Origin of the sequence: Nonlabens sp. (assembly GCF_051251825.1) — a bacterium.
GTDB lineage: Bacteria > Bacteroidota > Bacteroidia > Flavobacteriales > Flavobacteriaceae > Nonlabens.
In genome coordinates, this window is record NZ_JBPOGG010000001.1 from 519,043 (window position 1) to 576,713 (window position 57,671).

General features: G+C 37.2%; 51 protein-coding genes and 2 tRNA genes (2 of these 53 only partly in view). 24 read left to right on the forward strand and 29 right to left on the reverse strand.

Going from position 1 to position 57,671, the window contains the following annotated elements; translation table 11 throughout:
- Nucleotides 1-2,156: the end of an MG2 domain-containing protein gene (locus ACSHWW_RS02170; RefSeq protein ID WP_435680758.1), read on the forward strand. It extends 4,522 nt beyond the left edge of the window; only the last 2,156 of its 6,678 coding nucleotides appear in the window; its start codon lies beyond the left edge, outside the window; its stop codon occupies nucleotides 2,154-2,156.
- A gap of 676 nt (nucleotides 2,157-2,832) precedes the next feature.
- Here ACSHWW_RS02170 and ACSHWW_RS02175 read toward each other — a convergent pair.
- Genes ACSHWW_RS02175 through pepE form a run of 8 tightly spaced genes read right to left on the reverse strand, consistent with a single transcriptional unit; the run spans nucleotide 2,833 to nucleotide 7,654 of the window.
- Nucleotides 2,833-3,480, reverse strand: coding sequence for a hypothetical protein (locus ACSHWW_RS02175; RefSeq protein ID WP_435680759.1), 648 nt, complete (start codon nucleotides 3,478-3,480; stop codon nucleotides 2,833-2,835).
- Nucleotides 3,481-3,490: 10 nt separating this feature from the next.
- Nucleotides 3,491-4,135, reverse strand: coding sequence for a hypothetical protein (locus ACSHWW_RS02180; RefSeq protein ID WP_435680760.1), 645 nt, complete (start codon nucleotides 4,133-4,135; stop codon nucleotides 3,491-3,493).
- Nucleotides 4,136-4,151: 16 nt separating this feature from the next.
- On the reverse strand, nucleotides 4,152-4,919 hold the full coding sequence (locus ACSHWW_RS02185; RefSeq protein ID WP_435680761.1) for a M48 family metalloprotease: 768 nt from the start codon (nucleotides 4,917-4,919) through the stop codon (nucleotides 4,152-4,154).
- Between the two features lie 57 nt (nucleotides 4,920-4,976).
- Nucleotides 4,977-5,663: a M15 family metallopeptidase gene (locus ACSHWW_RS02190; RefSeq protein WP_435680762.1), complete on the reverse strand. Its 687-nt coding sequence runs from the start codon at nucleotides 5,661-5,663 to the stop codon at nucleotides 4,977-4,979.
- Nucleotides 5,660-6,121, reverse strand: a complete 462-nt coding sequence (locus ACSHWW_RS02195) for a GNAT family N-acetyltransferase (protein WP_435680763.1) — start codon at nucleotides 6,119-6,121, stop codon at nucleotides 5,660-5,662. Before ACSHWW_RS02195 ends, ACSHWW_RS02190 begins: the two co-directional genes overlap by 4 nt.
- On the reverse strand, nucleotides 6,099-6,635 hold the full coding sequence (locus ACSHWW_RS02200; protein ID WP_435680764.1) for a GNAT family N-acetyltransferase: 537 nt from the start codon (nucleotides 6,633-6,635) through the stop codon (nucleotides 6,099-6,101). The genes ACSHWW_RS02195 and ACSHWW_RS02200 overlap by 23 nt, the downstream gene beginning before the upstream one ends.
- Nucleotides 6,632-6,916 carry a GNAT family N-acetyltransferase gene (locus tag ACSHWW_RS02205; protein ID WP_435680765.1) on the reverse strand — a complete coding sequence of 95 codons (285 nt, stop codon included), beginning with the start codon at nucleotides 6,914-6,916 and terminating at the stop codon, nucleotides 6,632-6,634. The genes ACSHWW_RS02200 and ACSHWW_RS02205 overlap by 4 nt, the downstream gene beginning before the upstream one ends.
- Nucleotides 6,917-6,940: 24 nt before the next feature.
- The gene (pepE, locus tag ACSHWW_RS02210; RefSeq protein WP_435680766.1) at nucleotides 6,941-7,654 is read right to left on the reverse strand and encodes a dipeptidase PepE; all 714 of its coding nucleotides are present in this window, start codon (nucleotides 7,652-7,654) and stop codon (nucleotides 6,941-6,943) included.
- Nucleotides 7,655-7,752: 98 nt separating this feature from the next.
- Here pepE and ACSHWW_RS02215 point away from each other — a divergent pair, with 98 nt between their 5' ends.
- The 8 genes from ACSHWW_RS02215 to ACSHWW_RS02250 all read left to right on the forward strand — a co-directional run bounded on the left by ACSHWW_RS02215 (nucleotide 7,753) and on the right by ACSHWW_RS02250 (nucleotide 14,727).
- The gene (locus ACSHWW_RS02215; protein ID WP_435680767.1) at nucleotides 7,753-8,580 is read left to right on the forward strand and encodes a carboxypeptidase-like regulatory domain-containing protein; all 828 of its coding nucleotides are present in this window, start codon (nucleotides 7,753-7,755) and stop codon (nucleotides 8,578-8,580) included.
- Nucleotides 8,573-9,397, forward strand: coding sequence for a hypothetical protein (locus tag ACSHWW_RS02220; RefSeq protein WP_435680768.1), 825 nt, complete (start codon nucleotides 8,573-8,575; stop codon nucleotides 9,395-9,397). The genes ACSHWW_RS02215 and ACSHWW_RS02220 overlap by 8 nt, the downstream gene beginning before the upstream one ends.
- Before the next feature lie 15 nt (nucleotides 9,398-9,412).
- Nucleotides 9,413-9,949 carry a hypothetical protein gene (locus ACSHWW_RS02225; protein ID WP_435680769.1) on the forward strand — a complete coding sequence of 179 codons (537 nt, stop codon included), beginning with the start codon at nucleotides 9,413-9,415 and terminating at the stop codon, nucleotides 9,947-9,949.
- A 32-nt stretch (nucleotides 9,950-9,981) separates the two neighbouring features.
- Nucleotides 9,982-10,530 (forward strand): DUF6702 family protein, encoded by a 549-nt coding sequence (locus tag ACSHWW_RS02230; RefSeq protein ID WP_435680770.1) that lies wholly within the window; start codon nucleotides 9,982-9,984, stop codon nucleotides 10,528-10,530.
- Between the two features lie 63 nt (nucleotides 10,531-10,593).
- The gene (locus ACSHWW_RS02235; protein ID WP_435680771.1) at nucleotides 10,594-12,891 is read left to right on the forward strand and encodes a M1 family metallopeptidase; all 2,298 of its coding nucleotides are present in this window, start codon (nucleotides 10,594-10,596) and stop codon (nucleotides 12,889-12,891) included.
- An 86-nt stretch (nucleotides 12,892-12,977) separates the two neighbouring features.
- Nucleotides 12,978-13,823 carry a hypothetical protein gene (locus ACSHWW_RS02240; RefSeq protein ID WP_435680772.1) on the forward strand — a complete coding sequence of 282 codons (846 nt, stop codon included), beginning with the start codon at nucleotides 12,978-12,980 and terminating at the stop codon, nucleotides 13,821-13,823.
- Between the two features lie 50 nt (nucleotides 13,824-13,873).
- Nucleotides 13,874-14,149 carry a Sec-independent protein translocase subunit TatA/TatB gene (locus ACSHWW_RS02245; protein WP_435680773.1) on the forward strand — a complete coding sequence of 92 codons (276 nt, stop codon included), beginning with the start codon at nucleotides 13,874-13,876 and terminating at the stop codon, nucleotides 14,147-14,149.
- Nucleotides 14,149-14,727 carry a phosphatase PAP2 family protein gene (locus ACSHWW_RS02250; RefSeq protein ID WP_435680774.1) on the forward strand — a complete coding sequence of 193 codons (579 nt, stop codon included), beginning with the start codon at nucleotides 14,149-14,151 and terminating at the stop codon, nucleotides 14,725-14,727. The genes ACSHWW_RS02245 and ACSHWW_RS02250 overlap by 1 nt, the downstream gene beginning before the upstream one ends.
- Here ACSHWW_RS02250 and ACSHWW_RS02255 read toward each other — a convergent pair.
- The 4 genes from ACSHWW_RS02255 to ACSHWW_RS02270 form a co-directional block, all read right to left on the reverse strand.
- Entirely contained in the window at nucleotides 14,704-15,378 is a 675-nt protein-coding gene (locus ACSHWW_RS02255) for an O-methyltransferase (RefSeq protein WP_435680775.1), read from the reverse strand. The genes ACSHWW_RS02250 and ACSHWW_RS02255 overlap by 24 nt on opposite strands.
- 113 nt (nucleotides 15,379-15,491) lie before the next feature.
- Nucleotides 15,492-16,577, reverse strand: a complete 1,086-nt coding sequence (locus ACSHWW_RS02260; RefSeq protein ID WP_435680776.1) for an amidohydrolase family protein — start codon at nucleotides 16,575-16,577, stop codon at nucleotides 15,492-15,494.
- A gap of 51 nt (nucleotides 16,578-16,628) precedes the next feature.
- Nucleotides 16,629-17,435, reverse strand: a complete 807-nt coding sequence (locus ACSHWW_RS02265; protein WP_435680777.1) for an SDR family oxidoreductase — start codon at nucleotides 17,433-17,435, stop codon at nucleotides 16,629-16,631.
- 68 nt (nucleotides 17,436-17,503) lie between these two features.
- Nucleotides 17,504-18,760 carry an ABC transporter permease gene (locus ACSHWW_RS02270; protein ID WP_435680778.1) on the reverse strand — a complete coding sequence of 419 codons (1,257 nt, stop codon included), beginning with the start codon at nucleotides 18,758-18,760 and terminating at the stop codon, nucleotides 17,504-17,506.
- 202 nt (nucleotides 18,761-18,962) lie between these two features.
- On the opposite strand from ACSHWW_RS02270, the gene purH reads away from it, so the two are divergent.
- From purH to ACSHWW_RS02305, 7 genes are read left to right on the forward strand one after another with little or no spacing between them, the layout of a single operon-like run.
- Nucleotides 18,963-20,510, forward strand: coding sequence for a bifunctional phosphoribosylaminoimidazolecarboxamide formyltransferase/IMP cyclohydrolase (gene purH / locus ACSHWW_RS02275; RefSeq protein WP_435680779.1), 1,548 nt, complete (start codon nucleotides 18,963-18,965; stop codon nucleotides 20,508-20,510).
- A gap of 59 nt (nucleotides 20,511-20,569) precedes the next feature.
- Nucleotides 20,570-21,598 (forward strand): rod shape-determining protein, encoded by a 1,029-nt coding sequence (locus ACSHWW_RS02280; RefSeq protein WP_435680780.1) that lies wholly within the window; start codon nucleotides 20,570-20,572, stop codon nucleotides 21,596-21,598.
- Nucleotides 21,599-21,609: 11 nt separating this feature from the next.
- Nucleotides 21,610-22,443 (forward strand): rod shape-determining protein MreC, encoded by an 834-nt coding sequence (gene mreC / locus ACSHWW_RS02285; RefSeq protein WP_435680781.1) that lies wholly within the window; start codon nucleotides 21,610-21,612, stop codon nucleotides 22,441-22,443.
- Nucleotides 22,436-22,945 carry a hypothetical protein gene (locus ACSHWW_RS02290; RefSeq protein ID WP_435680782.1) on the forward strand — a complete coding sequence of 170 codons (510 nt, stop codon included), beginning with the start codon at nucleotides 22,436-22,438 and terminating at the stop codon, nucleotides 22,943-22,945. Before mreC ends, ACSHWW_RS02290 begins: the two co-directional genes overlap by 8 nt.
- Entirely contained in the window at nucleotides 22,942-24,870 is a 1,929-nt protein-coding gene (mrdA, locus tag ACSHWW_RS02295) for a penicillin-binding protein 2 (RefSeq protein WP_435680783.1), read from the forward strand. The genes ACSHWW_RS02290 and mrdA overlap by 4 nt, the downstream gene beginning before the upstream one ends.
- 1 nt (nucleotide 24,871) lies before the next feature.
- Nucleotides 24,872-26,149, forward strand: a complete 1,278-nt coding sequence (rodA, locus tag ACSHWW_RS02300; protein ID WP_435680784.1) for a rod shape-determining protein RodA — start codon at nucleotides 24,872-24,874, stop codon at nucleotides 26,147-26,149.
- A gap of 9 nt (nucleotides 26,150-26,158) precedes the next feature.
- Nucleotides 26,159-26,980: a hypothetical protein gene (locus ACSHWW_RS02305; protein WP_435680785.1), complete on the forward strand. Its 822-nt coding sequence runs from the start codon at nucleotides 26,159-26,161 to the stop codon at nucleotides 26,978-26,980.
- 7 nt (nucleotides 26,981-26,987) lie between these two features.
- Here the strand turns inward: ACSHWW_RS02305 and ACSHWW_RS02310 are convergent, their stop codons facing one another.
- From ACSHWW_RS02310 to ACSHWW_RS02320, 3 genes are read right to left on the reverse strand one after another with little or no spacing between them, the layout of a single operon-like run.
- Nucleotides 26,988-27,815 carry a DNA/RNA non-specific endonuclease gene (locus tag ACSHWW_RS02310; protein WP_435680786.1) on the reverse strand — a complete coding sequence of 276 codons (828 nt, stop codon included), beginning with the start codon at nucleotides 27,813-27,815 and terminating at the stop codon, nucleotides 26,988-26,990.
- Between the two features lie 2 nt (nucleotides 27,816-27,817).
- A complete protein-coding gene (locus ACSHWW_RS02315; RefSeq protein ID WP_435680787.1) occupies nucleotides 27,818-28,921 on the reverse strand; it encodes an ABC transporter permease in 1,104 nt (367 codons plus the stop codon).
- Nucleotides 28,921-31,062, reverse strand: a complete 2,142-nt coding sequence (locus tag ACSHWW_RS02320) for a carboxy terminal-processing peptidase (RefSeq protein WP_435680788.1) — start codon at nucleotides 31,060-31,062, stop codon at nucleotides 28,921-28,923. The genes ACSHWW_RS02315 and ACSHWW_RS02320 overlap by 1 nt, the downstream gene beginning before the upstream one ends.
- A 121-nt stretch (nucleotides 31,063-31,183) precedes the next feature.
- Between ACSHWW_RS02320 and surE the strand changes: the two genes are divergently transcribed.
- From surE to ACSHWW_RS02345, 5 genes are read left to right on the forward strand one after another with little or no spacing between them, the layout of a single operon-like run.
- Nucleotides 31,184-31,966: a 5'/3'-nucleotidase SurE gene (surE, locus tag ACSHWW_RS02325; RefSeq protein WP_435680789.1), complete on the forward strand. Its 783-nt coding sequence runs from the start codon at nucleotides 31,184-31,186 to the stop codon at nucleotides 31,964-31,966.
- 1 nt (nucleotide 31,967) lies between these two features.
- Entirely contained in the window at nucleotides 31,968-32,255 is a 288-nt protein-coding gene (locus ACSHWW_RS02330) for a hypothetical protein (protein WP_435680790.1), read from the forward strand.
- 3 nt (nucleotides 32,256-32,258) lie between these two features.
- On the forward strand, nucleotides 32,259-33,371 hold the full coding sequence (lpxB, locus tag ACSHWW_RS02335; RefSeq protein WP_435680791.1) for a lipid-A-disaccharide synthase: 1,113 nt from the start codon (nucleotides 32,259-32,261) through the stop codon (nucleotides 33,369-33,371).
- Nucleotide 33,372: 1 nt separating this feature from the next.
- Entirely contained in the window at nucleotides 33,373-34,029 is a 657-nt protein-coding gene (locus ACSHWW_RS02340) for a C40 family peptidase (RefSeq protein WP_435680792.1), read from the forward strand.
- A gap of 18 nt (nucleotides 34,030-34,047) precedes the next feature.
- Complete coding sequence (locus ACSHWW_RS02345; RefSeq protein WP_435680793.1) at nucleotides 34,048-36,141, forward strand: ComEC/Rec2 family competence protein; 2,094 nt, start codon at nucleotides 34,048-34,050, stop codon at nucleotides 36,139-36,141.
- Here ACSHWW_RS02345 and ACSHWW_RS02350 read toward each other — a convergent pair.
- The 3 genes from ACSHWW_RS02350 to ACSHWW_RS02360 all read right to left on the reverse strand — a co-directional run bounded on the left by ACSHWW_RS02350 (nucleotide 36,104) and on the right by ACSHWW_RS02360 (nucleotide 40,491).
- The gene (locus ACSHWW_RS02350; protein ID WP_435680794.1) at nucleotides 36,104-36,637 is read right to left on the reverse strand and encodes a thioredoxin family protein; all 534 of its coding nucleotides are present in this window, start codon (nucleotides 36,635-36,637) and stop codon (nucleotides 36,104-36,106) included. The two genes, ACSHWW_RS02345 and ACSHWW_RS02350, sit on opposite strands and share 38 nt — an antisense overlap.
- 82 nt (nucleotides 36,638-36,719) lie before the next feature.
- A complete protein-coding gene (locus ACSHWW_RS02355; protein ID WP_435680795.1) occupies nucleotides 36,720-38,309 on the reverse strand; it encodes a peptide MFS transporter in 1,590 nt (529 codons plus the stop codon).
- A gap of 28 nt (nucleotides 38,310-38,337) precedes the next feature.
- Nucleotides 38,338-40,491, reverse strand: a complete 2,154-nt coding sequence (locus tag ACSHWW_RS02360) for a S9 family peptidase (RefSeq protein WP_435680796.1) — start codon at nucleotides 40,489-40,491, stop codon at nucleotides 38,338-38,340.
- A gap of 127 nt (nucleotides 40,492-40,618) precedes the next feature.
- Between ACSHWW_RS02360 and ACSHWW_RS02365 the strand changes: the two genes are divergently transcribed.
- Both ACSHWW_RS02365 and ACSHWW_RS02370 read left to right on the forward strand, forming a co-directional pair.
- On the forward strand, nucleotides 40,619-41,932 hold the full coding sequence (locus tag ACSHWW_RS02365) for a hydroxymethylglutaryl-CoA reductase, degradative (protein WP_435680797.1): 1,314 nt from the start codon (nucleotides 40,619-40,621) through the stop codon (nucleotides 41,930-41,932).
- Nucleotides 41,933-41,993: 61 nt separating this feature from the next.
- Entirely contained in the window at nucleotides 41,994-42,992 is a 999-nt protein-coding gene (locus ACSHWW_RS02370) for a GYDIA family GHMP kinase (protein ID WP_435680798.1), read from the forward strand.
- Between the two features lie 193 nt (nucleotides 42,993-43,185).
- Here the strand turns inward: ACSHWW_RS02370 and ACSHWW_RS02375 are convergent, their stop codons facing one another.
- From ACSHWW_RS02375 to gldJ, 11 genes are all read right to left on the reverse strand, one after another.
- Nucleotides 43,186-45,303 (reverse strand): peptidylprolyl isomerase, encoded by a 2,118-nt coding sequence (locus ACSHWW_RS02375; protein ID WP_435680799.1) that lies wholly within the window; start codon nucleotides 45,301-45,303, stop codon nucleotides 43,186-43,188.
- Between the two features lie 146 nt (nucleotides 45,304-45,449).
- Complete coding sequence (locus ACSHWW_RS02380) at nucleotides 45,450-46,718, reverse strand: hemolysin family protein (RefSeq protein ID WP_435680800.1); 1,269 nt, start codon at nucleotides 46,716-46,718, stop codon at nucleotides 45,450-45,452.
- Nucleotides 46,718-46,924: a hypothetical protein gene (locus ACSHWW_RS02385; protein ID WP_435680801.1), complete on the reverse strand. Its 207-nt coding sequence runs from the start codon at nucleotides 46,922-46,924 to the stop codon at nucleotides 46,718-46,720. Before ACSHWW_RS02385 ends, ACSHWW_RS02380 begins: the two co-directional genes overlap by 1 nt.
- On the reverse strand, nucleotides 46,921-47,487 hold the full coding sequence (gene lptC / locus ACSHWW_RS02390) for an LPS export ABC transporter periplasmic protein LptC (RefSeq protein WP_435680802.1): 567 nt from the start codon (nucleotides 47,485-47,487) through the stop codon (nucleotides 46,921-46,923). The genes ACSHWW_RS02385 and lptC overlap by 4 nt, the downstream gene beginning before the upstream one ends.
- Nucleotides 47,487-48,848, reverse strand: a complete 1,362-nt coding sequence (locus tag ACSHWW_RS02395; protein WP_435680803.1) for a hypothetical protein — start codon at nucleotides 48,846-48,848, stop codon at nucleotides 47,487-47,489. Before ACSHWW_RS02395 ends, lptC begins: the two co-directional genes overlap by 1 nt.
- A 19-nt stretch (nucleotides 48,849-48,867) precedes the next feature.
- A complete protein-coding gene (locus ACSHWW_RS02400) occupies nucleotides 48,868-50,118 on the reverse strand; it encodes a hypothetical protein (protein ID WP_435680804.1) in 1,251 nt (416 codons plus the stop codon).
- Entirely contained in the window at nucleotides 50,115-50,846 is a 732-nt protein-coding gene (locus ACSHWW_RS02405) for a type III pantothenate kinase (RefSeq protein WP_435680805.1), read from the reverse strand. Before ACSHWW_RS02405 ends, ACSHWW_RS02400 begins: the two co-directional genes overlap by 4 nt.
- A gap of 10 nt (nucleotides 50,847-50,856) precedes the next feature.
- Nucleotides 50,857-50,934: transfer RNA gene (locus ACSHWW_RS02410), tRNA-Val, on the reverse strand.
- An 82-nt stretch (nucleotides 50,935-51,016) separates the two neighbouring features.
- Nucleotides 51,017-51,089 (reverse strand) — tRNA-Phe (locus tag ACSHWW_RS02415).
- 85 nt (nucleotides 51,090-51,174) lie between these two features.
- On the reverse strand, nucleotides 51,175-52,428 hold the full coding sequence (locus ACSHWW_RS02420; protein WP_435680806.1) for a UDP-N-acetylmuramoyl-tripeptide--D-alanyl-D-alanine ligase: 1,254 nt from the start codon (nucleotides 52,426-52,428) through the stop codon (nucleotides 51,175-51,177).
- A gap of 66 nt (nucleotides 52,429-52,494) precedes the next feature.
- Complete coding sequence (gldJ, locus tag ACSHWW_RS02425; protein WP_435680807.1) at nucleotides 52,495-54,186, reverse strand: gliding motility lipoprotein GldJ; 1,692 nt, start codon at nucleotides 54,184-54,186, stop codon at nucleotides 52,495-52,497.
- Between the two features lie 243 nt (nucleotides 54,187-54,429).
- Here gldJ and porU point away from each other — a divergent pair, with 243 nt between their 5' ends.
- On the forward strand, nucleotides 54,430-57,671 hold the 5' portion of the coding sequence (gene porU, locus ACSHWW_RS02430; protein WP_435680808.1) for a type IX secretion system sortase PorU. The gene runs 550 nt beyond the window's last position; 3,242 of the gene's 3,792 nt are visible here — the first part of the coding sequence; it begins with the start codon at nucleotides 54,430-54,432; its stop codon lies beyond the right edge, outside the window.

Below are 57,671 nucleotides of genomic sequence, written 5' to 3' on the forward strand. Positions count from 1 at the left end.
TCAACGTTATTCCTAACGCGCCACGTTTTTTGAGAGAAACAGATACCATTCGTTTCTCTTCTAAAATTGCAAACTTGTCTGATGCCGCGATGGATGGAACAGCACGTTTACAACTCTTTGACGCGATGACCATGAAGTCTATAGATGCTGAGCTGGGCAATGTCAACAACAACAGAGATTTCACGATAGAAAAAGGTGGTAACACATCTGTAAACTGGACGTTTAGAATTCCGCTGGGAACGCAAGCGGTGACGTATCGCGTGGTGGCAGCTGCAGGAAACTTTTCTGATGGTGAGGAAAACACCTTGCCGGTACTTTCTAATCGCATGCTGGTAAATGAATCGAGAGCGCTTTGGGTACGTGCTGGTGAAACTCAAACTGCTATTATGGACAACTTGCTCGAGAGCGATTCTGGTACGATGGCACATCATCAAATGGTGTTTGAGTATACCTCAAATCCATCGTGGTATGCGATAAAATCTTTGCCTTATCTCATGGAATATGAACATGAGTGTGCAGAGCAAACTTTCTCAAGATATTATGCCAACTCTATGGCGCACCATATCCTGACCAGTAATCCTAAGGTGAAAACAGTTTTTGACAGTTGGGCGCAAAATGGCACAAACGTGAGCGCACTCGAGAAAAATGAGGAATTAAAAACCGTGATGTTATCGCACACGCCATGGTTGCGCGACGCTCAGACTGAAGCTCAAAAACAGCAACGTCTCGCCACGTTGTTTGATCTAGCAAGAACAGCCAAAGAGAAGAAAGAAACACTCGCAAAACTCGAGCGACTGCAAACAGATTCTGGTGGTTTCCCATGGTTCAAAGGTGGATATACAAATGAATACATCACGCGCCACATCGCCGCTGGATTGGGTCACATGAAACAGCTAGGTGTGAAAAACGAGGATACGCCACAAACGGATCGTATTTATAAAAACGCTATTGAGGCACTGGATGCAGCATGGAAAAAAAGATTCAATCGCTATCTAGAAAACCATAAAACGCTCCAAGATTATGGTTATGGAAACGCTTATTGGCATTATCAATATGCGAGAAGTTTTGAAATCTCTAAGTCTGGAAAAGATGATGAATTGTTGCAGGATGCTGTTGATTACGCTTTCGCGAAAGCGGAATCCCAATACTCCACACTACCTTTATATACTAAGTTGCTCATGGCCGTCACACTGCACCGCAATGGAAAAACCAAACTAGCCAGCACCATCATGGAAGGATTGAAACAAACTGCCGTGAAAAGTGATGAAAATGGAATGTACTGGAAGGAAAATAAAAACAGCTGGTACTGGTACAGCAGCGACATAGAAACACAAGCGCTGGCGATAGAAGCATTTCAAGAAATTTCAAACGACTTGAAAAGCGTGGAAGAACTCAAAATATGGTTGCTTAAAAATAAAAGAACAAACCAGTGGAAATCCACAAAAGCCACTGCCGATGCGACGTATGCATTGCTTTTACAAGGTGGAAAATGGCTCGATGTTCAAGAAAACAACAAGATCACTTGGGGAAACAAACCGTTACCTGAGCAGAAGATGAAAGCTGCAGAGAAAGAAGCCGGAACTGGTTATTTTAAAATCACCATGAATGCGGCTGAGGTTTATAAAGAACTGGCTACCGTAACTGTAAAGAATAAAAGCGATGTGACTGGTTATGGAGCGCTGTACTGGCAGTATTTTGAAGACCTCGACAAAATTGTGGTTGATGATGATCTACCATTATCAGTCAGGAAACAGCTGTATAAAAAAACAATGACCGATAGTGGTGAAAAACTAGAAGAAATCACTTCCACCGCACCGTTAAAAATAGGTGATTTAATCACGGTACGTTTGATCATTAAAACAAATGCCGATATGGATTTTGTCCATTTAAAAGACATGCGTGCCAGCGGTTTTGAGCCAGTAGACGTCATCTCAAAATATAAATGGCAAGACGGATTGGGTTATTATCAAAGCACCAAAGATGTCGCGACGCACTTTTTCTTTGACCAAATGAATAAAGGAACGTACGTTTTTGAATATGATGTAAGAGCAAACAACGCTGGGCAATTCTCTAACGGTATCACACAATTAGAATGCATGTATGCTCCAGAATTCTCAAGTCACAGTGAAGGAATAAGAGTTAGAATTGAAGAATAGTTTTTATACTGTTTGTTTTTGAAACACGGTATTTAGATAACCTCAATGCTCAAATTAGAGTTTGCAACGAGGACTGAGGCTCTCGAAGTCCGCATTAAGAATATCGAATATCGAATATTGATTAACGATTAACGATTTGAGATTAACGATTCTTCAATTAAATCGGTAATTATTTTTCACGCAGTGAAAAGAAAATCAGCAATAGGCAATTTTAAGTTTTCAAACACCGCATTTCGAGAGCACTTCGAAAAGCTTGGTGACCACCGAAATATTTGATATGGAATAGTATGCGAGGACTGAGGCACTCGAAGTCCGCATTAAGAATATCGAATATCGAATATTGATTAACGATTAACGATTTGAGATTAACGATTCTTCAATTAAATCGGCAATTAATTTTTCACGGAGTGAAAAGAAAATCAGAAATAGGCAATTTTGAGTTTTCAACCACCGCATTTCGAGAACACTTCGACAAGCTCAGTGACCACCTCAATGCTCAAATTAGAGTTTGCAACGAGGACTGAGGCTCTCGAAGTCCGCATTAAGAATATCGAATATCAAATATTGATTAACGATTAACGATTTGAGATTAACGATTCTTGAATTAAATCGGTAATTAATTTTTCACGTAGTGAAGAAAAATCAGCAATAGGGAATCTCCTAGCTTACAACCACTTTAAACTACATCACTATCCACTCGCATAGGCTCAGTGGTGATAGGACTCATGGTAGGATAGTAGTTGCGCTTGTAGTGATCGCGCTCGTCTTCACCTAGTTTTTTGATGATTTGGTTACCTAAGTTTTTAGTCACCAGAATTTCTTCTTGATTTGGGAAGTGAGGAAATTTTACTTTCCAGCCCAGTATTTTTTTGGCTTTACGTTTGACATATTGTTGAGGTGTGAATTGCTCATGATAAGCATGGATAAATTCATGTCCTAATAAGGACGCACTGGAAATTCTTCCTGTATTCTCTTTGGACCACGGTTTTCTCAAATCCTTGCGGAACATCGCACCGTCGTTATCAAAAAAAGTAATCGTGTCTGTGGAAGGACTATAAGAATTCTTTTCTCCATCTCTTATGGTAATGCTCTTGCCATGTCGGGTTATGAATTCCTCCAGAATATTGACAATGCTTCCATCTTCAAATTCTAGTTCTAGCGCTTGAGTTTCATAAAGAAAATCTAAGGTTTTCATGCAGTTGTTATAAAACAGAGTTGCTGTGGTATCTGGTTCACGGTTTTCATAATAATGATAAGGAGATGTGTTCCATTTCTTTCCATCATTCCATAAAATCTTAATATTACTTTCTAGCATGAAGCTCATAATTTCTGTTTTATTGATGTTTTTCTTGACTATATATATTCTGAAAATCTTCCATTTCTTGGTAGCTCGGATTATAAAGCTCTTTGACGATGTGATTAATAGATTCTTTACTGCATTGATTTTTCCTTAAAAAGCCAGTATTATAAAAAATTAATTCACTAGACATTTTTTCAAACAACTGCTCTCTACGATTGGTTTTATAGATATTATTTCCAATATCATAAAAATTCATAAAAAAAGATTTTGCGCTCCACCATCCCATAAATAAAGAATATATAATATCGTTCTTCGTGGTTTTTTTGCTGCAACTAGAGCAGACGATATAGTTTTTATCACTTTTTGTGTAAGCTATGAATAAGCCAGTTCTTCTAGAGCTTGAGTGACCGGTCAGTCGTTCTAGGTCTTGTTTACAACAAGGGCATTTTAAGTATTTTATTACCCGTTGAATTTCTTCCTTTTCTCTGGATGAGAAAAAGTTCCTTTCTAGATTAATATGTTCCAAGTAAGTTGCGCTTAATTCTCGCTTTACTATTTGTTCCTTAAGAACTATTATCGCAGGTTCAGTTAAGGCCTTGACATCGCTGTTTATGAGTTTGATTATCTGATCGTCGTCAAAATTCTCATAGTTTTCTCTTAACTCTTCAATGGTGAACATTAATGCAGGAATGAAATTATCGACCGTATTTACGGATCGCTTCTTTAATACGTTCTACGCGATTCTCTGGATCTGGATGCGAACTTTGAAACTCTGGTGCGCGGTTAGGTCCAGCGGCATTTTTAAGAATCTCCATCACGCCTATCATTTCATAGGGATCGTATCCAGCATCGATCATCATTTTAACGCCTAGATCATCACTTTGTAACTCGTCATCGCGACCGTATTTCATAGTAATCATTTGTGCTATGGATGCTGCAGCTTGTCCGCCACCATCAGTTCCTACACTTACTCCAGTAATCACACCTTGAGCAAGTCCTTGCTGACTCATGCGCTCTGCACTGTGTCTTGCAATCACGTGTCCTATTTCATGTCCCATAACTCCAGCGAGCTGATCTTCATTTTCCAGCTGACTGTACAATGCTGCGGTAATAAAACACTGTCCGCCAGGTAATGCAAATGCGTTTATGGTTCTATCGTCGGCCAGTAAATGGAAATCGTATTGATAATCTGTATTTCTACCTATACTGCTGTTTACCAGTTTTCTACCTACACGGTCGAGTTGCGCTTGCGCATTTTGATCTGGATGTAAACCACCGTACTCTGCAATCATGCTAGGTGCGGCACTTAATCCCATTGCTATTTCTTGATCGGTCGTTAAATCTACATATTGAGTTTCTCCTGTGAACTGATTATCCTCAGCACTGGAGCAATATTTAAGCACAGCAAATGCTACTATCGCAAGTCCTATAAATAATCTGATTTTTCCTGATCCGCCTCTCATGATAATTGGTTTTAATTCTCGTGTCTAAATTATGTAAAAATAATCGGTTCCATTTTATTATTTCAGACTTGGATTCACACCTTGTATATGCTCTGTGTAATAACGCAGTAATCGTGCGTCACTTATTTGATCCATCCCCATAATGTTTTGAGACCTTAGAAATTCAAGGAAATCGGTTTCTGGAAGGTATTCTTGAAGCAGCTTTCGCGAAAGCGGTGCATAGCTATAATGCCACGGTTCATACTTAAATCCTGTGCGATTCTCATTGAGTGTATAGACGAGTTCAAAGCCGTAAGAACTGGCATTTATTTCCATCCAGTCCTTCATTTTGCAGAAAGGTCCGTTACCGTGAAACTTGTTAGGAACTAGCACATCGCCGCTGTAAGTTGCACTCTGATCGATGATGTCCATGTCTGTGCCCCAATGGTGTCTGCTCGTTCCTGGAACTGTAGAATATTCAACGATTTTATCAAAAATAGCATCAGGAGTTAAGCCTTGAGCTTCGTACTTTTTATATTTTCTATTCCAGATCTGGCGCTGTCTGGTAAAACTGCGGTAACCAGAAACGATTTTTAAATCAATCCCATCTTTAAGAGCTGCTGCACGCATGGTGTTAAAAGCATCTTGAGCGCTGGTGTTTAAAAGGTTTTTAGGATTATCGGTCTGACCGGTGAGTTCTTGAGAACTGATCTGTCCATAAGCAAGAGTTGAAAATAAAAGGATACAGCTTAATATGATTTTCATAACGATTTAAACATTTTGTAATGGGTTCCTATAGGTTCAATTTCAAACGGCGTGCCTACTTTTTTATAACCTAACTTTTCATAAAATGGAACGGCAAGAATACGTGCATTAAACCACAAGGTAGTAACTTCTTTTTCTTGAAGAAAATGCTCTGCATGGTTTAATAATTTTTTACCGAGTTGTTTTCCTTGCAATTCTTTAAGAACTGCCATACCTCTCAATTGGTAAATGGAATCTTTTTTTTCACTTTCTATGAACGTGATTCCTGAATCTTGATTCCTTAAAAAAGTAGCGACAGCAACGACTTCATTATTTAAAAACAGGCCAAAATGAAAGGTCGTTTCTAAATCATCACCGTTAAAATAGCAATCGGCAAGAGGTCTGCCGGCACGTAATACTGGATGACGTACTGGATAAGTTTCTATTCCAGAAATTCTATGTATTGATAAATTCTTCATGGGTGATTTGATAACAACGTGCAGGATATCTTCCATCCCATAGAAATCGATGATCTATTTTCATGCCTAGTTTTTGAGCCACGCGTTGCGAACTTACGTTGAGTTCATGAACATGAGCAATCACTTGGGTTAATTTATGATCTTCAAAGGCATGTTGTAGTGCTCGACGAGTTGATTCTGTTGCATAACCATTTCCCCAGTATTTTTTCATGAGTCGATAACCGGTATCGACTGTGTTTTCTTTCTCGTGATATTTAAGTCCAGTCCAGCCTAGAAAAGCTTGATCTTCTTTGCGCACCACGGCAAGTCTTCCCATATTATATTTTTGATACTGACTTTCAGGGTTTTCAATATAATTTATGGCAAATAGTCGAGCTGCTTCAATATTCTCAAAAGGGAAATCACCCGTGTAACGCATCACTTCTTCATCACTATTGAGTTCATATAGAAATGGTGCATCACTTTCTTGAAAAGGTCTCAAGAGCAATCGTTCTGTTTCAAATATTAGTTTCATACACGAGTATCACTCCACTCAGGATGTCTATCAAAAACGACCTCAGCAAATGGACATAGCGGATTGATTTTTAGGTGCTCCGCTTTCGCGAAAGCGTAACTCGCTTCAATCAATTTACCACCTAATCCATTTCCTTCCATACTAGGATTTACCTCAGTATGGTCTATGGTCATGATGCTGTTCTCGAGTGTGTAAGTCAACTCTGCAATCGTCTCATTTTCTTTTTTCATGTAGAAAATGCCGCGTTTGTCGTTTTGGTTATGATGAATAGGGAAGTCCATATTTTTCTTTTTAAAATTATACTTTTATACTAATTGAGCAAAATCGTAGCCACTTTCTACTTCAATAGGCGATTGATTTTGAAGAAAGACTCTAGCTGTGTGCGCTCCATGTAAGATTTCTTTCTTGTCTTGAACTCTTATGTAGCTGCCTTCTCTTAGTCCTATGACTGGAATGTTATTATATATGTGAAACTCTTTAATGCGCTGCTCGCGAGTTTCTCCCATATGAGTAGAGCCATTTACAGGATCTAAGTAATGTGGATTTATATTATAACCCAGCGCTCCAGTAGTCTTGAAGCTGGCAGGTTGTACCACAGGCATATCGTTAGTGGTGCGCATGTTAAGACCGCAAATGTTACTTCCAGCACTGGTTCCTATATAAAATGTGCCATTAAAAATTGCTTTGCGCAACGGTTGCATAAGTTCTAGGTTATGCAACGTTTTAACGAGTTGGAATGTATTGCCGCCACCTGTGAAAATTGCTTGTGCGTTCATGAGAGCATCGGCTTTGTTTTCAATGGTGTGAATTCCTGTAACTTTTATTTTGTGATCAAGTAAAGCGTGGTGTACTTTTTGTGTATAATCATCATGAGAAATACCGGCAGGACGTGCAAACGGAATGAAGAGTAACTCTGTGATGTTTTCTTGCTTAAAAACAGCGATCAAATCATCGAGTAGATATTCAAGGTAACCACTGCCATGAATGGTTGAGGTACTAGCGACGATCATGTTTCTCATAAGAATGCTTTTGAACAAAGGTATTTAACAATTATTTGGATAATGTTATCGTTATGCAAAAAGCAATTTGGTTTAAATTGCTAACTATATATAAAGCTATGAAATATTTAACCTACATATTTCTTTTTCTAGGTGTGATTTGTACCGCACAAAAAGAACGTATACAGATCAAAGGAATTATAAATACAGATTTAAGCACACCTTTAACTGGAATAACCATTTTTAATGGGAATTCTCTAGAAGGAACTGTTACTAACGATAAAGGTTTTTTCTACATAGACGCGATGGAAGGTGATGAGCTTTCTTTTAAAGCGATCCAGTTTGAAACTTTTTCTCTAAAAGTGTCAAATCAAGTCATTGAAGACAAGAAAATTGAATTAAGTCTCAACGCAGACGTGAAAGATCTTGAGGTAGTAAATGTAAATGCTACGAGTTTTATGATTCCCGTAAAACGAGTAGAAACGGTTGACGCAGGATTAGGTGCCGTTGCTCCAGAAAATATTAAAACTGCTGGTGTGGACCGTATGGAATACACATTTTCAGATAAGGTGCGTAAAGGTGAAGAGTATGCCGTACGATCTGAAGCTTTCAAGCAAACTGGATTGCGATATAGTATGGTGGGATTTTCAAATTATGTAAACACAGCGAGTATTGCTGAACGTCTCGATTCAAAAAACGTTAATAAGGATGATTCTATACCTAGCGAGAAAAACCCGTTAGTATTGCTTAAAAATAAATACAGCAAAGATTATCTAATCGAGTACCTCAAGATAGATGAAAAAGATTTTATCGAGTATGGATATTTTGTAGAAGATCATGGATTGACCTTAGAGTTAGTTCAGTCAGAGAATGAACTTGAACTTTTAGAATTCTTATCTCAAAAAGCAACAGCATTTAAAAAACGTAAAAACAAAACTAATGAATAAGCTATTATTTTTATTCTTAACCTTAATTCCTGTACTGAGTTTTGCTCAACAAGATCGTGTGCAAATTTCTGGTTATATACAGAATGAACTGGATGAACCCGTAGAAGGAATTACTATTTTTAATGAAGGAAGTTACGAGACTACAGTAACTACTTCTACAGGAAGTTATAGAATAGATGTAAAAGCTGGTGATAAGATTGTCTTCAAATCTGCGATTCATGAGCCTGTGACGCTAGTAGTTACTGAGAGAACTATAAAAGAAAGAGTAGTTACCATTACACTAGGTGAAGGAATAAATGTGCTGGATCAAGTTGTTCTTGAAGGTGACCAGAATGTATACCTCAATCTTAAAAAACTTGAAATGGCAGACACGCGACTTGAAAAAATATCAGGTCAGAATATGTGGACTCCAGCCATAGATCGCACAGAAAACACACTTTCAGACATGGTGCGCCAGCCAGAGGATTATGCGATACGTCATGAAGCGATGATGCAATCTCAACCACGATATAATATGTTCAATCTGGTAGGTCTGCTTGCTGCTGTAGTTTTAAATGTGGCGTTGAATGCGTTGGATTTTGATTTTGGAGGAGCAAACACGGTAGAACAGCGATTTGACGTAGCAGTGTTAAAAAATCAGTTTGATGCAGATTATTTAGTGGAGTTTTTAGAAATAGATAAAGAGAATCTTTACGACTTCATTTACTTTGCGACAGATAAAGGATTGAATCAAGAAATGATGACTGAGGAAAATGAAATAGTATTACTTCAATTCCTATCTGATACTGCCGAAGAGTACAAAAAAAGAAAGCAATAATTAAATTATATAATGATGAAAAAGTTAATAACCTTGTTAGTTATGGCAACTGCCCTAATTCTAGCAACATCCTGTGATAGCGATGATGACTTGCCTACAGGTCCTGTGATCCAAGTGAATACATTTTGCTATGGTGATCAAACGACTAATTTTGAAACTGTTGGAGCATTTAGAGGTGAAACACTTCAAGTAAGTGCCGACGCTATAAGGACAGCCGTGACGATTTATGGTGATGGAGTGTCGCTTAATGCAATGGATGAACTAGAAGGCGCTGGCGTATTAATGCAACTTAATTTTTATGGAAATTCTACCGCAGGTTTTCAAACAGGTTTATATGAAATTACAGACCTAGAAGAGTCTGCAAATGTAGCTGTAGGATATGATCTAAATTATGATGCGGCAAATATGTTCAGTTCATTTTTATCGCTCGACAGCGGTTATGTAAGAGTAGAAACTTACCAGACTGGATATGCCATCACCATAGATGGTACTGATGCAAACGGTGATGAATTCCATGGTGTCTATTTAGGAAATGTAACTCTGCTTCCTTAAAATTTGCATCTCAAGTCTTTAAAAATATTCTTATGAAGAACTCTTTAATGTTCATTTTCCTATCGCTAGTTGTGATGTTGCATTGCGGTGCGATTGATAATGTTGATGATTCACGCTTCCGCGAAAGCGTAACAATTACAGCTCACAAGTATTATCTATCTGTATCTAATGTGAAATACAGTGAGAAGGCTGCTGCATTACAAATCACAAGTCGTTTTTTTATAGATGATCTAGAAGATGTCTTATCTGCTCGAGCAGATGAGGAAATAATTCTAACTAATGAAGGAAGTTTAGATAAATATAAAGGGTTAATAGCCAGTTATTTTCAAAGCAGACTACGTACTAAAGTGGATGGAGAATTAATTAAAAACAACTACTTAGGAGCTGAGGTAGAAAATGACCAGCTCGTACTGTATATAGAGGTTCCTGTTTCTCAAGAACCTACTGAAATCGAAATGAGATTTACAGCGCTCATGGAGCTGTTTGAAGAACAGAAAAACATGGTGCATTTTAAAATTAAAGGGCAACGCAAAACCCTAATAACAGATGAAAGTAGAAAAATAGACTCTGTGAAGTTTTAGTTAAAAAGCTTATCAATGGTCTATTATTCTTATTTTAGCAACTCTTAAAACTAAATCAAAAAAATGAAAGCTTTTAAACTATTGTTCGTCAGTATGTTAATGGTGTCTTTTGTTGGATTTGCTCAAGAAGCAGAGGAAAACGAAGAGCCTAAGGCAGAAGAACACTACAACATCAACAAATTCCGTCAGTTATATCAGGAATTTTCAACTCCTAATCAGTATCGTAGCGCTAGTGGTGCTCCAGGTCCTAAGTACTATCAGCAACGTGCAGATTATGAAATGGATATCGTATTAGATGATGCTAATCATCACATTAATGGGTACGAAACTATTACTTATACTAATAATTCTCCAGACGTACTTGATTACTTATGGGTACAGTTAGATCAAAATATGCGTGCAAAAGATTCTAAAACTCCTTTAATTGAAGGTGGTGGCGTTTCTCCATTCATGCGACCAGAAGGATTTGCAGGTGAGTACTTAAAAGAACCTTTTGACGGTGGTTTTAATATTACTAAAGTGCTGGATTCTAAAGGAAATCCTTTAGCGCACATGATTAATCAAACTATGATGAGAGTTGAGATGCCTAAACCTCTTGCTCCTGGAAAGAAATTTGAATTTGATATTGAATGGAATTATAACATTAATAACCATGTAGAAGGTAGAGGTCGTAGTGGATATGAAGAGTTTCCTGATGGCCATAGAGCATATGTAATTGCTCAATTCTATCCACGTATGTGTGTGTATAACGATGTTGAAGGATGGCAAAATAGCCAGTTCTGGAGTCGTGATGAGTTTGCGCTTCCATTTGGTTCATTTGAAGTTAACATTACAGTTCCTGAAGATCACTGGTTAGATGGAACAGGTAAATTAACTAACCGCAAGGACGTTTACAGTAAAGAGGAAATGAGAAGATATGAAATGGCGCAACGTACTTTTGACGAGCCAGTAGTAATACGTACTCAACAAGAGGCTGAAAAACTAGCGATGATGCCAGGTGCAACTAAGATGAAAACTTGGAAGCTAAAGGCAGATTATGTTCGTGACTTTGGATGGACATCTTCACGTCGTTACGTGGCAGATGCTATGGCCGTTAAAGTAGGAGGAAAAGATATCATGGCGGTATCAATTTATCCACCAGAAGGTAATCCACTATGGGAACAATGGTCTACTAAAGCTGTTGCTCAAACATTAAAGTCTTATTCAAGAATGACGTTTGACTATCCTTACCACAAAGCAATCTCAGTTCATGCAAAGAATCAAGGAATGGAATATCCTATGATATGCTGGAACTATGGACGTCCAGATGCTGATGGTAACTATACTGATCGTGTGAAATTTGGAATGATATCAGTGATTATACATGAAGTAGGACATAACTATTTCCCTATGATTGTGAATAGTGATGAGCGCCAGTGGACATGGATGGATGAAGGTTTAAATACATTTGTTCAATATGTAGCTGAGCAAGATATGGGAGAAAATTATCCAGCTTCTATTGAAGGATTAGATGCTTATCCATCACGCCGTGGACCAGCAGCTGCTATAGTTCCTTATATGGCAGGTGATCAACGCTATATCGCGCCTATCATGAGTAAAGGGTTGAATACTTTTAATTTTGGGGCAAATGCTTACAGCAAGCCAGGAACGGCTTTAAATATATTGCGTGAAACAGTAATGGGACGTGAATTATTTGATTATTCTTTCCGTACTTATTCTCAAAGATGGATGTTTAAACACCCAACTCCTGAAGATTTCTTCCGTACTATGGAAGACGCAAGTGCTATGGATCTAGACTGGTTCTGGAGAGGTTGGTTCTATACAACTCAATATAACGACATGGGAATTAAGTCTGTAGATAAGTTCTATGTTTCTAGTGAGAAAAATCAAGAGATGAAAGATCTTATGGAAGAGAGAAATATTCCTGAAGATAGAATTCCGCCACTTGTTTATATGGTTAAGGAAGGAAGCTCTGACTACAAAGATGAAATGAAAGGTAAAGCTCCTAGTGAAGTTGTAGGTGAACTGAATGACTATTTGATGGATAACTTTACTGCTGCTCAAAGAGCGACAATGAAAGAACCTAAGTTTTTCTACCAGATTACTGTTGAAAAGCCAGGTGGATTAGTAATGCCTATCATTATTGAGTACACTTATGCTGACGGTACTACTGAGACAGTAACTCATCCTGCAGAAATCTGGAGATTGAATGATGACGAAGTAAGTCTTGGCAAAGCAACTCAAAAGGAAATAGTAGGTATCGTAATAGATCCTAAACTAGAAACTGCAGATATTGATGTGTCAAACAATTCATGGCCACAAGAACCTAAAGTGGACAAGTTTGAAGAACTGAAAAGGTAAAAAATTTCAAATCATAATTTTTAAAAAACCAGATTCACAATGAATCTGGTTTTTTGTTGTTATACCTTTAGAGTTATATTCGTTTTATGAAGTACAGCATTCTTTTATTATTGAGTTTTTTAATTTGGAGTTGTGATGATCCATCGCTAGATGACCCAAACTCAGGAATTGATGAGGTTATTGAACCAGTTCTTGATGCACGGTTATTAAGTACTATTCAAGTGGCGCTTGATAACCCATCAAATATTACAAGAGATATTACATTTGATTATAACGCAAATAACCTTTTAACTACCATAACCGAAACAGGTAATATTGATCAAATTACTCAAGCTAGTTATGGTAATGGAAATCAATTGCAAGTATTGTCAATAAGTGAGAACATGCAGCCAGATACTGATGTTGCTGTTAGTTATGGAAATGATACAAATGTGACCGCTACTTCAATCGTTGTTTTAAACTATACAGATGACGCTGGTATCCCTTTTGAAAAAACCTTATACATTGATAATCAAAACAGATTTGATAAAGTAATTACCACTCAAACAGATTTATCTGGTGTTACTACTCAAGTGGAAAACCTTGAGCTCGAATACACTCAAAATTTTAATGTGCTACGTATTAATAAATTTGACGCAACAGGATTGATCATAGGTTATTCAGATTTCACCTATAATTTTAATAATAATCCTTTTACAGATATGAATGACATCATCAGGCTTTTTATGTTTGATGAATTTGTTCCTTACAGCCGTTATCTTCCAGCGACACGATTAGATTATGACATATCTGGTGGTTCTACAGTTCTAGAAAGAAGTATCGATTATAGCTATGTTCTCGATGCTGAAGGTTATCCTATGTCTAGAGAGCTCATCACAACTGAAGGTCTGATAACCTCATTGTCATTTGAATTCTTTAATTACAGACCATAATTAGCATCTTGTTAAACAACTATGAACCGCTCAAATAGTATATTTGCAGTATGATAAGTTTACCGCTTTTTATCAGTACACCTGAGCTTATGATTGTAGGCCTCGTGATTATTTTAGTCTTTGGTTCAGATAAGCTTCCAGAGATTGCACGTGGAATTGCTCGAGCTATGAATACAGTGCGCAATGCGACTGATGATATTAAAAACGAAATCTCAAAAACTGCAGACGAGCACGGCTTTACAGAAGACGTAAAGCAAATCACTTCTAAAATTGAGGAAGTAAAAGACCAAATCGAAGAAACTGGTTCCGTAAAACGTAGATTCTAATGTGGGAATCGCTTGTCGAAATAGATCAGCAAATTTTTAGATATATCAATGGCTCTTACTTTAGAAAATTTGATGCGTTTTGGCTTTTTGTTACACGTCTAGAAGTCTGGTTGCCACTTTATTTCTCATTCTTTTTTTTCTTCTTTAAAAAATTACCTAAACGCACGAGTTACGTAGCATCGATAGGTATAGTTCTCGCTACTGTTATTGCAATAGGTCTTACTGATTTAGTTAAGAATTATGTGGAACGATTGCGACCTAATAATGAACCTGTCTTAATGGATAGTATTTATATCCTACAGCAGCCTGAGAATTTTAGCTTTTGGTCAGGTCATACCGCAGTGAGCGTTACGGTTAGTTTATTTGTCTATTTAGTTTTGAATAAATTCAGCCCGTCTAAATGGTGGTTGCTATTCTTTATTTGGCCTTTGCTTTTTGCCTTTTCCCGCATCTTTGTAGGAGTTCATTACCCATTAGATGTATTCGTGGGCGCAATGGTTGGTTTGACGTTAGGTATGCTATTTTACAAGTTGTTCAATATCACAATCAATCGGTTAAAGTACCCTACTCAAGGTTAATCCATCACGTACAGAAAACAAAACTGTTTGTAGTCTAGGATCTTCTTTTAACTGCTTATTAAATTCCAAAAGTATAGGTGTAGAACTGTCTTTGGGATTAAGTTCCTCGACAACTTTGCCGTGCCACAACACGTTATCAGAAATGATCAACGCACCTGGATTTACTTTTTCCATAATCGCATGAAAATAGTTGATGTAATTAGGTTTATCGGCATCAATAAAAACCATATCAAATTTCCCATCAAGCTTTGGAATAATATCTAGTGCTGGACCTATTTTTTGAGTGAAAGTAACAGCATCCGTCTTCGTCCTGCCTGCCGGCAGGCAGGTTTCGCGGAAGCGTGTAAAATATTTTCCTGCCATATCTTCCAGCTCTTCATTAACATCGATAGTAATCAGTTCGCTATTTGCTGGCATACCTTCAGCAATACAGAGTGCAGAATATCCTGTAAAAGTTCCAAGTTCAAGAACTCTTTTAGGAGCTTTTAAATGAGAAATCATGCTCAACACACGACCTTGATATGCGCCAGAAAGCATGATGGCTTGTAAGACTTTTTGATGCGTCTCTCGAGTTAGATCTTTCAATATTTGAGGCTCATCTTGTGAATGAGCAACTATGTAATCGTCGAGATCGTTTGGTAAAAAGTACATTTTGTTGATTTCTAACTAAAAATAATTTTATGAAAACTGTCATTCCGCACTCGATGCGGAATCTCCCTTTTAATATTATTGATATTTCGTAAAACGACTGTGGACTAAAAGACTTAGGACTTACTAATTCTCTTATAAAACTCCTTCTTAGCTTTTTCATCGCTTCCAAACAGCCATCTTACCACGTGTTCATCCCACATGCCGTCATAATCTGCTTGCGAGATGATATCGCGTTCCATCGCTAGGTCGAGTATTTTTCCTGGATAACTAGATTGCTTTTCACTATCCATCTCTCCTAACGGATAAGGATCATCCAGTCCCATGAGCACTTGCTTAGCACCTTGATTTTTAACGAGTAATTCCAAAGATCCTGTATCATGAACTAAAGTGTCAAAAAAGATATTAGGATGTCCTACTGACTTACGTGGATGCGTTTTTCCTTCAAATAAATCTGGTCTACCGTCAAACCCTTGAATCCTGCGTCCTAAATTCATTTGCGCCAGTTGTCCACCATGCGCAAAACAAATGCGCATTCCTGGATATTTAAAGGCATAACCGTTTAGGGTTAAAAAATGATAAGCATCTGCGCACTGGGCTAGCATCCATATTAAATGAAAACGCCATGAGGTGTTCTGTAATTTTATAAATTTCTCTCCATCATAAGGATGAATTTCTACGGCAAGGTTAAGCTCACTAGCGAGTTCAAAAATAGGCTCATTCTCTTCATCAAAAATACATCTCCAAGTTCCAATGGTGTCCATATAATGAGTAGGCAGACAAAGCAATTTCATGCCTAGAACTTTAACACATCGCTCAATTTCCCATAAAGCACCACGTACAAATCCTGGATGTACTACAAAACCGCTGGTAAATTTTGTAGGATGATCGTGTTGAACCTTTGCATTAAAATCATTTTGAAAACGGAGCGCTTGTTTCATTTCTTCAAGCCTCAAGCCATTTCCATACAGCTGGCTCAAGTTCAAAATAACCGCATGGTCGATCTTGTACTTATCCATCCATTCTAGCTTTTCATCTAGAAAGAAACTAGAATCTGTAACTGGACGAGACCAGTCTTTTTGCAACATGTTTTTGCGCTCTGGATCTACCCAAAAAATCCCTTTTTCACGCATGAAATCTGGAATTTGCTCCGGATAAGGAAGTAAATGCGAGTGACCGTTGATACGTAGTTTCTTTGACATGATAATTGGGTATTAGGTTTCTTGGTCGTTAGATTTTAGGATGTTTTTTCTCTACAAACTTTTAGTTCTTCCACCATCTACAGGTAAATTAATACCATTAATGTAAGAGGCTTTATCACTAGCTAAAAAGGTGATAGCGTTTGCCACTTCGTCAGCCTCGGCAAATCTTCTTGCTGGCACATAAGTCTTTAATAATGCTGCAGCTTCTGCTTCGCTATGGTTAGCACGTTGAGCTTTACCTTTTATGATTGCGTCTAGTCTTTCAGTGGCTGTAAATCCTGGTAATACATTATTTACGGTGATTCCGTGAGGTCCTAGTTCGTTTGAAAGGGTTTTTGCCCAGTTAGCAACCGCGCCACGTATCACGTTTGAAACTCCTAAGAAATCGATAGGTGCTTTTACGCTAGTTGAAATAATATTGATAATACGACCATAACCAGCTTCTTTCATGCTTGGGAAACATGCTTTGGCTAGAATTTGATTACACTTTATATGTTGAGTAAACCCAGCTTCTAGTGCACTTACCTCTGCATCTATGAGCCATCCTGCGGCAGGTCCACCTGTGTTATTTACTAGAATGTGTATGGGATTCGCCCTGCCTGCCGGCGAGGCAGGTTTCGCGAAAGCGTTTACCACATCACGCAGCTCCTCAGGTTTTGAGAAATCTGCGACTAGAAAATCGTGTTTTTGTTGATGTGAATTATCTAAAGTTTCTAGGACTTCTTTAAGTTTATCTTCATTGCGAGCTAGTAAAATAACTCGAGCACCAGCACGTGCAAATTGTTGTGCGGTTGCCTTTCCTATTCCGGCGCTGCTACCGCAGACTAATGCCGTTTTATTGTGTAATTGAATCTCCATGCTGCTAAGATAAGGATTTGGAGAAATTGCTCATCACCAGTACTCACATAATATGATAAAAGTAGAAATTACATTCCAGTACGTATCGCCTCTACAGGATCTAAACGTGATGCTATGATGGCTGGAATGATACCGGCAAATAGTCCAATAATAGCACTTACACTAGTTCCTAAAATAACATTAGAAGTGGAAAGGATGAATTGAAAATCCTCAGTAAAACTACTGGCTATCATAGTTCCTATCCACACAAATAGAAGGCCAAATAAACCACCAAAGAGCGCTAGTATTACAGATTCAAATAAGAACTGAAAAAGAATAAAGCTATTTTTTGCTCCCAAAGATTTTTGAATTCCTATAAGATTAGTACGTTCCTTAACACTCACAAACATGATATTAGCGATACCAAATCCGCCTACAAGCATAGAAAATCCTGAGATTATTACTCCGATAATCGTTAGTGTTCCTGTAACTTGATCCAGGAAATCTGCAAAACCTTTTAAAGGGTTAATGAAAAAATTACTGATTTCATCATTCTTTAAACCTCTATAGTTACGTAATTTTTGCTCTAGAGTGGCGATAAACTCGTCTTGATCTACTCCTTTTTTAGGTTTAAGAATCAATGCGTTTACCTTAGACTTATTATTATCTCCATAAATTTTTCTAACAAAGTTCACAGGTATAAAAGCACTTTCATCTTTAGGCGCTCCTAGGTCTAGTCCAGAGCCTTGTTTTGCTATCACACCTATTATGGTAAATTTATTTCCATAAAGACGCACACGCTTACCTATAGGGTCGGTGTTCTTAAATAGATTTTGTGCCACTTCATAACCTATCACTGCTACCGCAGCTCCACTATTACTTTCGCTCTCACTATAAAATCTACCTTGATCCAATTTTAGGTTTTCAAGATCATAGAATTCATTAGTTCCTGGGACAATACTAACGCCTGTCGCTGTTTTGTCTTCAAACTTGATACTTTCAGGCGCAGAGAATGTTGTGAATGTTACAGCGTCTATGTCTTCCATGCTGCGTTTTAACATTTGAAACTCGTCATAAGAAACGTTAGGGAAACTCTGGTACTGGTAGGGCTCTAGTTCTGTAGGTCCAAATGATATTTTTAAGACATAAATCGTTGAAATATCTAGCGAACTCAATCCATCATTAATTTCTCTTTCTAGAGAATCTACCGCCGCAAGCACACCTATGATTGAAAAAATCCCTATGGTAACTCCTAGAAGTGATAAGAAAGTACGCAGTAGGTTTGTGCTCAATGCATTCCATGCAAACGAAAAACTCTCTTTTAAAAGGCTTAAATAAATGAGCATTATTACCGGTGGTTTTAAGAATGGTTAAATCTACGTTATCTCATTGGACTATGATGTTGTAGAAATGTTACAGAATTGCTTCTTTAATTAATATACTTGTTAAGTAATGGTTCAAAACAAATGTGCTTTCCAGTGCATTACGTTAAGTGAAACCGCAACAATCCATTACTTTTGCAACTTACTTTTTTAAGCATTTCACAACATGAGCAACATCACCGCAAAATCTGCCTTAATATCTGTCTTTCATAAAGATGGATTAGAACCTATAGTAAAGAAAATGAGCGATCTAGGAATCGCTATTTATTCAACTGGAGGAACTGAAAAATTCATCAATGACTTAGGAATTCCGGTAATTCCTGTAGAAAATGTCACTTCCTACCCATCTATTTTAGGTGGTCGTGTAAAGACATTACATCCTAAGGTTTTTGGAGGTATTTTAAATCGTCGTGATCATGAAGGTGACGTCGCTCAACTGGCAGAGTTTGATATTCCGCAAATCGATATCGTGATTGTAGATTTATATCCATTTGAAAAAACGGTTGCTAGTGGAGCTCCAGAGCAAGATATTATTGAGAAAATAGATATAGGTGGGATTTCTTTAATCCGTGCTGCGGCAAAGAACTTTAAAGACACACTTTGTGTTGCAACCATGGATGATTATGGAAAGTTATTGAACGTTCTTGAGGAAGGAAATGGAGCAACAACGGTAGAGCAACGTAAAGAGTTTGCTGCAACTGCTTTTGATATTTCTTCACATTACGACAGTGCGATTTATAATTATTTTGCTGGTGATTCTGCAACTAAGTCTCTTAAAATGAGTCAGCAGGATGTGATGCCGTTACGTTACGGTGAGAATCCTCATCAACGTGGCTGGTTCTATGGTGATTTTGAAAGTATGTTTACTAAACTACATGGTAAAGCGCTGTCTTACAATAATTTATTAGATGTAGACGCTGCGGTAAACTTGATGAGTGAATTTGTAGATGATGCTCCTACATTTGCAGTTTTCAAGCATAATAATGCTTGTGGAGTTGCACAAAGAGACACGATACATCAAGCTTATGTGGATGCACTTGCTGGAGATCCGGTATCTGCTTTTGGAGGAATTTTAATTTCAAATGTGGAAATTGATGTTGCCACAGCGACTGAGATTCATAAGTTATTCTGTGAGGTCGTGATTGCACCATCATTTGAGCCTGCAGCACTTGAGATTTTAAAAGGAAAGAAGAATAGAATTATGCTGGAGCTTGTTGGAGATGCGCTTTCGCGAAAGCGTAACACAAACGCTCTAGAAGTAAGAGCTAGCTTAAATGGTTTCTTAGTTCAAGATGCTAATTTAAAAACTGATTCTAAAGCAGATTTAAAAACAGCGACGGAGCTTGCGCCAACCGCAGCGCAAATTGAGGATTTACTTTTTGCTTCAAAACTGTGTAAACATACCAAGTCTAATACAATCGTACTTGCAAAAAACAAGCAATTGTGTGCAAGTGGAACAGGACAAACTTCTCGTGTAGATGCGTTGAATCAAGCCATACACAAAGCCCAGTCTTTTAAATTTGATCTAGAAGGATCTGTGATGGCAAGTGATGCATTTTTCCCTTTTCCTGATTGTGTAGAAATTGCAGATAATGCTGGAATAAAAGCTGTAATTCAACCTGGAGGATCCATAAAAGACGAATTATCTATAGATTATTGCAATAAAAATGCAATTGCGATGGTTTTCACAGGTACAAGACACTTTAAACACTAAGAATTGTGTTAGCTTTGTAAAGCTCAAGTAATTAAACCCTTTTTCCTCTCTCTAATCTTATGGGATTTTTTGATTTTCTAACAGAAGATATTGCCATCGACCTAGGTACGGCAAACACTCTTATAGTCCACAACGGTAAAGTCGTTGTAGATAGTCCATCCATTGTAGCACGTGATCGTACCACAGGTAAAATTATCGCCGTAGGTAAAGAAGCCGCGATGATGCAAGGAAAAACGCATGAGAATATCAAAACCATCAGGCCACTTAAAGATGGTGTTATTGCAGATTTTGACGCGAGTGAAAAGATGATTTCCATGTTTATCAAGGAGATTCCTGCATTGAAAAAGAAGTGGTTTGCTCCTTCGCTACGCATGGTTATTTGTATTCCATCTGGAATTACTGAGGTAGAAATGCGAGCGGTAAAGGATAGTGCAGAGCGCGTAAACGGTAAAGAGGTTTACTTAATTCATGAGCCTATGGCTGCTGCGATAGGTATAGGTGTAGATATCATGCAACCTAAGGGAAACATGATTGTAGATATAGGTGGAGGAACTACTGAGATTGCTGTAATCGCACTTGGTGGAATTGTTTGTGATAAGTCAGTTAAGATTGCTGGTGATGTTTTTACAAATGATATCGTTTATTACATGCGTACTCAACATAACCTTTATGTAGGAGAACGTACTGCTGAGAAAATTAAAATTCAAATAGGTGCTGCCACTGAGGATCTAGAAGTGCCGCCAGATGAAATGAGCGTTCAAGGACGTGATTTACTTACTGGTAAGCCTAAAGAAGTTAAAATAGGATATCGAGAGATTGCTAAAGCTCTTGATAAATCAATATTACGTGTGGAAGATGCGGTAATGGAAACATTATCTCAAACGCCACCAGAACTCGCTGCCGATATTTATAATACAGGTATCTACCTTGCCGGTGGTGGTTCTATGCTACGTGGACTTGATAAACGTTTGTCTCAAAAGACAGATTTGCCAGTGTACATCGCAGAAGATCCATTGAGAGCGGTAGTGCGTGGTACTGGTCTGACTCTTAAAAATTTAGAGCGTTACAAAAGCGTACTGGCAAAATAAATAAGTTCTAGATGCAGCAAATTATCAATTTTCTGATCAAGTACAGAAACTTGCTGCTCTATTTGAGCTTATTGTTGGTAGCTCTTGTTTTTACAATTCAGTCGCATAGTTATCATCGCAATTCCTTTGTGCACTCTACAGGAAATATTACGGGTTCATTTTTGAACTCACGTAGTAATATTTATGAATACTTTGATTTAAAAGAAGAAAATGAACGTTTACGTTTAGAAAATGCTTCATTGCGCATGAAAAACCTTGCCAGCGGTGACACATTGTTAGGTCAAGAAACCACATTTGTTTTTACTGATAGTGTGCCTTTTAAAGTATTTCCATCTCGAGTTATTAAAAATGATTATAGTAAAAGGAACAATTTTATAACCTTAGATATAGGAAGTAATCAAGGAGTAAAAGTAGATATGGGCGTGATTACTACAGACGGAATCGTAGGGATAATAGATATATCAAATAAACGATTCTCTAGAGTTATTTCTATTCTCAACTCTGACATGTCACTTAATGCTCAAATAAAGGGTAGCAATGTCATAGGTTCATTAACATGGGATGGAAATGATCCTTATGTGATGTCATTGATAGATGTGCCTAGACTTGCACAAGTAAAACAAGGAGACACTATTGTTACTGGAAGACAATCCACTACATTCCCGCCAGATATTTTAATAGGAACTATTAAAAATGCACAACTTGTAGAAAATGGCAGTCGTTACCAGATAGATGTGGAACTGTTTAATGATATGACAAATTTAGGAACAGCATATGTCATTAAGAACAGAGATAAACAAGCGTTACAAGTTATTGACACCTTAACTGTTCAGAACCATGAATAGCGATTTACTCAATAACGTATTGCGGTTTATAGGATTACTGCTGTTACAAGTATTTGTGATGGATCAGGTTGATTTCTTAGGATACATTTGTCCGCTGGTTTATGTACTGTTTGTTGTTTTATATCCAGTAGATAATAATAGATGGTCGTTTTTAATTATTGCATTTATTCTAGGTCTTATTGTAGATACTTTTCAAGATACTGGAGGCGCGCATGCTGCTGCGTCGTTAACTTTGGCATTTTTACGACCTGTCTTACTCAAGCTGGTTTATGGGCAAGGTTATCTTACTAAAAACCTGAAAGTGATTAAATCACCGCTAGATCGTTTTGCATTGTTGCTTGCTCTAAGCGTTTTGTTGCATCATCTCGTGTTGTTTACTCTTATTTATTTTAACATGAGCCAAGTACTTCAAGTACTTCAAATGACGTTGTTCATTGGATTATCCACTATCTTTATGGGTGTGATATTATTTGTGTTATTTGGATTGCGTACTAGGTCATGAGAAAACTCTTATTATTCTTTTTAGTTTCGGTTGTAGGATTCACCTTGTTGGGAAGAATATTCTATTTGCAAGTTTTAAAAGGAGACACTTATAAACTCAAGTCAGAATTAAACGCTGTGAAAAGTGTTTACGACATTCCTGAGCGTGGTTTTATCTATGATCGTGATGGTGATTTGATGGTTGCAAACCAAGTGGCTTATGACATCATGATGACTCCTAAAGAAGTAAAGAAATTTGACACTTTACAACTTTGTGCACTACTTCAAATGGATAAAAAGCGATTGATATCAAAAATCGCCGATGCCAAAAAATGGTCCTGGCAAAAGGGTAGTGTAATCATGCCTCAACTCACGCAAGAGGAATATGCGCCATTACAAGAGCGACTGCGCAAATTTCCTGGATTCTATGCCCAAAAACGCTCGCTGCGCAAGTATGAAGTGAATCATAGTGCAAGTGTTTTGGGTTACATTAGGGAAGTGAGTCCGTTAGAGGTAAAGAAGAACCCACGATATATATCAGGAGATTTATCTGGGAAAGCTGGAATAGAATTGCAATATGAAAATGAATTACGCGGTAAAAAAGGAGTCAAGCATTTTATAAGAGATCATTATGGCCGAGCCAAAGAATCTTATGAGAATGGAAGATATGATACCATACCAGAAACCGGTGCAGATTTAACCGTAACCCTAGATAATGATTTACAAGCCTATGCAGAATTATTGATGCAAAATAAGCGTGGTGGGATCGTTGCTATTGAACCTAAAACCGGTGAGATTCTTACTCTTGTGACGGCACCTTATTATGATCCAGCACTATTAATGGGTCGTGATCGCTCAAAAAATTCAGTACTCATATTTAATGATACCGTTAAAAAACCAGGAATTAATCGTGCGCTACAAGCTGAGTATGCTCCAGGTTCTCCTTTCAAAGTAATTAATGCTTTAGTAGGATTACAAGAAGGCGTGATTACCACTACTGAAAAATTAACCTGTAGACATGGATATGATTATGGAGGTAGAAAGCCGCTAGGTTGTCACAGTCACAAATCACCACTCGCACTTGATACGGGAATATCAGAATCTTGTAATGCTTATTTTGCCCAAGTGTACAGAAGAATTATAGAAAAAGCCGATACTCCAGAGCAAGGAATGGATAATTGGAATAAACATGTGACAAGTTTTGGACTAGGGAATTATTTGGGATACGATCTTCCAGTAGGTAAAAAAGGCTTGATACCTAATGGGAAATATTACAGCGATAGGTATAAATATAAATGGTACGCACCTACGACTATATCAAACGCCATAGGTCAAGGTGAAGTGATTACTACACCTATCCAACTCGCAAATATGACTGCCGCTATAGCAAACAGAGGTTATTTCTATAGGCCACATATTATAAAAGCTATAAATGGAGTGCCTATCGATAATCCTGATTATACGGTAAAAAATTATACTACAGTAGAAGCTAAACATTTTGAACCAGTAGTTGAAGGTATGACCTCAGTTTACACGACAGGAACGGCAAAATATGCTAAAATTCCAGGTGTAGAAATTTGTGGTAAAACAGGAACAGTAGAAAATTTCATGAAGATAGATGGTAAGAAAACACAGCTTACAGATCACTCGGTTTTTATAGCTTTTGCTCCTAAGGATGATCCACAAATAGCGATTGCCGTTTTTGTGGAAAATGGATATTGGGGTTCTCGATACGCCGCAAAAATCGCTAGTTTAATGATTGAAAAGCACATTAAAGGCGAGATCACACGCAAGGATTTAGAAACTTATCTATTGACTCATAGTCTGGAATATGAATATGAGAAACCTTATAGTGGTGAACCATTTGAAATTAATCCTAGAGTAGATCAAGGATTAATTCAACCTGAAGTAAAAGCACAACCTGAGTCTAATACTCTAAAACCTTAACATGGGAATAGGAGATAAGCCAAGGTTTGATTTGTACATCATTCTCATCTATGCAACACTCATCTTTATAGGTTGGATAAGCATATACTCTGCTGCGCAGGTTACAGAATATGGGAGCATTTTTGACATGGATGAATTGTATGGAAAGCAAATCGTCTGGATAGGACTTGCTTTTCTCATCGTTGTGTTTATACTGGCCATGGATGTCAAGTTTTTTGAACGATTCGGTAGTATTATTTATATTATTTCCCTGCTTTCTTTGTTAGGATTATTTGTTTTTGGTAAAGAAATTAATGGTGCAAAATCATGGTATTCCATAGGCAGTATGACCTTACAGCCTAGCGAGTTTGCAAAAGCAGCCACAGCACTTGCCGTCTCAAAATTCTTGAGCGGTATTAATATCTCATTAAAAAACACTAAAGATTTACTAATAGTAGGACTCATCATTGCACTGCCTGCTTTATTTATAATTCCGCAGCCCGATCCTGGTAGTGCACTTGTTTATGGCGCATTTTTCTTTGCCTTACATCGAGAAGGATTATCGCTTTGGTATCTCAGTTTAGTGCTCGTTGCCGTTGGATTATTTTTAGGAACGCTGCTTTTAGGAAATTGGTGGATTGCAGTAATAATTACAGTTGTAATGGTTGTGTTGTATATGCTTTCGCGAAAGCGAAGACACAAACAAAGATTACCCAAACCTAGAATAGCTTTATTTTTAATCATCTCAGGACTATGTGTGCTGTATTCACTTTCAACAAATTATATTTTTAATAATTTACTGGAGGATCGTCACAGAAATCGTATCGACATCGTGCTGGGTAGAGTGGAAGATAATCAAGGAGTAGGATATAACATCAATCAAAGTGTGATTGCTGTAGGTAGTGGTGGTTTTACAGGAAAAGGCTTGCTAGAAGGAACCCAAACTCAAGGTGGTTTTGTGCCAGAGCAAGAAACTGATTTTATCTACAGCGCTATAGGAGAAGAATGGGGCTTTATGGGTGCTGGACTGGTGATCATTTTATTCATGGCACTGAGTTACCGCCTTATTATTATGGCAGAGCGACAGCGCAATCAATTTGCACGCATTTATGGTTATAGCGTCGCTGGAATTTTCTTCATTCACTTTTTTGTGAATATAGGAATGGTACTAGGTCTATTGCCTACGGTGGGAATACCGCTTCCTTTTATGAGTTATGGTGGTAGTGGATTATGGGGTTTTACTATTTTACTTTTCATTTTTGTGAAGCTTGACGGTCATAGAATGAGCTATGAGCATTAATAAGATCGCATGAAATTTTTAAGAGCGGCAGCACATATCTTCATTGTTGTTTTGTTGACACTTATCACTCAAGTAGGAGGATTCATTTGGATTGCAGTATTCGGTTATTTTAAATATCGTAACTCAGAGTGGAAGCTGTGGAAAAGGTTTACTGCTTATCTTCTAATTTATGTTTTTTGTGTCTTCACGATTGTTCCATTTACGGCTGCGCTAGGGAATCGCAAAATGCTTCCTGTGTATCATGAAACCATACAGCCCCATAATTTAGGATACGTGTTGTTATGCCGCAATTATGTGCGCAATGATTTGTACAATGTTCTTGAAGATGTTTCTGGAGTCTATAAGCTATCTCCAGATCATGGAATGAAAATAGTCTATCTAGACGCTGGTTTTCCATTTATAGATGGTTTTCCATTGCTGCCACATTTAAGTCATAATGATGGAAGGAAAATAGATGTTGCCTTTGTCTATAAAGATGCCAGCGGAGTCTCTCATAATAATCCTAATCCTTCCTTAACAGGTTACGGAATTTATGAAGCACCACAAGAAAACGAAATCAATCAAACTCAAATTTGTGAAGATGCTGGATACTGGCAATATGGTTATGCAGGTTATTTAGGAATCCAAGTAGATAAAACACTGAGTTTAAATCAAGCTCAAACTAAAATACTTATTGAAAATATACAGTCCCATAGTAAAGTGCAAAAGGTCTTTATAGAACCGCACCTTATCAAAAGGTTAGGAATTAGAAATATAAAATCTAAATTGAGATTCCATGGCTGTCACGCTGTGAGGCATGATGATCATATTCATTTTCAGGTGAATCCTTAATTAGGAATTACCAACCTTTACTACTACTAGAAGCTTCCATCTGGTTCTCAATATCATCAGGCAGCTGCGAGAAGAAATCTATTCCTGTTTGCTTTTCAATTTCATCTACTGAAGTTACATAATCGTATATAGGACTATTACTGGCTTGATGCGGCATTAAAAAAGCAAGCATTTTGCCATTACCACTTTCATCTTGTCTATAAATGATTTTATAAAAAGCAGATGGTACTGTGACGTTTTCAGTTCCTATTTCATCCATCTTTCCTTTAAAAACCGGACCGGTGACTATATAAAGTTCGTCATAGCGTTTTGCATAGTAACGAGTTTTTTGCTCTAAACGGTTCCATAAACCAGCATTAAATTCATGCTCCTGTGGGCTTATGTTTGACGTTAAAAATGTTTCTTCATATACTTTTTTACTGCCAGTACGATCTCCTGCTGGAACTAGATGACCGCGATCATAACCGCTTTTTTTATAGTTGCGCCAGTGAGCAGCACCTGTTTTTACTTTATCATCAACTTCAAAATAAGGTCTTTTAAAATCATTATTTGTGATGTCACTTTCCTTTAAAACGTGAGCCGTCCATTCTGCTTGCTCGTGTTTTTCATTGTAAGATAAACTGTAAGTGCTGTGATGAATCACCTGATTAGTAGAACTAGGTAAAAAGTCTTTGCGCGATAGTGGTTTAAAACCGTCGGCGTCTTGTTGTTGAGCAGTTTGATGGTCTTCTTGCTCTAGAATATGTTGAGAAACCTCTTCATTGCGTTGCGTTTCATAAAAATAAAAAACGACTGCAATGATGACTAGAAGAATTACATAAATGGACTTTTTCATAATTAAGTGGTTTTTACATCGAGCGCATCTCTAAGCGCATTTCCCAATAGCATAAATGCCATAACGAGCGTCATGATGGCTATTCCTGGCACGAGTGCAAGATAAGCCTTATCGAGAATGATGTACTGATAGTGGTCTTTTATCATGCTGCCCCAACTAGGCATAGGTGGTTGTGCGCCTATTCCTAGAAAACTTAAACCGCTTTCTATAAGAATCGCTGCGGCAAAGTTTGCTGCGCTTATCACAATAATAGGCGCCATAATATTAGGCAAAATGTGCTTGCTTATAATTCTATAATCATTAAATCCTAAAGCACGAGCTGCGGTGACGTATTGATATTCTTTTGCAACAATCATTTGGCCGCGCACGACACGAGCCACTTCTACCCACATAGTTAATCCTACAGCAATGAAAACGGTAAAAAATCCTTTTTCCAGCGCAATACTAATAGCAATCACCATTAATAAAGTAGGAATAGACCAAGTTACATTAATCAACCACATGATGATATTATCGATCACACCGCCAAAATATCCCGCAATCGCACCCAGCGCAATACCTATAACTAACGAAATAAAAACAGCTACAAAACCTATAGAAATACTTATTCTAGCGCCTATCATCATACGACTGAGAAGATCACGACCGTATTTATCTGTTCCTAGTAAGAAAGTTTTTTGCGTGGTGTAGCTTTCGCGAAAGCGAGATAATTCCATCCCAGCTATTCCATTCATTTTTACAGGCCGAAACTCCAGTGCGTTTCCATCTACGTCATAAGGTCTGTAGAAAATGGAACCGTTTTCCTGCTTCAAATCGGCAAAGGGAATTTCCTCTACTTGTGCTTTTTTTCCATTCCACCAGTCCATGAATTGTGCAGGTTCATCGCTTATGGGAAGTTGCAGCATATCCACTTTAAAACCTGGAGGTTGTGAGAGGATAGAAAGATGCATTTGGTTTGCGTTCTGTGTATCATCGGGTGCGATGAGGTAGGCAAACAATGCAATAAGTGCATAAATAAGAATCACACTTAAACTCAAAACGCCCCAAAAATTCCGCTTGAATTTTTGGAGCGCTAGAGTCGTTAATGATGCCGATTTATGTGACATTAATTTTTAATAGTGGAAACTCCTGAGTTTTGAATGTTAGACATTTTCAAATCTTTGAGTACGTTAATTGCTTCGGCAAGATACACATCTTGTGAAAGATTCTTGTGCCAGCGTTCACGCTTTTGTCCTAGTAAAGTGTCAGTCACGATTAATTTCTTTTCATAGTCCACATATTCAAAAGAAAGATCGTTTTTATATTCCTCAAGTTTTTTAAACTGTTCAGTTTCTTTTTCAAGACGCTCTAGGCGTTCTTTATAATCTTCATAGTTAAGAGGAATTACATTCTCCTCACGTTGCTCGCTCATCCATTTTGCGTTCAAATCTATGAGGCTAAAAGTCTCGTTTGAGGCGATACGCGCTTGAGATTTTGCAATGGTAGTGTTATAATCTATGTACTTATTATACTTAGAATAAGAAGCTGCTGGAATCTCATCATAAGGTAATGGGAATTCTTCATCGCGTTCTCCTATTTCTATGTAAGTATAACGATCTGGAGTAACTATATCACTTTTTACGCCTTCTAATTGTGTGCTTTTACCGTTGATACGATAGAATTTTTGAGTAGTTAATTTAATGGCACCTAGATCTCCTAGGTCTCCATTTCTTACCCATCTATTCAAGTCTTCAAAATTCTGTACAGTTCCTTTTCCAAAAGTCTGTTTGGAACCTATAATTACAGCTCTTTCATAATCTTGTAACGCCGCTGCAAGAATCTCAGATGCACTAGCAGATAGTTCATTTACCATTATTACTAACGGTCCATCCCAGATTATACTAGAATCAGTATCGCTATAGGTTTGCGTTTTATGATTTTTAAGGGCGACTTGAACAACTGGTCCTTCTTCAATAAATAAGCCTGCCATCTCTATGACTTCTCTTAAAGATCCACCACCATTATTACGCAAGTCTAGTACAAGACCTTCCATGCCTTGAGCTTTTAAGCGTTCTATTTCTTTCTTAATATCGTCACCAGATGCTCTACCGTTTCTATTTTCCATGTCAAAATAGAATTTAGGTAGATTGATCAAGCCATAATTAATGCTTCCAGCTGGATCCTTAACAATAACCGACTTAGCAAAAGTTTCTTCAATCTCTACGATGTCTCTCGTTAACGTAATGTCCTCTATTGTTCCATCTACACGTTTGAGAGTAAGAATAACATTGCTGCCTTTAGGGCCTTTAATCAAATCCACAGCATCACCTATACGCATTCCCACTATACTTGTAGCAACGGTATCATTTTGCTGTGCGACTTTCATAATAATATCACCTACTTCGAGCTCTTCACTGCGCCATGCTGGTCCACCAGATATGATCTCTACAACTTTGATGTAATCCATCTTCTTTTGCAATCGAGCTCCTATTCCTTCTAACTTTCCACTCATAGCGGTATCAAAACGATCTTTAGTTTGTGGTGCTAAGTAACTAGTATGAGGATCAAAATAAGTTAAAATGCTATTCAAGTAAAAAGAAAAATAATCCATGCGCTCGATATCTTTATTGAGGTCAAAATTTTCCTCCATAGAACGCTTTACTTCATCACGCACATCTTTTTCGATATCAGTTGTGCTTTTCTTTTCGGCTGCTGGTTTGTCTTTTTGTTCTTCTAACTTATCGTAGTAATTGCTTAATGCGCTAAATTTTAAGAGTTTGCGCCAGTGTTCTTTAAGTTCTTCTGTATTTTTTGCGTACGGGATATTTTCATAATCCGTATTCATCATTTCTCCTTTTTTGTAGAAATCGAAAGGTTCCTTAATTACACTTGTAAATATCTTCTCAGACTCACCGCGTCTTTTTTCAAGACGTTCATAAGCTAGTGTGAATAGGTCCACTTTGCTATCTCTAATCTCATCATCTAGTAAAAGTTCGTAGGTAGCAAACTCATCATAGTCAGATTGTAAAAAATATCTTTTTGCAGGATCTAGATCATTTATAAAGTTTTTAAATACTTTTTTAGAGAAATCATCTGTAAGTTGAGCTGGGGAATAATGATTACGTTCCAGTACATGAGATATTAAATTGATAAGCAATTCCTCTTTATCCTTATCACCTGGATCTATATCGTTAGTAAAACTGCAACTTGCTGTCGCTGCAAATAAGACTAATATGGCTATCGCCACGTTATTTTTAATAAAATTCATAACTGTGTTCATTTGTCTTTTCTAATATGTAAAAATCGTGCCACTTTATATCGCACAATGTAATACAAGAGTTTCACTTCCTATTGCTAATTTACTTAATTTTAACCTCGTTAAAAATAATATGGAAAATAAAGAAAGACCACTTATTCTAGTGACTAATGATGACGGCATCACAGCGCCCGGAATAAGAATGCTTATAGAGGTAGCTAGAGAACTAGGTAATGTAGTTGTAGTCGCTCCAGACAGCCCACAGAGCGCCATGGGGCATGCTATTACCATTAATAATACTTTACACGTTAAAGAGTTTAAAGGGCACAATCACGATCATAAAGAATATACAACCAGTGGTACACCAGTGGATTGTGTGAAAATGGCAAGTCATGAAATTCTAGATCGCAAACCAGATTTATGCTTGAGCGGTATCAATCATGGTAGTAATAGCGCTATAAACGTTATTTACAGCGGTACGATGAGTGCAGCAGTAGAAGCTGGAATAGAAGGGATTCCTGCCATAGGTTTTTCATTATGCGACTATGACCACGATGCAGATTTTGACGCCGCACGACCACACATCAAGTCCATTATTGAAAATGTGATTAAAAACGGAATGGCACGTGGAGTGGTTTTTAATGTAAATATTCCTAAAGCCAAAAGAGAAGACATCAAAGGAATTAAAATATGCCGTCAGGCAAATGCGCACTGGGTAGAAGAATTTGATAAACGAACTAATCCTTATGGTAAAGATTATTACTGGTTAACGGGTAAGTTTGTAAATGAAGATAAAGGAGAAGATACTGATGAATGGGCACTCGCTCATAATTATATTTCTATAGTGCCTACACAATATGACCTAACGGCACATCATTATATAAGTGAATTAAATACATGGGATTTTGATAGCTAAAATGTTTAAAGGATTCCTCTTAGGAATCATCGCAAATTGTATAGGGATTTATTTATACGTTTATTTCTTTGCACCATATAGTTTTGAAACTATGATGGAAACAGCTGTGGAACAAGGTTATATGGGTGGACTCATCGGGCTAGGAGCGATTTTGAATTTGCTGTTGTTTTTCTTTTTCTTGACCACTAAGTTGTTTAAATTTAAAAAAGCAGCACAACCTTATGAGGCACGTGGAGTTTTAATGGCAACCATTCTTGCAGCACTCGCTGTTCTTTATTTTGAATTCTAGTTTATGAAGTATTATATCATAGTAGGTGAGGCGAGTGGTGATTTACACGGTGCAAATTTGATGAAATCGTTAAAAAAGCAAGATGCTCAAGCTCAGTTTCGTTTTTGGGGTGGTGATTTGATGGAAGCCGCAGGTGGCGAGCAAGTCATGCATTATAAAGAACGTGCTATTATGGGTTTCACTGAAGTGATTAAAAAACTAGGAACAGCACTTAAGAATATTAAATACTGTAAAGAGGATATTACTCGATATCAACCAGACGCGCTTATCTTCATGGATTACTCAGGTTTTAACTTGCGCATCGCAAAATGGGCAAAACCTCAAGGATTCAATACTCATTATTATATTAGTCCGCAAGTATGGGCATCTCGTGAGAGTCGTGTAAAAACTATCAAGGCAAACATCAACCACATGTATGTGATACTGCCGTTTGTGAAAGATTTCTATGAGCAAAAACATAATTATCCGGTAGATTTTGTAGGTCATCCTATCATAGATGCTATCAAGCAACATGAGCAAGTAAATCACGAGGAATTCTTAAAAGAACACAACTTAGACGACAGACCATTAATCGCTCTATTACCAGGAAGTCGCAAACAAGAAATCAGTAAAATGCTGGGCGTGATGTTACAAATGGTAGAGCAATATCCCGATTATCAATTTTTAATTGCAGGTTCTCCAGGTCAGGACGAGAGTTTCTATAAACCATTTTTAAAGGAAAATGTGACGCTGGTCATGAACCGCACTTATGACGTGTTGAGTTTGTCACACGCGGCACTGGTCACCTCAGGAACGGCAACACTAGAAACGGCGCTATTTAAAATCCCGCAAGTGGTGTGTTATAAAGGTAGCTCAATCTCTTATCGCATTGCAAAAATGATTATCAAACTCGATTACATTTCGCTCGTGAACCTCATTATGGATAAAATGGTCGTGACGGAGCTTATTCAAACAGATTTCAACGTCACAAATCTTAAGAAAGAACTGGATTTGATACTCAACCCTACGCAACGCAACCGCATTTTTGCCGACTACTATGAACTCGAGAAACGTCTCGGTGGAGTAGGTGCCAGTGATAAAGTCGCTTCGTTAATAATTAAAAATTCACAGAAGTAGTATGATTTTTATGAACACGCTTTCGCGAAAGCGTAATTCCAAAACCTTAATTAAAAGAACCATCGTAGCCGTTTTTACCAGTTTATTGCTACTGGGAAATACTTCTTGCAAAAGCTCAAAACCTAGAATTGCTACCACTAAAAAGGAAGCAGCAAAACGCTATCCTAGTAGAACCTACAAACCATCGAGCAGTAGTAACGGAACTACAGTAGTCAAAGATAAACGTACATCTTCAACACCTACGACTGTAGAAAATGATAAAACTACAGACGCTCCATTTGTAAAAGAGGTCATAGAAACGGCAATGAGTTATGAAGGAACTCGATACAAATATGGAGGATCTTCTAAAAAAGGAATGGACTGCAGTGGATTGATCCATGTGTCTTTTCTTGAGGCTGGGAAAAGTGTGCCACGCACGAGTTCTAGTTTGTTCAATGCTGCAAAACCAGTGAGTTTTAATAAGATTGAAAAAGGTGATTTACTGTTTTTTGCCACTGGTAAAAATAAGACTAGAGTCAATCACGTAGGTCTCGTAGTAAACACCACAGCTGCCGAAGTCAGCTTCATACACGCCAGTACATCACGTGGCGTCATGGTATCTACGATGAATGAAGGTTACTGGTTGAACGCATATTTGAGCGCTGGAAGATTGGATTAATTAGCTTAACTTCATCACATGAAGTGGTTAGGTTATCCTATTTACAGGTTACTCTTTGCATACATTTTAGGAATTGTCATATGTTATTTCCTAGAATTACAAATCCGTTATGTCTTGTGGATTTTAGTGGTTTCTACTCTTTTCATTTTGGGTTCCATCGCATTCAGCCGCAGAATTTTCTTGCTGAAGTTGGTTTTTAGTATTTCTGCCTTAATATTCTTCTGCTCGATGGGATATTTAAACTTGAGTAGTAAAAATCCTGTTTACAAAGAACTACACTTTACTAATCATATTACTGCAGCTCAAGAACAGCTTATCACTTTTAAGCTCACAGACCAGCTACATCCTAATGCTTATAATGAACGTTTTTATGCCGAATTATCGCAGCTCGATGGAAATACTGTAACTGGAAAAGCACTAATTCTTTTTAAAAAGTCTGATAGTGTTTCTCATCAATTAGGTGATGAGCTCACCGTTTATGATGACATCAGTAATGCAAGTGATGAACGTAATCCAGGAGATTTTAATTATAAGGAATATCTTGAGTTAATTGATGTTTATGGACAAATCTATGTAGATGAGAACCAAATCTTAAAAGTCACGAGTGATAGCGAGAAAACTTGGATTATAGGGTTACGTGAACATTTAATGATGGCACTTGAAAAGTCGGGCTTGAAAGAAAAACCGCTAGGTATGATTCAAGCGTTGATTCTAGGGCAGCGTAATAATGTGGACGAAACTGTAACACAAAGCTTCAGAGATGCTGGGGTGATTCACATCCTGGCATTAAGTGGTTTGCATGTAGGTATCATTTTATTGATTTTGAGAAGACTCACTAGTTGGTTGAAGAGATTCAAGTATGGCAACTGGATTCAGAGTGCGGTGATTATTGTGTTGTTATGGATATTTGCTTTACTTACGGGTATGTCTCCGTCCATTTTAAGAGCAGTAACTATGTTTTCTTTCATTGCGATTGGAATGAATGTGAAACGTAAGACTTCTATTTTTCACAGCTTGGCATTATCGGCTTTTGTATTGTTGATTATTAATCCTAAGTTATTATTTCATGTAGGTTTTCAATTGAGTTACACGGCGGTTATAGCGATTGTTTTAATTCAGCCCATAATTTATAATGTCATTAAACGACCACGCTGGAAAGCTGTTGATTATTTTTGGCAAATCTTTACCGTAACGCTAGCGGCTCAAATAGGTGTTGCACCACTGAGTTTGTTTTATTTCCATCAGTTTCCTGGGCTGTTTTTATTAGGAAATATGCTGTTGTTACCGGTATTACCATTGATTATTGGGTTATCAATTGCTTTATTGGTCTTTCTACTTATAGGAATCCCAAGTGGTTTGCTCGTAGAAGTACTTAATAGAAGTCTGGAATGGATTATTAAAGTGGTTGAAGGAATCAGTTCTTATGATCAGTTTATAATTAAAAACGTTTATTTAGATCAAATAGAATTACTATTCATTTACTTATTTCTGTTAGGTATCTCACTCTTTTTTTATCGATCAGTACGCAAGAGTAGAAGAGAACGCGTCCTATTGAGAAAGCCAGGTTATAATTTTCATATAGCGATACTGGCATTAATTGCTTTTATAGGTTTTCAGTCCTTTAAAAAGTTGAAACATAATACAGAGCAATTTGTTATTATGCATCAAGCATCGGGAAGTGTGATGAGTTTAAGTAATAAAGATGAGGTGCAACTACTGGTCGATTTTCATACTATCGATTCTCTGAGGTTTCAATCCAGTTTGGAACGCATCAAGTCATCAACCATTCATAGAGGTAAAACGATTACAGTTGATTCATTATGGAACAAAGTCAATTTTGCAAATCAGGAAATAGTGATTATTGATGAATCTGGAATAATACCTCTAGAAACTAAAGCATCGCTAGTGTTGCTTTCACACTCACCACAACTACATCTCGATAAAGTAATTACCGCTCTAGAACCACAAATCATCATTGCTGATGGTTCTAACTACCGCACTTACGTAAATAGATGGAAAGCAACTTGTGAAAAGCGTGGTATAACTTTTCTAAGCACTTATGATAAAGGTGCTATTACTCTGAATCGCCTTGAAGTAGGTACTCAAAATTAGCTTGATAGTCTGCCCATTTTTTTCCGGTATTAATGGATTTATAGGTCTCGTCGGCTAGCATGGTGATGTATATCTCTAGTTTTTTAGGTCCCATTTTTCCAGGAACTGGATTGATAATGCGTCCTGTTTCATCAAAAAATACTAGAGTAGGATACTCAAAAATGCGCATGAAACCTGCAAACTCATGTTGTGAGTTTTTATAGCGTTCTTTCATAGGATTACTATAAGTAGCTCCTTTGTAATTAATGGTTTCAATGCCTTCTACATCAAATTTTACAGGATAGTAGTTTTTATTAATAAAAGCAGAAATTGCTGGTTTGTCAAAGGCATGTTTTTCCATCCATTTGCAATTTGGACATGTATTTGTATAAGCTTTAAGTAATATCTTTTTAGGCTCTTTTTTTTGGGCAGCAAGTGCTTCATCCATAGTCATCCAATTCACTTGCGCTGTGGCAAATGAAGTGATGAACAACATCATAACGACCATCCATTTCATAGTATTCCTTTTTTGGAATTTCAAGGTAACAAAAAACGCACCGAAGTGGTGCGTTTTTTATAAAATATTAAGGGATTATCGATTATCTGATACCGTGCATCATTTTTACAAGTAATCTACTTATCGCTAGCATAATAAATCCTGCGGCGATAGGAATGATTGTAAAAATCATAAAGAATGTTGCCATTCCATAGTCTTCTACAATTGGATCGATATAACGACCTGTAAGACCAGCAGCAGTATTTGCTATAAAGTTTGCAACAAACCATATACCGAACATTAATCCAACTAATTTTCCTGGAGAAAGCTTACTTACATAAGACAATCCTACTGGAGATACACATAACTCTCCTAAAGTGTGGAATAAGTAAGCAAGAATTAAGAATATCATACTTACAGATGCAGTTTTTGCTCCTAACGGAATTCCCATAGAACCAAATGCTAAAATTCCGAAACCAATACCTAATAGAATTAATCCAATTGCAAATTTAACAGGACCAGATGGATTCAATTTGCTTTCCCATAACTTAGAGAAAAGTGGTGCAAATGCTATGATAAAGAATGAGTTTAAAATACCAAACCATGAAGCTGGAACTTCAGGTGCTGGATCAGTAAACTGTCGGTAAAGCATCCATATCACGATTGCCCAAATAATTACAAAACTTAGTGCCAGTAAAATATTTGATAATCCAAATTTTGAGAAAGTTTGCTTGAATAACAATGCCAACACCCATGTGATAATAATCATAGGAATCACGGTAAGAAGCGTGTTGAATATTTTAAATATTAATGCACCATCACCTTCAAGAACTCTGTCTGTATAGTCTGCAGCAAAAATGGTCATAGATCCACCTGCTTGTTCAAACGCCCACCAGAAAAATATAGTAAAGAACGCTAAAACACCAATTACTATCAATCGATCAGAGACTACCTTAGATTTTTTAGCTTCATCTATAGTGTCTTCTATCGCATCTTCGGTTTCTTCTATTGCTTCTTCCATTGCATCATCAAAATCTTCAGCATCTTTAGGAGAAAGTCCGATTTTACCAAATATTTCTTGCGCAAAGAAAAATTGTAACATTCCTACAAACATGAAGATACCTGCGAGACCAAATCCATAATGCCATCCCACCGTTTCTCCGATATATCCACAAAGTAGAATACCTAGAAAGGCTCCTGCATTAATTCCCATATAAAATATAGTGTAACCTGCATCTTTTTCTTTGTCTTCAGTTTTGTAAAGCTTTCCTACCATAGAAGAAATATTGGGCTTGAACATTCCGTTACCTATAATAAGTAAAACTAGACCTAGATAGAAGAAAGTTCCTGTAAGTCCTTCTAAAGCCATAGAAGCATGCCCTAAAGTCATCAAAAGAGCTCCTATTACAACAGCTTTACGATAACCTGTAATCTTATCAGCTATTAATCCACCAAATATTGGGGTAACATAAACTAGCCCGGTGTAAAAAGCATAAAGAGTTAATGCATCTGCTCGGTCCCAGCCCCAACCTTCGTCAAAAACTGATGCTACTAAGAAAAGTACAAGTAACGCTCTCATTCCATAGTATGAGAAGCGTTCCCACATCTCTGTGAAGAAAAGAACAAAGAGTCCTGACGGGTGTCCTAGAACTGTTTTCTGGTTCGTTAGCGAACCACCAAATTTATATTCCATTTGATTATTTAATTAAGGTTAGTGAATTTTAAAGATTATCGTGAATAAAGTCGGTCATTTTATTGAATAAATGGATGCGTGTATTGCCTCCATAGATTCCGTGATTTTTGTCTGGATAAATCGCCCAGTTAAATTGCTTGTTTGCTTGTACAAGTGCTTCTACCATGCGCATGGTGTTTTGCACGTGTACATTATCGTCTGCGCTACCGTGTATGAGTAAGTACTTTCCTTTAAGCTTATCTACGTGACTCATAGGGCTGTTCTCATCATATCCACTTGCATTTTCTTGTGGAGTAGTCATGTAACGTTCTGTATAAATGGTATCATAGAATCTCCATGAAGTTACTGGCGCAACCGCTATCGCGGTACTAAAAGTATCATTTCCTTGAAGTATACAATTTGAACTCATAAATCCTCCATAAGACCAACCCCATATTCCTATACGTGAACTATCGATATAATCCATAGCGCCCATTTTTTTAGCAACGGCTATTTGATCTTCTACTTCATATTTACCGAGCTCTTTTTGTGTCATTTTCTTAAAATCGGCTCCTTTGTAACCTGTACCACGTCCATCGACACAAATCACCACATAACCATCGTTGGCTAGCATACTATGCCAGTAGTCATTTGCTCCATACCAGCGATTAGCCACTTGTTGAGAACCTGGACCACTGTATTGAAACATCAATAGCGGATATTCCTTTTTTGGATCAAAATCTGCTGGTTTCATAGTCCACATGTTCAAGTCATTTCCATTCACATTAATAGTAGAAAATTCTTTTTGAGCAAATTTGTAATCTTTTAATTTATCTAATAAACCACTGTTGTTTTGAATTTCTCTAACCTGATTTCCTTTTTTAGAATCGTGTAAAGTATACACTGGTGGAGTAGTAGCACTCGAATAAGTATTTATAAAGTAACTAAAATCACTACTGAAAGAAGCACTGTTTGAACCGATTCTGTTAGATAATTTTTTCTTCTTTTTACCTTTTAAAGATATTGAGTAAATCCCACGGTTAATGCTTCCGTCCTCTGTGCTTTGATAGAAAATACGCTTGTTTTTAGCATCATAGCCGTAGTAAGAAGTGACATCCCAGTTACCGCTGGTGATTTGTTTTTTCTCGTTACCATTTGCATCATAGTGGTAAATATGTCTCCAGTTATCTTTTTCACTGGTCCATAAAAAACTACCGTCTTCTAGGAACGTTAAATCATCGGTTACATCTACATAAGCTTTGTCTTTCTCAGTAAAAGCGATTTTTGCATTACCAGATCGATCTACATAATAGAAGTCAAGCACATCTTGGTGTCTGTTCAATACTTGAGCAGCCAGTTTCCCATTAGGCGAATAATTTATTCGAGCGATGTAAAACTCTTCTTTACGATTCAGATTGATTTCATTACGTTTTCGCGTAAGCAAGTCATACACATGCAATCCTACAACTGCGTTCTTTTCACCAGCTTTAGGGTATTTAAAAACGTCTTGCTTTTGATACAATCCACTGCCATAAACATCCATAGAAAATTCTGGAACCTCACTCTCGTCAAAAGAGATAAAAGCGATTTGTTTACTATCTGGACTCCATTGATAAGCACGCACTATGGCAAATTCCTCCTCATAAACCCAGTCAGAAACTCCGTTAATCAATTTATTATCCACGCCATCATTAGTGACCTGAGTAGTTGCACCGGTAATTAAATCTTTATAATAAATGTTGTTTTCAAAAACATAAGCCACTTTTTTACCATCTGGAGAAAGTGCTGGACTGCGCACGAGTTCATCACTTACTAGTGTTAATTCCTTAGTATTCATGTCATACACATGCACTTTATCATAAGAACTGTATCTAAAGATTTGTTCGCTTTGTGAAACTATAAGCATTTGAGATTCGTCATCGCTTAACGTGTAAGAACGTATCGGCATTTTAAGATCGGCACTACTTACTAAGGTTCCTGTTTTCTCGCCAGTCGCATAGCTGTATTTATCAATTGTTTGAGTGCGGTCACGATTATAATTGAGAACGATGTACTCTTTACCGTTATTTAAAGATTCTAGAGATTGTAAACCAGCGGTACGAAACTCGCCTGTATAAATGTCCTCTACGGTAATATTTTCTTGAGCTATCATCACTGAACTGGTCAGTAAAAACAAAGCTGCAATAAGACTCTTCTTAATCATAAATGTTCAAAATGGGTTAAAGTATCAAGTATACAGAAAAAATAGCAAAAATCCCGCCGTTTATGCTATAATCCTTAAACAAGGATTAACGCTCGTAATTGTATCTTTGTCTCTTAAATATTTTTCAATGAATGTACCTGTAATCGGTTTTTCAAAACTCTCTAAAACAGAAAAAGTTAACTGGCTCGTTACTGCCTATTTTAATGGAGACACCACCGCTAGCGATATTATTACTCGATACTGGAATGATGATAAAAAACTGCAAGAACTGCATGACGGTTTCAGTGAAAACACGATTACTAACTACTACTTTCCCTTTGGACTGGCGCCTAATTTTCTCATAGACGATAAATTGGTCACTATTCCTATGGCAATCGAGGAAAGCTCGGTCGTTGCGGCGGCGAGTAAAGCGGCTAAATTTTGGCTAGAACGTGGTGGTTTTAAAACCCAAATTAAATCGACCATAAAATCGGGTCAGGTGCACTTAATGTATCACGGTTTGAATAGTGAGATGGAGGCGTTTTACGCTTTCGCGAAAGCGGACTTACTACAATCCATCCAGTCCATAAATGCCAGCATGAAAAAACGTGGCGGTGGATTACAGTCGCTCGAACTGGTGAACAAAACAGAAAATCTAGACGGTTACTACCAGTTGCACGCGACTTTTGAAACCAAAGATGCGATGGGTGCAAATTTCATCAACACCACACTGGAACAACTGGCGACTACGTTCAGAGAAAAAGCTACAGAATTTAAAGGATTTTCAAGCGATGCCCCAGAGGTGATTATGAGTATATTGAGTAATTATGTACCGCAATGTGTTGTAAATGTTTCGGTTTCTTGTAAAATTGATGAAATAGGAACGATAAATGGTGTAAGCGGTGCCGATTTTGCCCGCAAATTTACTCGTGCGGTGGACATTGCAACCGTGGAACCTTATCGTGCGGTGACGCATAACAAAGGAATCATGAACGGTATAGATGCTGTGGTGATAGCGACTGGTAACGATTTTAGAGCCGTAGAGGCTGGCGTGCATGCTTATGCATCTCGGGATGGACAGTATAGAAGTTTGACTCGTGCTCGTGTAGAGAATGACACTTTTACCTTTGAAGCAGATTTCCCTCTAGCCCTAGGAACCGTAGGCGGACTTACGTCGCTACATCCACTTTCTAAACTGGCGATGCGAATTTTAGGAAATCCCAGTGCCGAAGACTTAATGAAAGTAACCGCTGTTTGTGGACTAGCTCAGAATTTTGCGGCCTTACATTCTTTAGTGACGACAGGAATACAGGCAGGACATATGAAAATGCATATAGTCAACATGCTAGAGCAAATAGGAGCAAACGACGCCGAAAAAGCACAACTTAAACAAGCTTTTCAAGATAAAACACCGAGTTTTTCAGCATTACGTGAGACGCTGGATGGAATGAGGAAGAAGTAATAGAATATCTAAAGGGCACACTTAAGTCTGCATCTTGGGCATATAACAGGAATAAAAAAGATTGAATAAATCAAATCACATAAAAAAGTACACCGCTCACGGCAAGTTCCTTATCACAGGCGAATATGCCGTGCTGGATAATGTTCCAGCACTTGCTATTCCGTTACAATTGAATCAGCAGTTGGAAGTTAAAATAAGAGATGATAAAATGTTCTCTTGGAAAAGCTATGATGTAGATGGTAGTTTGTGGTTTGAAACTAAGCTTACACTAAGAGTTTTAGGTCTTGAGGTTATAAATTATGGAATCGATAACCTAGATGATAAGATGCTCCCTATTTATGGAGCAACTAGAATTGTGGCGATGGAAGGCGATGATTCTATTGCAATAAAGTTGGTTGAAATCTTAAGAAAAGCTATTGAATTAAACCCTAATGCAATTGAGAAAATAGCCACTGGGTTTGAGGCAGTCACTACACTTGATTTCAATCGTAAATATGGTATGGGGACAAGTTCGACCTTGATTTCGCTTGTTTCTCAATGGCTAGAATGTGATGCTTATGCATTGCAGTTTGAATGTTTTGGCGGTAGCGGATATGATATAGCTTGTGCTACGGCAGAGTGTGCGCTTATTTATAATTATAATAACGCTCAACCTACGGTGGAATTTCTCGATTGGAATCCAGCAGTTAAACATTCTATTTTCTTTATCTATCTCAATAAAAAACAAAATAGTAGAGACTCCATTGCACGTTTTAATAGTGCATTACTTACTGATGAATTAAGAACCGAATTGAGTGAGATGCCACAACGTTTTATAAAGGCTTCAAATAATTTGACAGATTTCAATACTCTTATTAATCGACACGAAGCTATTATCTCGAGTTTGATAGGACTTGAACCAGTGCAGCAAAAGCTTTTCCCTGATTATACGGGCGCGATAAAAAGTTTAGGTGGTTGGGGCGGCGATTTTATGATGTGTACTGGTGGAGTAGAGGAACGTAATTATTTTAAGTCTCGTGGTTATGAAGTCCTATTGGAATGGGATGAGGTTGTTGCCTGAACTTGAACATGAACCTGAACTCCAATCCGAATTGAAACTGATTACTTAATGTCGTTTTAATAAAGCACAATACTTAGTGCAGTCTTATAACCTAGGCTATCATAGTATATCTAACCGACTTCATTTTTGAAAATTAATGTACAAAAAAAACGCCGCTCAATGAGCGGCGTTTTTAATATGTGTAAGCTAGTTTCTAGTAGAACGTTGCTCTGTTGTCTGTTATTTCAACTGACTTCTTAAGTGCTTCTACAAGTTTAGAAGTTGCTTGGTTTGCTGTACGTTGTGCCACCTCATTTGCATCAGATCCATAGTTTCCTAAATCTGGTGCGTTTTCAATTGCTGTAACCTTTACTACAAATACACCTTTTTCACCTGCGATAGGCTTAGAAGTTGCTCCTTGCTCAAGACCAAATGCTGTTCCTACTACTTTAGGCTCTTCACCTACACCAGGAATAGTTGGGTTCTTACGATTAACAGATGTTGCTGCTCTTGCGTTTTGACCTTGTGCTGCTGCGATGTCATTAACGTCAGTGGCAGTAATTTTATCCATGATCATTTTTGCTTTCTTCTTGTTACGTAAGATAGGAGTAACAGTTGCACTAGCATCTTCGGCACTCATAAGTCCTTCTTCAGACTTTCTTGTTAACTGAACGATTACATAACCTTGTGACGTTTCAAAACGTTCTGTCTCACCTACATCTGTATTTTCTCTAAATGCCCATTGCACGATAGAGCGATTTCTTTGAAGACCTGGTAGATTTTCATCTAGAGCTTTTAAACTTTTAACTGGTTTTACCTCTAGTGAGAATTCTTTTGCTACTTCAGCAAAATCTTTATCTGCAACTCCTTGTTGGAATTTCTGTGCATTTGTGAATAGTTGCTTTCCAGTTGCCTTAGAAGCTTCTACTTTTTTAGCAACAGTTGCAATCTTAATCGCTTCACTAGGTGCTGCAGTATCTTCAATACGTATAATGTGGTAACCGAAAGAACTTTCGGCTATTCCTACTGTTCCTTTATCGTTTGAATATAAAAAGTCTCTATATCCTTTTGCAAGGCTTCTTCCGTTTCCAGAGCTCATCATCCATCCTAGATCTTCAGCTTTTGCAACTTCAGTGTTTTTATTGAAGTAATCCCATTGCGTTGCATATTTTTTACTGTTTTGACCAGTGATTGCAAACACAGAATCTGCTAATCTCTTAGCTTCTTCTTTAGTGCGAGTGGCTGCAGAACGCTCAGCTCCTGCATATGCAAAAAGAATGTGCTTGTTCTGTACACTATCCATTAACATCTTCTTGTCTTCAACACGTGCTATTTTTATATACTCACCATCTTCATAAGGTCCATAAGTCGCACCTTTTTCAAGATTTGCCATCGCTTTGGCAGCAGCAGGCAATTTAGAAGTTAAAACATAAGTTCCATCATAAGGAACGTCTGATTGTGCGTTTACAAATGTTTCGATATCTGTAACGCCTTCAAGTCCTTTATTAATTTCTGTTTTATTTGTGTTAGTATTAAACACTTCGTAGCTCGCAGGAAGGATTTTAGCTAGGTCAGCTTTCATCTTATCTTTATCTGCTTGAGATGCTTTATCTTCAAATACCACGTACTGGATATCACGTTGTGCTTGTGCCTTGTATTTTGATTCGTTTTTAGAAACGTAATCTGCAATTTCTGATTTAGAAACTTCAACAAGTGAATCTGCGATGCTTGTGTAAGGAATGTTTACAAACGTAAAGCTACGGTTATCATTTGCTAGACGGTATTCCATCTCTCCAGCAGCTTGCGTACCTATAATTCCAGACTTTAATAAGTTGAAGAATTGATTTTGCTTTGCTTGATCTGCAGCGTTATTTACGTCTTGTAACCATAACTGGTAGCGTTCTGGTTGATTGTTTTTCAAATCTGCCACAAATGTGTTCAACTTAATTTCAGAGAACTGTCCATTTTCATCTTGGAAAATAGGAGCATTTGCATACATAGTTGTGATTTGGTTTTTCACAGCCTCATCAGAAACTTCTATACCAGCTTCATCGATTTGCATCTTTAAAACGGCGTCTCTAACCTCTGCATCCCAAACGCTATTTACTGCTTGTACTGTTGATGTACCTGCACCACGTTGTTGCATAGTCGCTTCAACTCTACGTCCAAAAGCTTCTCTATCCAGCTCTGTACTTCCTACAGAACCTAGTGAAGACGCTTTTGCAGCACCGTTAGAGGTGAGCAAACCTTGAATAATAAATGCAAATAATGCAAGTGCAATTACTAGAATAAGGATCAATCCTTGTGATCTAATTTTACCTAATATGGCCATTGTAAATGGGTTTAATTTTAAAGTGTCGGCGAAAATAGTGTTTTCCCTGTAATAATTAAAGCTTAAAGTGTGCTTTATAGCAGTAAGTTGGGTGATAATTTTGCTTTCGCGAAAGCGTAATTAAAACGACCTACAGTCTTTAACGACTATTCTTTATCCAGAATCTCCATGTGGATAAGGTCAATCTTGTTATTTGAGGTCTCCAGAATGGTGAATTTATAATTCTCGATATGGACAATGTCGCCTTCCATGGGAATACCTTCTGTCTGGAAAACAATCAATCCACCTAAGGTTTCATACTGCTCATTATCTGGTAAATTGAGCTTGTAATTTTCATTAATACTATCTACCTCTAGTCGAGCACTGAATTTATACTCAGTTTCACTAATTTGTGTATCGATTAATGTGTCAGAATCATGCTCATCTTCAATCTCTCCAAAAAGTTCTTCAACGATGTCCTCTACAGTTATTAAACCAGAGGTTCCACCATATTCATCGAGTACGATGGCGATACTTTTACGGCGTTTCATGAGTAGATTCAAGACATCTTTGGCAAGCATGGTTTCAGGTACGTTAATGACGCTGCGAGTGATGTTTTTTAATTCTTCGGGATTTTTAAAAAGATCAAAACTGTGCACATAACCAGTAATGTCATCTATGGTTTCCTCGTGGATTAATATTTTAGAAAGTCCAGTATTTACAAATTTTTTATTGAGTTCCTTAAGGTCTATATCTTGTTGAACTGATATCATCTCTGTTCTAGGAACCATGACCTCGCGTGCTTTAACAGCTGAAAAATCTAGAGCGTTTTGAAATATTTGTATTTCAGTATCTACATCATCTTGTTCTTGTGAACTTTCCATTTGCTCAGTAATATAATTACCGAGCTCGATTTTTGAAAAAGAAAGCTGAATGTTATCACCGTCTGATTTAAAAAATATGCGCAAGAAATAATCTGAAATCTTAATACATATCCAGGAAATAGGGAAAAATAATACGTAAAATATATATGCAGGAACGGCTAGCAGTTTAAGTAACTCGTTAGAATATATTTGAAAAAATACTTTAGGTAAAAACTCAGCAGTTAGTAAAATTACTAGGGTAGATATAACCGTTTGTACTACAAGCTGTAAACCTTCAGTAAGGTCTAAATAAGGTATGATGAGTTGGTCTGTAACTAGATCACCCATATAGATTCCATAAACTACTAAGGCTATGCTGTTTCCTATGAGCATAGAGATAATAAACTTAGAAGGATGGATGGTAAGATTACGTAAAATGCGGCCTATAAAGTCTTCCTGGCGTTTTTCTAATTCTATGTGAATCTTATTTGAAGAAACATATGCGATCTCCATACCTGAGAAAAAGGCACTGAGTATAAGCATAGTTATAATAATGAGTACGCTGGTAATCATTATTGAGAATCGTCTTTTTTATTACGGTCTTCAAATTTACCTATGTACTTTTTTCTGAAGAAATACATAAAAATGACAAGAGCAGCCATAACCCATAAAAGGTAAGCCATGTTAGGATTGTCACTAAATTCATAGAATCCTCTTACTATAAAAAACCCAGCAAATAGTAGGTAAGCGTACTGAAAATATTTAAAGAATTTTGTCATTTTTTCAATGTTCTATAGAACTGATCGTTATTGTTACGCACTATGGTTTTACTTAAATCCTGGTTTGCATCTAGCATATCTCCAGTAGTTACTGCATTTTTAAGATTAGTCTTAAAGGAGTGATCTGTAAATATCCATTTAGCTTGTTGATCCCAGTATAATTGAGATCCGTTAAAAGTGTTTCCATCATGATCTACGATGGTCACATTTCCTTTCAAATCTACTAAATCTGAATCACTAAACATAATAGCATAGTCTGCAGTGATGTTAGTTTCTAGAACGCTATCGTTTTTATGTTCATAAACTATAACGTGAATTCCATCTGGGAACTCTGTGTAAGGATATGTGTCATTTGAAAAGTCTAGCATGGTCTCACCTTCCATTCTTACTTTAATGTAACCGCTGTCTGTATGCTTGAGAAGCATTTCTTTTACTTCACCTATAGGCTCGTTTGATGCTATTTGCATCTTTTGAATAGCCTTAAGGTTATCATCACATGATAAAACACAAATCACGGCCATGGCCGTGATCGTGATTTTTAATATGTGAATGAGTTGTTTCATTATGGTATTCTTACAGAATCTCCAACCCAACAGTTGAATCTAATAGTGTCACCAGAGTTGTAAGCTTTTTCCATGAAAATCTCAGATTTCTGTGGAGCGCGTCCTCTGTAACTTGCTGCTGTTTGACTAGCGTTTGATTTTAAACTTGCATCTACACTACCAGCTTTATCTGCGTAGCGAGCTGCTAACCAATTTACGGCTCTTTTCTCAAATGGAGTAGCTCCACAGCTGTTTGCACTACTAGCTATCATCGCAGCGATTCTTAAATATGGTGCGCCAAAAGAAGGTTTTGCAGCATTTGCAGCGAGGTACTCTTTTTTAGCATTTCCATACTGACCTTTTCCTTTATAAATCTCACCTTTCTTAAAGTGAATTTTAGATTTAGTATTATTATCTGCTCCTAGAGATATAGCTTGATCCCAGTACTGGAACTTCTCAGACTCAGACGTTGCGATGTTTCCTAAACCATAAGCTGTTTTCCAGCTAGGCTTTAAAACGTGCAATGCTTTAACTGATCTTACATATAATGGAGCGTCTGTACAATCTTTACCTTGTAATCTTCTCAATACATTGCTCAACCATTTCTCGTCGCTTTGCTTAGTATTAAAATCTTGCTCATATAAAGGAATTAACTTATCACAATCTGCAAGTTGACCTAGTGTACCGTTTACACTTTTCATAACGATGTTATAGTTCTTCAAGTTCTTCTCTTGATTCTCTATGTTCTTTTCTTCTTGCTCTGTAATAGAACCTTCAGTTTCTTTTTTATCCATTAATTCCTGGATAACTTTAGAACGCTCATCCTGTACTTCTTCAATTCTTTGAGTCAATCCATCATAGGTATCAAAAAGTTTTTGAAGGTCAACATTGTTGGATTTGTATTCTTTCTCAGCTAACTTGAAGTAAGTGATCATCCCATTAGGGTCTGTGAAGTTATCTGCATCTTTAGTAAATACATCTTCTAGCATTAAGTATTGCTCAGTTTGTGTTCCTAAACCGTACTTATACATTTTACTTGCAAGTTCAACCTTTTTCTTACTTACGTTTACTGCAGTAGGGAATAAGTTAATCTGACCATTAAGCATATCGATAAGTCCTTGAGCGTTATCTTCTTTTACACCTATCTTTTTTCTAAGGCGGTGTTCATAGATAAGTTCACCATATTGATAAATGGCTGCGCTAGTTCTAGGGCATTTTGCAACAAGATCGTTTAATTGTTTATAAGCTTCGTCGTAGTTTTTTGCTTTTGCATTTTCTGCAAATATGCTTAACATGACGTTACAATCTCCTGCTTCTTGCGCTTTCGCGAAAGCGATACTGATAACAGCGATTAAGGTTAAGAATGTAGTTTTAAGGTTCATAATGCTAGATTTATAGTTCTTAATTATATTTTCTTTTCTGGAACCATCTATCATTAAGTGATAATCCCAACGAGATGCTAAAGAAATTCTCTTTAACTAAACCGCTTGAAGTAGTTCCACGTTGCCCTAATTCAAAACCAATGTTTGCATTTGAAAAGGCGCTAGTTTGTCCTACTGGTATACCTATTCCAAAAGATATGCCAAACTCTGTAATGTCTTCTCCATTGAGTTGAAGACCTGTTTCCTCATAGCGCATTCCACCACGGTAAGTTGCTCTACTCCAGTAGCTAGAGATGCTATTGTAGTTAGGGATGAAGTATCCACCAAATTTATATGAAGTAGCATCTGTGAAAGTTGCGTTTGATGGTGAGAAAGTTCTATTAGTAGTACTGCTGGTTCCTTGAAGCGTATATTCTGCCGCGGCAAACCATTTTAATCGTTCTCCAAAACCTAATCCTAATGTAATCTCTGATGGTAATTTAAATTTTTCACGAGGAACGTCAAATTCCTCAGAGTCTATAATAAATTCACTGTTACCACTACCTAAAGTTATTCTGGATAGTGTTCTACTATTATCTCCTGTTATATCACTTTCAGGAGAAAAGGTAGCACTTGCCTGGATTTCATATTTATCATTCAAGTCACCTGCATAGTGAAGTCCAAAGTTGTAAGAAACTCCACTGAAGTCAGTTTCATTAAATTCATTTGAACCGTATTGAACATTAGAAAATACGACACTTGATGAATTTGTCTCTTGACCAAAATTGTAGCGAACCTCTCCACCAATATTAAAGCCTTTTGCAATTTGATAACCGAAACCAAAATAAGCTCTATTTAAACTTCCTTCACCTTCAAAGTTGGTGTAAATATCATCATCTAGGGTTCCTAATTTATATCCTACAGATTGGAAAGGAATTAATCCAAATCCAAATGCAGCTTTTCTACTCACAGGAATCCCTACGCTTACATACTCAATAGTGGTATTGTCATAGGTTTCTTTTTCTGTAGCAGTCTCTGCCCAAGTTTCAGTGTGGACTGCACCTACTGTGTAAGTGGTAAGTCTTAAATTACCGTAAGCGGCAGGATTAAGTAAGTTCAGGTGAATACTATCACTATAGGTGCGTATTCCACCCATACTGCGATTTTCTATCGTGCCTTTAAATGTTTGCTGTCCTAATCCAAAGAAGGAGTAAGGAGACGAAGTACGTTGTTGCGCAATACCTGTAAAGCAAGTAAATGCTACTAAAACGATTAAAATACTTCTTATCATATTTCTTTATTAAAATGGTATAAATAATAGATGCCGTATAGCATCAAAAAAGGCGTGGCAAAGAAACGGCTTTTTAGTTGAGTTGACAACACTTGAGCATCTCCACCGGTCATAAAAACCTGTATGTCTTTATTTTTTTTACGATACTGTTTAATGCATCCTTTTATTTCTTGAGATAAACCGTTGATAACACCACTGTGTATGCTGTTTTCAGTTGAATTGCCCACGAAATTTTCTATAGGTTGCGCATTTAATAACGGCAAGTTTGCAGTAAAATTATGAAGAGATTCATAACGTAATCTTAAACCTGGAGAAATAGCGCCTCCATGATAGTTCATATCACCATCTAGATAGTCATAAGTAACGCATGTTCCTGCGTCTATTATTAACGCACTTTTTCCATTTTTGATTTGGGATATTGCACCGGCTACTAGTGCGATCCTGTCATTTCCTAATGTACTGGATTTATACAGGTTTTGAAAAGGTAATTTTATATCATTAGTAATGATATAAACATCTAATTGCCCTTTTAGGAATTTCAATAAATTTTCATTAAAATGTCCGACTTGACACAATGCGGCGTTTTTAATTTCAGGAAAATTGGATAATAGAGTAGAAGTGTCCTGTATAAAATCTTTCTCAGTCGTTCTTGAAATTTCATGAACTTTATAATTTTCAACAGCTGCTATCTTAATGGACGTGTTTCCTATGTCAATTACTAGAATCATATAAATTTAGTGGTGTGGAATACTGGATTCGAACCAGCGACCTTTACGATGTCAACGTAACGCTCTAAACCAACTGAGCTAATCCCACTATTGCTGGTAAATATAAATGGACTTATTAAGTATAAAGTTATAGAAAACAAAAAAGGCTGCCTAAAAAAGACAGCCTTTTGTGGTACCTCCAGGAATCGAACCAGGGACACATGGATTTTCAGTCCATTGCTCTACCAACTGAGCTAAGGTACCTTTTGCTCTAAAGCGGTGGCAAATTTAAGCAATTATATTTTTGACGAAAGCTTTTGAGAGTTTTTTTTCAAAAAAGCGCAAAAATTTATGTGATAATTTCTAGAGTGCGTTCTAGAGCCATACCACGAGAGCCTTTAATGAGTAATGCAGATGATTTTTTTTCATCAATTTCAAACTCATTTTTAAAAGTTTCAAAATCTACGAAAACTTGAGCTTTTTCTGATTTGACTTTTGAAAATGCCTCGCCAATCAAGTAAATACTGTTTATTTCAAGTTTTTGAGCTAAGTCTGCAATTCTTTGATGTTCTACTGAAGTGTAATTTCCTAACTCAAACATATCTCCTAACACGGCAATTTTATATGTTTCTGGTTGCTTGCTTAAATTGTTTAAAGCAACTTCCATACTGCTAGGGTTTGCATTATAAGCGTCTAGAATAATTTTTACTTGTCCTTTTTTAATAATTTGAGAACGATTATTTGTCGGTTTGTAAACAGAAAGTCCTTTAATGATATCAATAGTACTCATGTTAAAAACCTGACCTACAGCAGCAGCGAGAAGCATGTTGTGATAATTGTATGAACCTATCAATTGAGTGTCTGTGATATGTCCTTCAAACTCTAATTTTATAAATGGCTCAGCGGTGATGAGTTTGCTATCTGTACTTGTAATAAAGCGTTCAATGCCTTGAGATCTTTTCAATTGTTCTTGATCCCAGTGACCTACAATTGCCGTTTTTTCATGAGCTCTTAAATGCTCAAAAAGTTCGCTTTTTGCGGTTTTAATATTCTCTTCACTACCAAAGCCTTCAAGATGTGCTTTCCCAAAATTAGTTATGAGACCATAATCTGGTAATGCGATATTTGCAAGAGCTTCAATTTCTTTCAAGTGATTAGCACCCATTTCTACCACACCTATTTCTGTAGATTTGTCAAAACCTAATAGGGTCAATGGTACTCCTATGTGGTTATTAAGATTCCCTATCGTTCCTTTCACATTATATTTTTGTGAAAGAACAGAAATAATTAATTCTTTAGTAGTGGTTTTTCCATTACTACCTGTAAGAGATACTATAGGGATGTTGAGTTGTTTTCTGTGGTAAGTTGCGAGTTGTTGTAATGCCGCTAGTACATCGTTCACTACGGTAACTCTTGAGTCTGCCATCCATTTAGAATCGCTAGAGACAGCATGAGATGCACCTTTTTCAAAAGCTTGTTCAACGTAGAGATTACCGTCAAAGTTATCTCCTGATAGGGCAAAGAAAAGTTCACCTTCTGTGATTTTACGAGTGTCTGTTTGGATTCCATTACTTGCAATGAAATGTTTATATAATTCTTCCATAAAATAAGTGCATAAAAAAGCCCTTAAAAATAAGGGCTTCTTTTTTATTTCTAAACTCTCAAAATATTAATTACGAGGTCTTTTCTTCTTTTTAGACTTAGATCCTACACGAGACATTGCACAACGGAAACCTAAATCATCCTTTGCCATATCTTGTGGATAGAATCTACGGTTAGCAGGATCTAGCCAGTAAGCTCTATCTCTCCATGATCCACCTTTAATAACACGCACTTCATTATCAATAAGTGTAGTACGAGTATTTTCTTTATCGTATTGTCTGTCTAGAGTTCCAGCAGAATCTGCCATTACTGTATGCTTAGGTGAGTCATACATTCTCTTAGAATCTTCTAACTGATCTGAGTTGTCAAAATATTTTGAAGAACGACGGTCACCATCACGGAAGTCACGGTTATCGCTACGATCAAAGTTAGTTCTCAAGTAAGTTTCATTTTCATCAACGGCAACTTGCTGGATTTCTCCAGGTAATGCACGTGCGATTGTTTTACCATTAGATAGCGTGTCATAAACAATAGAATCAGCTTCTACTAAAGCAATCATACCATCTGCACCTATTTTGTTTTTTGTGTACTGGTTACCACGGTAGTAGTTAAAGTCGTTAAACTCATCATCTACTATAGGACGATAAACATCAGCTACCCATTCAGAAACGTTTCCTGCCATATCATAAACACCAAATTCGTTTGGCTCGTAAGACATAACCTCTGCAGTAATATCTGCTCCGTCATCACTCCATCCTGCGATTCCACCATAATCTCCATCACCTTGCTTGAAGTTTGCCATGTGATCTCCACGAGTTTGTCTTTTTCCACTACGTGTGTACTGACCATCCCATGGGTATTTTTTTCTACCGCGGTATGCGTTGTATTCTCTTTGAGAAACTTCAGCAAGTGCTGCATATTCCCATTCAGCTTCAGTAGGTAAACGGTATCCTGGAAGCATGATTCCATCTTTACCAGTTACATAAAGTCCAGAAGCTTCTCCACTTCCATCACCTTGTTTAGCTGCTTTTTGTGTTTTCTTTTTCTCTAGGGCTTGACTTCTTTTACCACCACGAGTTTTTTCATCGTCTCCACCATAGGCTAGAGTAGGTGCGTTTAAGTAAGTATCAGTGCTAAAAGTTGATCCAGCTTCTTGATTTGCTAGAGCTTCTTTAGAAGTATAACCTTGTTGATTAAGAATTAACTCATTCACACGGTCAGTTCTCCATTCAGAGAATTCAACTGCTTGAATCCAAGTAACTCCTACTACAGGATAGTTTTGGTATGCTGGGTGACGTAAGTAATTCTTAGTCATTTCCTCGTTAAATCCTAAACGGTTTCTCCATACTAATGTATCTGGAACCGCACCGTTATAGATGTTACGGTATTCTTCATCTTCTGGTGGGAATACTCCTTTAATCCAATCAAGCATTTCAAGATACATTCCATTTGTTACTTCAGTCTCATCTATATAGAATGACTGAACGTGCTGTTGATTAGGAGTGTTATTCCAATCGTGCATAGGGTCATCCTTAACGCGTCCCATGGTAAATGTACCACCTTCAACAAATACTAAACCTGGACCAGTTTCCTGCTCTTTATATTTAGTGTTTAATTCAAATCCACCGTTTTTACCGGTAACGTCCCATCCAGTTCCTCGAGATGTGCTAGAATAATCGTTTCCACCACCGCCACAGCTCACTAGTGCAACACCAGCGATTAGTGTGAATACTGCTTTCAATGCAAAGTACTTCTTCATTTTAAGATATTATTTAGAAAAATGTCTCGCAATATAACAACTTCAGACAAAACCAAAAGCATAAATTGTTATTATTCACATTACATTTGTCGTTCAATGTTTTTAAACGAGCTTGAATCGTGTTTATTTCATGGAAGTTCACTTATTTTTAAGATTTTAAATTTATACTAGAATTTAACTGTTGACGTTATCGATTTGATGAGAAATATTACTTTACTACTTATTTGTTTCCCTTTTTTGTTAATGGCTCAAGGCCAAAAAGAGGTTCTGCAGTGGGAATCGCCTGTGGAACAGTCTATAGGGACATTTAAAATGGTGGTCCCATCTTTTCAAAATAATTACCAGTTCAACGGTGATCAGATCTGGTTTGTGAAATCTTGGGAAACTTCTCGATTAGTAAACGAGTCTAGTTTAAGATTAGAAAATTTAAAAACAGAAAGCATTTCATCGAGTGATTTGAAAGATCTAGATAAAGAACACGTAGTAGATGGGTTGCAGTTTAGTTTGAGTAATGCGCTTTCGCGAAAGCGTAATTATGTACAGCTTAAAGTTTCTCCTATATATAAGGAAGGTAATAAATACAAAAGAGTAATTTCTTTTACTCCAGTTTTTACCAATGCGGCACCTTCTATCTCGCCTAAGATGACCACTTATGGCAATTCTATTTTGACTTCTGGTGATTGGTATCGGTTTAAAGTAAATCAAACAGGTGTGCACAGAATCACGCGTTCTTTTTTAAGTGGTTTAGGGATAGACGTGAATAATGTTGATCCTCGCACGATTAAGATATATGGGAATGGTGGTCCATCTTTACCGCTTATAAATTCGCAAACGGTTGCTTATGATCCTGCAGAGATTGCTATTAAATTAAGAGGTGAGGCAGATGGCAGTTTTGATAACGGTGATGTTATCTTATTTTATGCCACAGCTGCAGATACCGAGTACGTTCAGGAAAACGATAGCCATATCAATCCTTATACAGATGATTCCTATTATTATATTACGGTAAGTAACGGGAATGGAAAGCGTATTTTACCGTTTGTTCAACCTACTGGTGCGCCAGCTGTAACTTATGATTATTTCCACGCAAGACAACATCACGAAGTAGATGAAAATAACATAGGGCAAATAGGTCGTATATGGTATGGAGAGCGATTTGATTTTGATCCAGAGCAAACATTTGATTTTGATTTTGAGAATGTAATCAGTACGCGACCTTCTAAAATTAAAGTAGTGACTGGTGGAATTTCTGATTTCGCCAGCACCTTTTCTATAGAAGTTAATGGGACTGTTGTAGGTTCGATAAATCATCTAGGACTTGCAAACGTGAGTACATCTGTCGCTAGAAGAGGTCAACTTAATGCAAATAATTTAACTATTAACTCTAATAGTATTGCGGTTAAAGTAACTTTTGATAATGCAGGAAATCCAGGAGCCGAAGGTTATCTAGATTATATACAATTAGAAGTGCCTCAATCATTAACAGGAATAGGAAATCAATTCAGATTTAGAAATATAGATGCTGCAGCACAGGCAGGAAACGGTTTGTTTCAGTTTTCAAATGCAGCAGATATTACAGAGGTCTGGAATATCTCAGATCCTTATAATGTGACTACGGTTATAAATACCGGTGCAGCGGCAAATTTTTCATTTGTTGATAGCCTAGGTGAAGTAAAAGAATATCTAGCAGTAGATAACACTGATTTTTTAAATCCTATAAGTGTTTCTAATCGTCGAGTAGCAAACCAAAACCTAAAAGGAAATATCTTCTTAAATAGTTCAGGTAGTTTTGTGGATATAGATTACCTCATCATCACACCAGATTTTCTTAAAAGTGAAGCGCAACGTCTCGCAAATTATCACATTACAACAAGTAATTTAAATACTAAAGTAGTGACGCTACAGGAGATTTATAATGAATTCTCAGAAGGTGAACAAGACATTGCAGCGATAAGAAATTTTGTAAAATATGTTTATGATAACGCTTCCACACCAGCAAATCGAGTGAAGTATTTGAACATGTTTGGTGATGCGAGTTATGATTATAAAGATCGCATTTCAATAAGAGAAAATATTGTGCCTTCATTTTTGTCTGCAAATAGTACGTCAGTAACTAGTTCTTATGTTACCGATGACTTTTTCACTTATATGAATCCTAATGAAGGTAGTGTTGCTACAGATAATTTAATGGATCTTGCGGTAGGTAGGATGATCGTTTCTGACATTCAAGAAGCTCGTGACATGGTGAATAAGTCGATAAGTTATACGGCTCAACCAGCATTTGCAAGATGGCGTAACGATGTTACATTAATAGGTGACGACATAGATAATCCAGGTTCTGATGCAAACTTGCAGACTAATGTAAATGATCTTGCAGATCAGATTGAACTCAATAGACCTGATTATAACGTGCGCAAAATTTTGCTCGATAGTTACCAGCAAGTAAGTACCGCAGGTGGTTTTAGATATCCTGATGTGGTGGACGCCGTGAAAAATGCTTTTGAACGAGGTTCTTTAGTAATTAATTACTTCGGGCATGGGAATGAAGATGGTCTTGCGCAAGAATTTATTGTAACCCAATCACTTGTAGAGAACTTGCGTAATCCTGATAATTTACCGCTATTTATCACAGTAACTTGTGAGTTTACGAGATACGATAATCCATTAAGACAAAGTGGTGGAGAAGTGGTCTATCTTAATGAGAATGGTGGTGCTATAGCATTAGTAGCTACAAATCGATTGATTTTTATTTCTGATGGAGTCACTCTGAATAGAACTTTAGATCAATTTTTATTCTCTTATAATAATGCTGAGGCAATATCTATGGCCGAAGCATTGCGATTAGCAAAAACAGCACCTGCACTAGCTGGAAGAGAAACGCGTAGAGTTGTCGCTTTTGTAGGTGATCCAGCTTTAAAACTTGCTATTCCAGATCCACGTGTGGTGCTTACAGCAGTAAATGGAAATCCTATCGCATCAAACACAGATGTGCTCAGAGCTCTGGATCCAGTGACGTTAAGTGGAGAAGTGCAGGATTTACAAGGAAATTTAATTCCTAGTTATAATGGAGAAGTTTCTGTTACTGTTTTTGATAAGAAGATTGATCGTACCACTTTAGGAAATGATGGAGCAAGAGATAATACAGGCCAGTTAATTTTACTCGATTTTGAGCAGCAAGGTGAAGTTCTTTTCAGAGGTCAGGCGAGTGTGACAAATGGAGTTTTTGATGTAGATTTTGTAATGCCACTAGACACTCAGGTTCCTATAGGTAATGGGAGAATATCTTTCTACGCAAAAAAAGATGGCGTTCAGGAAGATAAAAATGGATACTCTCTAGATGTACGCATAGGTGGTGTAAATACTACTGCTCCTACAGATGATATAGGTCCAGAGATAGATCTTTATATGAACGACACAAATTTTGTTAACGGTGGAATTACAGACGACAGTCCGTTTATTCTTGCCTTCCTAAGTGATGATCATGG

Bases quoted from the DNA above. Each gene is read 5' to 3' on its own strand.
- ACSHWW_RS02280 (WP_435680780.1), top strand. From the start codon at position 20,570: ATGGGATTTTTTGATTTTCTAACAGAAGATATTGCCATCGACCTAGGT.
- ACSHWW_RS02250 (WP_435680774.1), top strand. From the start codon at position 14,149: ATGTGGGAATCGCTTGTCGAAATAGATCAGCAAATTTTTAGATATATC.
- ACSHWW_RS02230 (WP_435680770.1), top strand. From the start codon at position 9,982: ATGAAGAACTCTTTAATGTTCATTTTCCTATCGCTAGTTGTGATGTTG.
- ACSHWW_RS02375 (WP_435680799.1), bottom strand. From the start codon at position 45,303: ATGGCCATATTAGGTAAAATTAGATCACAAGGATTGATCCTTATTCTA.
- lpxB (WP_435680791.1), top strand. From the start codon at position 32,259: ATGAAGTATTATATCATAGTAGGTGAGGCGAGTGGTGATTTACACGGT.
- ACSHWW_RS02330 (WP_435680790.1), top strand. From the start codon at position 31,968: ATGTTTAAAGGATTCCTCTTAGGAATCATCGCAAATTGTATAGGGATT.
- surE (WP_435680789.1), top strand. From the start codon at position 31,184: ATGGAAAATAAAGAAAGACCACTTATTCTAGTGACTAATGATGACGGC.
- ACSHWW_RS02260 (WP_435680776.1), bottom strand. From the start codon at position 16,577: ATGTCAAAGAAACTACGTATCAACGGTCACTCGCATTTACTTCCTTAT.
- ACSHWW_RS02350 (WP_435680794.1), bottom strand. From the start codon at position 36,637: ATGAAATGGATGGTCGTTATGATGTTGTTCATCACTTCATTTGCCACA.
- ACSHWW_RS02175 (WP_435680759.1), bottom strand. From the start codon at position 3,480: ATGAGCTTCATGCTAGAAAGTAATATTAAGATTTTATGGAATGATGGA.
- ACSHWW_RS02385 (WP_435680801.1), bottom strand. From the start codon at position 46,924: ATGACAAAATTCTTTAAATATTTTCAGTACGCTTACCTACTATTTGCT.
- ACSHWW_RS02400 (WP_435680804.1), bottom strand. From the start codon at position 50,118: ATGATAAGAAGTATTTTAATCGTTTTAGTAGCATTTACTTGCTTTACA.
- ACSHWW_RS02235 (WP_435680771.1), top strand. From the start codon at position 10,594: ATGAAAGCTTTTAAACTATTGTTCGTCAGTATGTTAATGGTGTCTTTT.
- lptC (WP_435680802.1), bottom strand. From the start codon at position 47,487: ATGAAACAACTCATTCACATATTAAAAATCACGATCACGGCCATGGCC.
- ACSHWW_RS02310 (WP_435680786.1), bottom strand. From the start codon at position 27,815: ATGAAAAAGTCCATTTATGTAATTCTTCTAGTCATCATTGCAGTCGTT.
- ACSHWW_RS02315 (WP_435680787.1), bottom strand. From the start codon at position 28,921: ATGTCACATAAATCGGCATCATTAACGACTCTAGCGCTCCAAAAATTC.
- ACSHWW_RS02220 (WP_435680768.1), top strand. From the start codon at position 8,573: ATGAATAAGCTATTATTTTTATTCTTAACCTTAATTCCTGTACTGAGT.
- ACSHWW_RS02240 (WP_435680772.1), top strand. From the start codon at position 12,978: ATGAAGTACAGCATTCTTTTATTATTGAGTTTTTTAATTTGGAGTTGT.
- ACSHWW_RS02380 (WP_435680800.1), bottom strand. From the start codon at position 46,718: ATGATTACCAGCGTACTCATTATTATAACTATGCTTATACTCAGTGCC.
- ACSHWW_RS02290 (WP_435680782.1), top strand. From the start codon at position 22,436: ATGAATAGCGATTTACTCAATAACGTATTGCGGTTTATAGGATTACTG.
- ACSHWW_RS02255 (WP_435680775.1), bottom strand. From the start codon at position 15,378: ATGTACTTTTTACCAAACGATCTCGACGATTACATAGTTGCTCATTCA.
- rodA (WP_435680784.1), top strand. From the start codon at position 24,872: ATGGGAATAGGAGATAAGCCAAGGTTTGATTTGTACATCATTCTCATC.
- gldJ (WP_435680807.1), bottom strand. From the start codon at position 54,186: ATGAAGAAGTACTTTGCATTGAAAGCAGTATTCACACTAATCGCTGGT.
- ACSHWW_RS02225 (WP_435680769.1), top strand. From the start codon at position 9,413: ATGAAAAAGTTAATAACCTTGTTAGTTATGGCAACTGCCCTAATTCTA.
- ACSHWW_RS02320 (WP_435680788.1), bottom strand. From the start codon at position 31,062: ATGAATTTTATTAAAAATAACGTGGCGATAGCCATATTAGTCTTATTT.
- ACSHWW_RS02245 (WP_435680773.1), top strand. From the start codon at position 13,874: ATGATAAGTTTACCGCTTTTTATCAGTACACCTGAGCTTATGATTGTA.
- ACSHWW_RS02180 (WP_435680760.1), bottom strand. From the start codon at position 4,135: ATGTTCACCATTGAAGAGTTAAGAGAAAACTATGAGAATTTTGACGAC.
- mrdA (WP_435680783.1), top strand. From the start codon at position 22,942: ATGAGAAAACTCTTATTATTCTTTTTAGTTTCGGTTGTAGGATTCACC.
- ACSHWW_RS02265 (WP_435680777.1), bottom strand. From the start codon at position 17,435: ATGGAGATTCAATTACACAATAAAACGGCATTAGTCTGCGGTAGCAGC.
- ACSHWW_RS02200 (WP_435680764.1), bottom strand. From the start codon at position 6,635: ATGAAACTAATATTTGAAACAGAACGATTGCTCTTGAGACCTTTTCAA.
- mreC (WP_435680781.1), top strand. From the start codon at position 21,610: ATGCAGCAAATTATCAATTTTCTGATCAAGTACAGAAACTTGCTGCTC.
- ACSHWW_RS02195 (WP_435680763.1), bottom strand. From the start codon at position 6,121: ATGAAGAATTTATCAATACATAGAATTTCTGGAATAGAAACTTATCCA.
- ACSHWW_RS02205 (WP_435680765.1), bottom strand. From the start codon at position 6,916: ATGGACTTCCCTATTCATCATAACCAAAACGACAAACGCGGCATTTTC.
- ACSHWW_RS02185 (WP_435680761.1), bottom strand. From the start codon at position 4,919: ATGAGAGGCGGATCAGGAAAAATCAGATTATTTATAGGACTTGCGATA.
- ACSHWW_RS02340 (WP_435680792.1), top strand. From the start codon at position 33,373: ATGATTTTTATGAACACGCTTTCGCGAAAGCGTAATTCCAAAACCTTA.
- ACSHWW_RS02360 (WP_435680796.1), bottom strand. From the start codon at position 40,491: ATGATTAAGAAGAGTCTTATTGCAGCTTTGTTTTTACTGACCAGTTCA.
- ACSHWW_RS02345 (WP_435680793.1), top strand. From the start codon at position 34,048: ATGAAGTGGTTAGGTTATCCTATTTACAGGTTACTCTTTGCATACATT.
- ACSHWW_RS02420 (WP_435680806.1), bottom strand. From the start codon at position 52,428: ATGGAAGAATTATATAAACATTTCATTGCAAGTAATGGAATCCAAACA.
- purH (WP_435680779.1), top strand. From the start codon at position 18,963: ATGAGCAACATCACCGCAAAATCTGCCTTAATATCTGTCTTTCATAAA.
- ACSHWW_RS02215 (WP_435680767.1), top strand. From the start codon at position 7,753: ATGAAATATTTAACCTACATATTTCTTTTTCTAGGTGTGATTTGTACC.
- ACSHWW_RS02355 (WP_435680795.1), bottom strand. From the start codon at position 38,309: ATGGAATATAAATTTGGTGGTTCGCTAACGAACCAGAAAACAGTTCTA.
- pepE (WP_435680766.1), bottom strand. From the start codon at position 7,654: ATGAGAAACATGATCGTCGCTAGTACCTCAACCATTCATGGCAGTGGT.
- ACSHWW_RS02190 (WP_435680762.1), bottom strand. From the start codon at position 5,663: ATGAAAATCATATTAAGCTGTATCCTTTTATTTTCAACTCTTGCTTAT.
- ACSHWW_RS02365 (WP_435680797.1), top strand. From the start codon at position 40,619: ATGAATGTACCTGTAATCGGTTTTTCAAAACTCTCTAAAACAGAAAAA.
- ACSHWW_RS02270 (WP_435680778.1), bottom strand. From the start codon at position 18,760: ATGCTCATTTATTTAAGCCTTTTAAAAGAGAGTTTTTCGTTTGCATGG.
- ACSHWW_RS02305 (WP_435680785.1), top strand. From the start codon at position 26,159: ATGAAATTTTTAAGAGCGGCAGCACATATCTTCATTGTTGTTTTGTTG.
- ACSHWW_RS02405 (WP_435680805.1), bottom strand. From the start codon at position 50,846: ATGATTCTAGTAATTGACATAGGAAACACGTCCATTAAGATAGCAGCT.
- ACSHWW_RS02395 (WP_435680803.1), bottom strand. From the start codon at position 48,848: ATGAACCTTAAAACTACATTCTTAACCTTAATCGCTGTTATCAGTATC.